Source organism: Streptomyces sp. NPDC051776 (assembly GCF_040681345.1).
GTDB lineage: Bacteria > Actinomycetota > Actinomycetes > Streptomycetales > Streptomycetaceae > Streptomyces.
This window is the reverse complement of sequence record NZ_JBFAYQ010000008.1, coordinates 1-57,671: the sequence shown is the minus strand read 5'-3', so window position 1 is coordinate 57,671 and position 57,671 is coordinate 1. Positions and strand designations below refer to the sequence as shown.

Genomic DNA, 57,671 nt, shown 5'->3' with positions numbered 1-57,671 from the left:
ACAGCCGTGCTGCCCGGTCAGGGGCATTCCGTGCTCGCCGAGGCACCGGGGCTCGTCCTGGACCTTCTGCTGTCCTCGATCCTTGAGCACGGCCGCCCGCCGCGGATACCGGTGCCCGCCGGATCCGCGCCATCCGGTGCCACGTCGAAGGCCGTCGAACGGTGAGCCGCTTCCTCTTCGTCGTGCCTCCGCTCGTCGGGCACATCAACCCGACCGTCGGTGTCGGGGCCGAACTGGCCGCCCGGGGGCACCAGGTGGCATGGGCGGGGATGACCGAGTTCGTCCGGCCGCTCGCCGGGGACGACGCCGAGGTCTTCCCCTGCGGCGGGCACCGGCTGGGCGAGGGCGGCGCCGTCCGCCTGCCGGACGTGCGCGGGCCTCGTGCGCTGAAGTTCCTCTGGGAACAGTTCCTGGCCCCTCTCGCCGAGGAGATGGCACCGGGCGTTCACGCCGCCGCGGAGGCGTTCCGGCCGGACGTGGTCGTGGCGGACCAGCAGACCATCGCGGGCGGCCTGGTCGCCGAACACCTCGGCGTACGGTGGGCGACGTCGGCCACCACCTCGGCCGAGTTCACCGGGGCGCTCGACGGACTGCCCAAGGTGGACGGGTGGCTCGACGGTCTCATCGCCGAAGTGCGCGACCGCATCGGCGATCCGGCCTCCACCGCGGACCCGCGCTTCTCGCCGTACCTGGTGCTGGCGTTCACCACCGAGGAACTGGCGGGGCGGGCGACCCGCGCGGGGGACCGTATCCGTTTCGTCGGTCCGTCCATCGCCGGCCGGCCGGCCGGCAACGACTTCCCCTGGGACTGGCTCGACCCGGCGCGCCCCACCGTTCTCGTCACGCTGGGCACCGCCAACGCCGACGCGGGCGAGCGCTTCCTCGCCGTGTGCCACGAGGTGGCGCGCAGCCGGGCTGACCGGATCCAGACGGTGATCACGGACCCCGCGGGCTCGCTCGGTCCGGCGGGCACGGCGGTCGCGAACGGCGGGCCGGGCCCGGACGGCGGTGGCCCGCTGCCGGTCGACAAGGATGTGCTCACCCTCCCGTACGTCCCTCAACTCCCGTTGCTCGAACGCGTCGGCGCCGTCGTGTGCCACGCGGGCCACAACACCGTGTGCGAGACGCTGTGGCACGGCGTTCCGCTGGTCGTCGCGCCGATCCGCGACGACCAGCCGGTCATCGCCGCCCAGGTGGCGGACGCCGGGGCGGGCATCCGCGTCCGGTTCGGCCGCGTCACGGCGCCCAAGCTCGGCGAGGCGCTCGACGCCGTGCTCCAGCAACCCGGCTACCGGGCCGCGGCCGAGCGCATCCGCGCGTCCTTCCGCGCCGCCGGCGGCGCGGCCGTCGCGGCAGGCCACCTCGAGCAGTTGACGTCCCTCACCGGAGAAGCCACTCCCACCTCGGAGGCGTAGCAATGAGCAGCAGCAGACAGGCACCGCAGCGATCCGCCGAGCCGTCCCGCGCCGCGGCGGTCGCCGCGCTCCGCCCGCGCTACCAGGCCGACCTGGCGGCGGGCACGGACCGCTTCTTCGAGCCGCGCCGCACCGACTGCCCGTGGTGCGGCTCGTCCCGGCTGCGGGTGCGTCTGCGCACGACCGACCTCTTCCAGCACAAGCCCGGCCGCTTCGTACTCGACGCGTGCGAGGACTGCCGTCATGTCTTCCAGAATCCCCGGCTCAGCGGCGAGGGGCTGGAGTTCTACTACCGGGACTTCTACGACGGGCTGGGGGAGAAGGAGCTGGGCGGTCTCTTCGCGGGCCGCAGGAAGATGTACCTGGGCCGGGCCGAGCCCGTGAAGCGCTTCGCCGAGGCGCCGAAGACATGGCTCGACGTCGGTACGGGCCACGGCCACTTCTGCGAGACCGCCCGCACGGTCTTCCCCGGCACCTCGTTCGACGGCCTCGACTTCAGCGACGGCATAGAGTTCGCCGAACGGCAGGGCCGGGTCGACCGCGGATTCCGGGGCAGCTTCACCGAACTGGCCGACGAGGACCTGGCCGGCTCCTACGACGTCGTCAGCATGTTCCACTACCTGGAGCACAGCACGAACCCGCGCGAGGAACTGCGCGCCGCCTGGAAGACCATACGGCCCGGCGGCCACCTCGTCATCGAGGTGCCGGACGCGGAGTCCCGCTTCGCGCGGTGGCTCGGGCGGTGGTGGCTTCCGTGGCTCCAGCCGCAGCACCTCAACTTCGTTCCCCTGGCCAATCTGCGCGGGGAGCTGGCCGCGCTCGGCTTCACGGTCGTCGCGGAACAGCATGCCGAGCCGCACGACACGGTCGACCTGCTGGGCGCGGTGTGGCTCCCGCTCAACCGGCTCGCCCCGCCCGAGGACGCCCCCTGGCACCCCGCCCCGCCCGGCCGCCTCCGCTTCCTGCTGCGCTGCGCGTTCCTTGCCGCGGGCATACCCCTGCTGCTGCTGGCGACGGCGCTCGACCGGGCCCTCGTCAAGCCGCTGGCGGGACACGGTGGCCTGGCCAACGCGTACCGGGTGATCGCACGCCGGAACTGACCTGCGTACAACGGGAGTCGAGGATGTCCGGGCCGGACTACGGGTTCGCCGCGGTCCGCTTGGTCGCCTCACGGACGCGGAAGTACGTGCCGCAGCGGTAGACGTTCGCGATGGCGCCGATGTCCGCGTCCGTGGGGCCGCTCGTCCCGCACAGCAGGGCCACCGCGGCCATGGTCCGGCCCGGACGGCGCCGCACTGCGCCACGTCCTCCTCCAGCCAGGTCTGCTGGACAGGGATACAGGCGGTCGCCGTCCACGAGACCTTCGATCATGGTGACCTCACGCCCGCGCCGTCCGCGACCGGACGCCTCCGGGCCCGGGCCCACCACCGGTGAGGGCCTGCTCCGCCGAGCCGTACGAGCCGGAAAAATGTTCCACCCCGCGGCGGCTCGGTGCGGGCTCGCTCAGCGAGGGGCGCGAGCGCGCCCGCACCGGGCCAGCGCGCCCGCACCGGCGGGCGCCCCTTGCCGACGCGGGGGCGGGCGCCGGGGGCCGGTCCACCGCGTCCCGCTCAGTCCGGCTCGCCCAGCGACTGCCACCGGGCCCGCAGCTCGTAGCGGTTGGACACCCCTGTCTTGGCGTAGATGTTGCTGAGGTGGAAGGCGATGGACGCCGGTGTGACGAAGAGCCGGGCCGCTGTCTCCTTGTTCGTCAGCCCCGAGGCGACCAGGGCCACGACATCGGCCTCCCGTTCGGTGAGCCCGTAGCCGTTCGCCGACCGGGGGAGGCGCAGCCGGGCCAGGCCCGCGGCGCAGCGGTGATGCAAGGGCCCAGCGCCGAGTTCGGCCGCGGTCTCCTGCGCCGCCCGGTAGCGGTCCAGCGCAGCCCGGCGCTTGCCCGCATTGGCGAGCACGTCGGCGTGGTCGGCCTGGAGCCGCGCCCGGTACCAGGGCGTACGGGCCGCCGCGACCGCTCGGCGCTCGGCCTCGGCGAAGTGCTCCAGCGCGTTCTCCCGGCGACCGGCGTGTGCGGCGGCCAAGGCCTCGCCCCATGCGCCGAACATCCTGATCCAGGCGGAGGACGGCCGCCGGTGCAGCCGTCGCATCGAGCGCAGCGAACGGTCGAGCAGTGTCGCGTCGTCCACCAGCGCCGCGGCCCGCAGCAACTCCAGCTCGCGCCACGGCATGAGCGCCGTCGGGAGCCCGCCCGGGCCGGAGCGGACCGGCCCGGCACCCAGCACGGCCGCCACACGCCTGGTGTCCTCGGCCTCCACGGCGCCCACGAGCCGCGCGAACAGCCCCGACCATGTGCACAGCGCCGGCTGTGCCCCGGTGGCGAAGGATGGGGCCGGCTCGTACCCCTCCGCCGTCTGCCCGCGCGCCGAGGCAACCAGCAGCCCGAGCGATTCCCCCAGCGGACGCCACAGCGGCGTCGCCGAGTTGACGGCCATGGAGGCGTGGAGTTCGGCCTGTGCCCACTGGCCGCGCATCCAGTGCAGATGGCCGAGCAGGACCAGCGGGAGGCCGTCCGCCGAGGGGGCCTCGCTGATGGCCGACACGTCCAGTGCTTGGTGGACGGCGTTCTCGCACCGGTCGAGATCCCCGGCCTCCAGGTGCAGCCACGCCTCGATCAGCAGGGTCTTGCGGAAGGCGGAAGCGGAGCGCGGATGGGCCGGGAGCGTCGCCGAGCGGATGGCGCCCAGCGCCGCGGCGGGTCCCCGGTCCGCCGCTGCGAGCAGCATGTCGAGCCATGCGCGCATGCCGTGCCAGTACGGGTCGTGCGTGGCGGACTGCCGTGACTCCTCCAGCAGGGGACGGATCGCGGAGGTGGGACGCCCGGCCAGCCACCGCGCCTCCGCGAGCCAGAGCAGCGAGGCCTGCCGCACATCGGCGTGGGCGGAGGCCCGTTCCACGTCGTGGTGCGATGACGTCCGCCGTACGCCGCTGGGCGGGGACGTCTGATGGGCGACGCTGGGCGAGTACGTCCGCCGCACGCCGCTGGGCGGGGCCGTCTGCTGGCCGCCGGTGTCCGACGGGAGCGCCGGAGCGCTCTCCTCCTCGGCCGCCAGCCGTTCGTGAGCCTCCGTCAGCAGCGCGAGGCCCCTTCGCAGATCGCCTTCCAGCACGCTCAACCGCCCGGCCAGGACCCGTTCGTGCACCGACGGCCGGTGTCCGCGCAGTGCGCGCAGCTCGGCCCCCGCAGTGGAGCAGCGGTGCAGCCGCAGGTCGTGCTCGATGGAGTGGAGCAACCGCTGCGTCCCCGTGGCGGGATCGGAGGAGAGGCCGGCCGCGTGGCGCAGCAGCGTGGCGGCCCGGGCCGAGTACCCCGCCGCGCTGAGCGTCTCGGCCTCCTTCTCCAGCGCGTCCGCCAGCGACGGCGAAGGGGCCTGTGCCGCGGCGGCCCGGTGGAGCAGCGCGTCAGGTCCCTCCGACCAGCGTTCGGCCCAGGCGTGCGCGGACTGCCGTTCCGCCGGTGTTATCCCGCTCAGCAGGAGACCCCTCAAGTCCTCCGGGACCTCGGCGGCGCCGGTCCGCGGGTGCCAGCGCAGGAATCCGGCGTCGAGCGCACTCTGCAAGGACCCTGCCAGGGCATCCGGTTCGTCCACCAGGGTTCCCAGCCGCGGGACGGCAACCGCCCCGCCGAGGACGGCCAGCGCCTGGACGAGCCGGCGGCTGGGTGCGGGCAGCCCTTCCAGTACGCCACCGGTGCCGTCAGGCCGTTCCGCCTGCCCGCCGGAGGCGACGGCGGTGCCCAGAACGAGACCGCCCGGGAGCCGCCGGAGGAACAGTGTGACGTCGTGGTCCGGGTCCCCGCAACGGAGGGGAGCCTCCGGCAGCTGGGCGGCGTAGGTGCCGAGCTTTGTGAGGAACCGCCGTACGGAGACCAGGACTTCGGCCATCGCGTCTTCGGGTAGTCCTGGGCGCCAGGTGCGGACGGCTCCGTCGGCGGAGACAGTGAGAACCAGATGCGGGGCCAGGGATCCCTCGTCCTCGGGCGCGGCGCAGAACAGCAGCGCGTCCGAAGCCGGAAAGCGGAGGCAGACGGAGGCACAGGGGGAGTCCGTGCCGTCGAACGCGCATATGTCCCTGGGGACGGGCATCTTCGCACTCTTTCGGGAGAGACCGGTGGACGGAATGCGTCCATGATCTCGGTACAGACGTTCGCCGGTACTGGTGAAATTCCCTGGTGCGGCATCCCGGGGCGTACGGGCGAGGCCGGGCCTCGCCCGGGCCCTCGCCCGTGCGGCGGTGGAACCGGTCGTCTCAACCCGCCGCCAGCGCCGCCGCCTCGGCCGGCGTGACCGCGCGCGGGAAGGCGCGTACGTCGTCGATCGAGCCGCGGAACTGGTCCGAGGGGCGTCCCTCCCACTTGCCGCGCCCCACCGTGAAGGCGCCATCGGCCGACCAGTTCGCCGTGTGCCGGGACGTGTCCTCGAGCCTGCCGTTGACGTACAGCCGGAGTTCGTCGTCCGCGGCGTCGTAGACACCCGCGAGATGCACCCAGGTGCCGATGGCCGGGCTGGTCTCCGAGACCGCCTCGTCCTCGTCGGCGTCGGAGGAGTCGATGTCCTCCAGCGCAAGGCGCCACCGGTCGATGCTCGCGTCGTACTGCAGGAAGAAGCGGCTCACCTCTTCGCCGTCCTGGCCCACCGCCGTGAAGAACTCCGCCTTGGACGCGGGCTTGACCCATGCGGCGACGGTGAAGCTCCGGTCGGTGGCCACCGCCTTGTTGCGACCCTCGACGTACTGGTCGCGGCCGTTGAAGGTCAGGGAGCCGCCGCGGGAACCGCTCCTGCGCGGGGCGCCCACCAGGATCCCGGTGTTGCCGTTGCCGGAGTCGTCGGCGGTCGTTCCGCCCCCGATCTCGTCGAAGTCCCAGCGGACGGAGGCCCCAGGGACCGCCGGTGCGGAGGGCGTACGGCCCGGTGTGGGGTGCGTGGGCTTCTTCGTGGGGGTGGGCTTCGGCCGGGGCTTCGGCGCCTCGGTCCGTGTCGGCGTGGCCATCGTCGGGCCGGGGAGGGCCGGTTCGTAGGTCGGACGGGGGAGTCTCGGCACGGCTTGCCCGCCGGACCGGTCGGAGGTGTCCGTCAGGCTGACGATGGTCGCCGGGACGGCGATGGTCAGAGCCGCCAGTGCCGCCCCGACGGCCAGTTGCCGAGGCTTCGGCCAGTGTCGGGTCCGGGTGTCGCGCGGCACCCGCGAGTGCTTTCCTGCAGGCGAGGGCTTTTTCGGCCGCCCCACCGGTGAAGCCGTCCGTACGAGAGAGGCTGCGCCCATGGGCGATGTCTTCCCCACGGGCCAGGACGTCCCCGCGAGCAACGGCTTTGTTGCGAAAGCGGGCTTGCGTACGAGCGGCGATGTACGGGCGAGGGCGGACGCCCACAGCAGGGAGGCCTTCCGTACCGCGGAGTCCTGTACGGGAGCGAGTCCTCCTACCGCCGACAAGGCGGCGCCACGCACCGCGCGCGCCGCGGACACGGCCGTCCGCAGCGCCGTACCGGCGGCCTGCCGCAGTGCGGCCGCGATCCGCTCGGACGCCGGTGGTTGCACCGGCGCGGGCTCGGAGGCGGGCAGTGGCGGGGGCGTGCGCAGGCCCGCCGCCGACACCCGACCGGCGAGATAGCGGGCGCCGCCCCAGGGCAGCAGCCCCTCGGCCAGCAGCGTGTCGCAGTGGTCCTGCATCCGCAGCAGGTCGTCGAAGGCCCGGTGGCAGCACGGGCATTCGGCGATATGACCGTCGAGCCCGGACGCCACCTGCGCGTCCCTGAGGCGTGTGGCCGCGACGACGAGGCGGCTGAAGCCCCGGCACGGCCCGTCGAGGCGTTCCTCGTAGACCTGGATGTAGCGGCTGCGGAACCGTTCGCGCGCGTTCAGACACCACGTCCGGACGGTGCTCGCCGGCACGCCCAGCAGCCGTCCGATGCGGCCCGCGTCCTCGCGCTCGACGAGGTCGTGCCACAGCACGGTCCGGGTGCGCACGGGGAGTTGGCGGAAGGCCAGTAACAGGACGGACTCCGGGCGTGCGGCGGTGTCGTGCGTGCCGGACACGTCCCCCGCACCGCTCTCCAGCCAGGTGCGGAGGTCGGGGCTGAGATCGCTCGCCCGCTCCGACCCCGACCACTCGACTGCCGTGTGCAGTACGCGCGTCAGCAGATGCGGTCGCCATGCCTCCTGCGGCACGTGGGCGTCACCGATGGCGGACGCCGTGCGGCACGACTCCCCGGCCAGGACGTCGGCCGTGCGAGGCGCGGAGACGCAGAGGGACGCGTATGCCCGTACGGCGTCCTGGTGGCGGGACCACAGCACATCGGCCGCTTCGCCCGCGGTCCCGGCATTCCGGCGGACCAGCCGCACCAACTCCATGTCGCTCAGGACCGCGTGATCGCGGAAGCCCGTCGGACCCGGTACCCAGGTGCCCTCCGGGACCCCGTCCGCGCCGGCGACATGGTGGTTCTGCCCGTGGTGCGACACCAGTGAATTCCTTCCGAAACCCCGTGCGTTGAGACACCCGCCCGACTGCCCGGTGATGCGACAGGGGGAGGCGAGGCCGAATGTAGTGACAACCAGGGCGGTCGTCCATGCATGTCACCCGGTTGTCGATCAACAACTCGAAAGTCTTTCCAGGATCGAGAGCCCCGACATTTCGTGGACATTCGGAATACGGCGGAGGGGAGGGGCGCGTCGGCGACCGGCGTCGAGTAGCCGGCCGGCGGCCCGGTCGCGCGGGTGGCCGAACCGCCCGTGCGGCGGCCGGTGTCGCCCGGCATTCCGCCGCTGTGCGCGCAGTCCGCGCAATCCTTCCGGTGACGACGGAACGCCTTTCCCTCCCTGACACGCTCCCCAAGAATGCCCCAATGGTAAAAAACGGACGCAGCGCACTGTTCTATGGATTCATCACATCCTGAGCGAGGGGAACATGACCGACGACATCGCGGAAGCCAAGCCGCCCGGCGAATTGAAGGCCAATTCGATCGGATTCGTCGATGCGCTCGTCATCGGACTCAACGCCACGTCCCCGGCGTATTCGGTGGCGGCCGTCATCGGCCCGATCGTGGCGCTCGTCGGCATTCACGCCCCCGGCGTGATGCTCGCGTCGTTCGTGCCGATGCTGCTCATCGCATCGGCCTCCTACTACCTCAACAGGGTCGACCGGGACTGCGGGTTCTCATGGGTGACCCGGGCCATGGGACCGTGGGCGGGCTGGCTCGGTGGATGGGCCACCGCGATGACCGGCGTCCTGGTGGTCGGAGCGCTCGCGGACGTCGCCGTGAGCTTCGCCCTCCTGGCCTTCGGGCTCGACAGCTGGGTCGAGAACGACGTGGTGCGCCAAGTCCTCACGGTGCTGCTCGTCGTGGTGATGACGGGCCTGTGCGTCATCGGCACCGAACTGTCGGCACGCGTGCAGAACGTCTGGTTCGGGCTCGGCCCCCCGCTCGTCATCGGCATCGGCATCGCTCTCGCCGGGGTGCTGATCATGATCGTCCGGCGGCTGGTGGACCCGGACTTCTGGGCGGAACGCCGCGGCGTCGTCGACCCGGCACTCGTCCACGGCAAGGAGTCCTGAGATGTCGGTCGTCCTCGGATACGACGAGTCGCCGGGCTCGGCGCGTGCCCTGCGCGTCGCGATCGACATCGCGGCCGCCTTCGGCGATCCGCTCGTCCTCGTCTTCGGCGCCGCGGCCCGGGGCACTACGGGCGAGGAGCACCGCACGCATCAGGAGGTCATCCGCCAGGCCGGCCGCATCGGGCTGGACCACGCCGTCATGATGGCCGACGCGGCCGGTGTGTCGACGACGGTCGAAGTCATCGACCAGAAGCCGGCCCCGGCCCTGGTCGAGGCCGCCGCCCGGCACAGCGCGAGAGTCATCGTCGTCGGGACGTGGGGCGAGAGCCCGATGCGGGGCGCGCTGCTGGGCTCGACACCTCACAAGCTGCTGCACCTGTCCCGCGTCCCCGTGCTCTGCGTGCCCGGCGAGGAGTGAGGACGCGGCGGGGCCCATGGTCTCACCTGCCGGGCGGAAAACGGGGTGCCGGGGCGGGGGCCCGCGTGGAAGCGTGACCTCATGCGGATGTGGACGGTGCAGGACCCCGGGGCGGCCCCGGTCCTCGAGGAGCGCGGGCTGCTGACCGGGGACTGGAGCCGTGACTCCCCCTCGTTGCGGCCGGGGTACGAGCTGATGGTCGCGGAGATGCGCCGACGCGGTATCGACTGCGCCGGACGTCCGCCCGTATGGACCTGGCGGGATCCGACTCGCGCGACCGGCGGGTCCTGGAGACGGCGCGGTCCCTGCTCGGGGCGCAGGAGTGGGAGCAGGGCGCCGTCGTCCTCGACCTCGACGTGCCGGACGCCCTGGTTCTGACCAGCTCGTACGGCGCGGCGAACCGGACAAACCCTGGCGGGGGCGGCACTAGACCACCCGGTAGTCCTCGTCGCGCGCGTTGGTGATCAGCATCTGGCCCGGCGCGTGGGTGAGGGCGAACGGCGGACGCGAGGCCATCACGGCAGCCTGCGGGGTGACCCCGCATGCCCAGAACACCGGGACGTCCCCGGGTTCGGCCTCCACCGGATCACCGAAGTCCGGGCGGTCCAGGTCGGCGATGCCCAGCGCGGCGGGGTCGCCGTGGTGCACCGGACGGCCGTGCACCGCCGGCATCAGGGCGGTCTCACGGACCGCCGTGTCGAGGAGGCCGGCCGGTACGGGCCGCATCGACACCACCAACGGGCCGTGCAGCCGTCCTGCCGGACGGCACTGACGGTTCGTCACGTACATGGCGACGTTCCGGCCCTGCTCGACATGGCGCATCGGCACCCCCGCGCCGGACAGCGCCGACTCGAAGGTGAAGCTGCAGCCGATCAGGAACGACACCAGATCGCGGCGCCAGTGGCCGGTCACCTCGGCCGGCTCGTCGACCGGTTCACCGTGCTTCCACACCCGGTAGCGGGGGATGTCCGTGCGCAGGTCCGCGCCGGGCGCCAGCGGCGTGGTCCAGGCCCCGGCGTCGGTGACGTCGAGCACCGGGCAGGGCTGGGGATTGCGCTGGCAGAAGAGCAGCACGTCGTACGCCCAGTCGGCCGGGACGGCGATCAGGTTGGCCTGGGTGTACCCGGGTGCCAGGCCGGCTGTCGTACCGGCAGCGCCGGCCCGGAAGCGCGTCCGGGCCGCGCCGGGACTCAGCGCCGGACCGGGACCGGTGCCCGCGCGGGGGACGGGTCCGGTGCCCGCGCCGGGGACCCTGCCGCCGCCCCGTCCCCGTCCCCGGCCCGGGGCGCCGTCCGGACTCCCGTCACCGCCCCGGGCCATGGCCTCCGTTCCCCTCACAGCAGCTCGCGGCCGCGCGTCTCGGGCAGCCCGAACAGCGCCAGCACGGCGAGTCCGTAGCCGACCGCGCCGAAGATCAGAGCGCCGCCGACGCCCCAGCTCTCGGAGAGGAATCCGACCAGGGTGGGGAAGAAGGCGCCCACGGCGCGGCCGGTGTTGTACGTGAAGCCCTGCCCGCTGCCGCGTACGGCCGTCGGGTACAGCTCGCTGAGGAACGACCCGAAGCCGCTGAAGATCGCCGACATGCAGAAGCCGAGCGGGAATCCCAGGAGGAGCACAAGGGTGTTCGCGCCCTCGGGGATGTTGGTGTAGGCGACGATGCAGGCGGCGGAGAGGAACGCGAAAAGCGTGATGTTCCGCTTCCGGCCCAGCTTGTCGGTGAGATATCCGCCTGTGAGGTAGCCGATGAAAGCGCCGGAGATGAGGAAGGTCAGATAGCCGCCGGTGCCGACGACGGTGAGCTCGCGCTCGGACTTCAGATAGGTCGGCACCCAGGTGGCCAGCGTGTAGTAGCCGCCCTGGACACCTGTGGAGAGCAGCACGGCGAAGAGCGTGGTGCGCAGCAGCTCCGGTTTGAAGATGGTGGCGAACGAGTCCAGGGAGCCCTTGCCGGCCTCCTTGCGCTGCTCGGTGGCCTTCGGGGCGTCCTTGACCTTGCGCCGTACGTAGACGACCAGCAGGGCGGGCATGGCGCCGGTGAAGAACATGACGCGCCAGGCCGTGGACTCGTCGAAGGTCTCGAAGACCAAGGTGTAGACGATGACGGCGAGGGCCCAGCCGACTGCCCACGAGCTCTGGATGGCGCCGAGGGTGCGGCCGCGGTGCTTGGAGGTGGCGTACTCGGCGACCAGGATCGCGCCGACCGCCCACTCGCCTCCGAAGCCGAGACCCTGAAGGGCGCGGAAGGCGAGCAGCGTCTCGTAGTTCGGGGCAAATCCGCACAGAACTGTGAAAACGGCGTAGGTGATGACCGTGATCATCAGGGCCTTGACCCGGCCGATGCGGTCGGCCAGGACGCCCGCCACGGCGCCGCCGATCGCCGAGACGACGAGGGTAACGGTGGTCAGAAGACCGGTCTGGCCGTTGCCCAGCCCGAAGTACGCCGCGATCGCCACCATGCTGAGTGGCAGAGTGAAGAAATCATAGGAGTCCAGGGCGTAACCGCCGAAAGCGCCTGCGAAGGCGCGGCGTCCGCGGGGTCCGAGCGCACGGAGCCAGGCGAACGCACCGGTGTCGTCCGGGAGTTGGGCGGACGGGGTTTTTGTGGCAGCTCCGCCGTCGGCGACGCCGTCGGCCGTGGGGGACGCCGACGGGTTGGAAGGATTGACCGGTGATGGGGACTTGCTGCTCATTTGCACCTCACAGGAGGACGTTTATCGGGTGCGCTGAGAACGGACGCACCGGAGGGGACCACCGGCAGCGTGGGCCCAAGCTAGAGGATCGTTGAACGATCCTTCAAGGGGTGCGTTGTCTCGTTTCCGGGTTCTGCGATTGACCGGCGTCACCGGGCGTGGTGGATCGGAGGGGCAGCGAGACCCGGGCGGGGCCGCGGGACATGGTGACGGCTGAGGCCGAGTCGAGCACCGGCCGACGACCGGGCTCTCCCGGGCCGTACGAGTACGGCGTGACGTGTCGCCGGAATTCTGACGCTCGCGTCGCGGACCGGCACCTCCCGCCCGGGACACGGCCGTCGGAGGACGGCATCGGTGGGGCGCTCGGTGTCTCGCGAAACGCCCTGCGCGAGGCGATCCGGCTGCTGACACACGAGCGGCTGCTCGTGCACCGGCTCAACCGCGGTGCCTTCGTGCGGACGTTCGCCGTCGAGGACGTCGCCGACATCCACGGCGTACGGCGAATGGTCCGCCGCGGTGTGCTGCGGCGTGTGGCCGCTCCGCCCCTGCCCCCTGGACGGACTCCGAGCAGCCGGCACCGCGGGCGAGCGGCCCCGGGTACGGTCCGGCGCTGCTCTGACCAGCCCAGGACTTGTGCCGCCGCGCCGCGGAACTCCCGTTGCATTCAAACGGGTTGAGGGAACGCAGTGCACCGGTGCGCCACGATCCCTGTTTCCGGCGTCAGTTCTCCCGCGTCACGACCCTCATCGGCAGACTGTCGGGGTGGGCCACGGCCGAAGCGACCTCGCGGACCGCGTGGTCCGGCAGCGGCTCGAAGCGCCACCGCGGGAGCACCGTGGCCAGCGCGATGACGATCTCCGCCCATGCGAAGCCGTCGCCGATGCACTTGCGGTTGCCCGAGCCGAACGGGACGAAGCCCTCCCGGGGCAGCCTCTCGCGCCGCTCCGGCAGCCAGCGGTCCGGGTCGAAGCGCGCGGGGTCGTCGTACAGGCGCGGGTCGCGATGCAGGGCGTAGAGGCTGAAGGCGACCTCCGTGCCCACCGGGAGGTGGACGCCGCCCAGTTCGACCGGAGCTGTCGCCTGCCGCATGAGCAGCGGCACCGAGTGCAGACGGGAGATCTCCTTCAGCACGCGGTCGGCGTAGGCGAGCCGCGGCACGTCCTCGAAGGTGACGGGCCGGTCTCCGACAACCGATGCGATCTCCGCGAGGAGGCGTTCCTCGACATCGGGGCGGGAGGCGAGTTCGTGGAAGGTCCAGGCGAGCGTCGACGCCGTGGTCTCCGTCCCGGCGAACATGATCGCTACGAGTTCGTCCCGGACCTCCTTGTCCGTGAGGGCCTCACCGGTGTCCGCGTCGCGTGCCGCGAGGAGCAGGTGCAGCAGATCGTTGCACTCGGTGTCACCCTGCGCGTGAGAGGCGGCGATCACGTCGTCGATGACCCGCCGCAACCGGGTCGACGCGGCGTCGAACCGGCGGTTGGCGGGGATAGGCACCCGGTCGAAGAGACGCGGTGTGACGGTGCGTACGAGCGCGTTCTTGAGGAGGATCGGTACGTCGCGGCGGACCGCTTCGGCGGCCGGACGGCTGATCTCCGTGGAGAACAGCGTCTCGCCGAGTGTGGCCACCGAGAATTCGGCCAACTCCTGGTCGATCGCGACGACCTGTCCGCTCGTCCACGCGTCCGACATGGCCTGCGAACGGGTGGCCATGACCTTCGCGTACTCGGCGATGCGGGCGTGGTGGAACATCGGCTGCATCAGCCGGCGGTGCGGCCGGTGGATGTGCGAGGGCGCGGTCGGCAGGGCGTCGCCGACCAGGATCCGCGCCCGGACGAAGAAGCGGCCCTTGTCGAAGTGGCGCGCCTTGGAGACCAGTAGCTCGTGGGTCAGTTCGGCGCTGGTGACGAAGTAGATGGGCAGGGTGCCGACATCGACCCGTACGAAGTCACCTGTGGTGCGCAGCTCCTGAAGGAAGGCCAGGGGGTTTCGCAGCAGGGGAAGGGCGTGGCCGACCAGTGGCAGACGCCCGGGGGCACGTGGGACCGCCCGCAGCGGAGCACTCACTCTCGCAGTCCTTTCGTCGTCGGGACCGGCCGGAAGGCGGGCCGGCGGGCCCGCTGTCGGTGGGGAGTCGGGAGGGGTGATGCCCGCACCGTGCGGGCTGCGGGCCTGGGTGCGCGGTTCGTTCAGGCCGTACGCACACTGCTCCTGCGCCGCGGGGCCGCAGGGTTCTTCCTGGCGCTCTTCCGGCGGTGGGGCAGCGTTTCCTCGCGGTTCTCCCTGGGTAGCAGGCTCCACCACCAGGCCACCGCGGGGATGTCCAGCGCCTCCGTGCTGTCGTCCGTGGGGGTGTCGCTGAACGTGGACGGCAGATCGGCGGGGTCCTCCGGCGTGGTGTAGCGGCGGGAACTGATGCCCCAGTCCTGGGCGCCGCGGATGAACGAGCCGATGCTGTGGAGATAGCGGCGCAGTTGCGGGCTGCCGGTGGCTTCCAGCTGCGCGCACAGGCGCAGGTACAGGCACATGACGCGGTCGCGCTGTGCCACCGCGGTCCGGAGCGCGTCCTCGGGGCTCATGCCCTCGTGGTGTTCCAGGACGCGCAGCACGTTGAGGTAGTACTGATCGGCCCTGCTCTCCTTGTGGTGGGAGAAGATGTCGTTGTCCCAGGTGATGATGAAGTAGGCCATCTCCGCCACCCCCCGGACGGTGACGTCGTCGCGCTCGTGCGACTGGAGTTCGTAGCCGTGGCCCATCTCCAGCAGGGGCATGACGACGGAGGTGGCGCCGTCGTAAAGACGCATCAGGGTGTAGTCGTTGAGGTCGGGGACCGTGCCGTGGCTGCGGTGCGAGGCCTCCCACACCACGGACATGAAGTACTCGCGCAGCGCGTCCACCCAGCGGGCGACCTGTCCCGGTGTGCCGAGGCGCGACATCCGGCGGCTGAGGTCCCGGAGCCCGGCTGCCAGCGGATCGGGATCGAGCATCGGCACGTCGGGGTTCTGTGCCACACGCAGCAGCCGGGAGAGTTCGGCTACCAGCCGGCTGGGGTCGTTGCCGAGGTCTCCCTCCTCGCAGTGCCCGTCGTCGACACCGAAGAGCCAGAGGACGAAGTCGGCGAGGAGGGAGACGACGTCCTCGCGCCCCTCGGGGAGGATGCGGGCCGCGAAGGTGCCGATGTCGTGGCGGACGAGCTTTCTGCGCAGTTCCTCGGAGCCGATGCCGAACTGCACCGCCCAGGCGGCCGTACGGTCGTCGATCTCCTTGTGCCGCGGATGGATCGCGGGCGGTATGGGGGAGTAGACGGGGGGCACGATCAACCCGTGTTCCACTGCCGATCACCTCAATGTATCCAGCGGACGGGCCGCTTCCACACAACCGTCGTGAGGAGGCACGGGGACGTGGCCTCCTGCATTGCTCAACCAGCCGGCGTCCCCGCCATGGCCCGGGGCCGAAGGGATCCAGAGGGCCGAAGCTGCCGCTCGCCGCAATCGGCGACCGCTCAGCGGAGCGGGCATGCTCGTGACGCCGGGTACGGCGGACGTTCCGCAACCCGGTACCGCGTTCCAGCATGTCAGTAAGAGGTCGTTTATGGCCACAACAGGTCACCTAATGCCTTGAGTTGGGCACGAGGTGGACTTGAAAAGACACTTTCGATCGTGCGGGGACTCTGGACACCCCGGAGAAATCCCAGGGTGTCCGCACCCGCGGGAGGCCTACGGCGGGAGCCCCTACCTCCGTCCGCGGAGCCTGCGCATCAGCGAGGACCACCACGGCGTACGCACAGGAGCCGCCGCGGAGAGCGTCCCCGCCGCCACCGGCTCCCCCTGCGGAGCCCGCATCGGAGGCAGTTCGGCCGAGGGCAGGGGATGGCTCCCGGTCCTCCGGGAGGACTCCGGGCGGCGCGCGGTGAAGGTCACCGGCAGCGCCACCAGACGACGGGACATCAGCGCGGTGTCCCACCGCAGTTCGTCCTCGGAGACGGAGAGCTGCAGATCGGGCAGCCGGGTGAGCAGCGCGTCGATCCCGGTGTCCACGATCGCCCGGCCGAGATCCTGGCCCGGGCACTCGTGCGGGCCTCCGCTGAACGCCAGGTGCGAGCGGTTGCCGTGCATCGGGGCCGAGGTGTCCGGGCGGATGTCCGGGTCGGTGTTGCCCGCGGCGAGCCCGAGCACCAGCATGTCTCCGGCCTTGATGGACTTTCCGGCGAGTTCGGCGTCGCCGGTGGCCCACCGGCCGATGTTCGTCGTCATCGGAGGCTCGTCCCAGAGCACCTGCTCCAGCGCGTCCGGCAGCGTCATGTGGCCGCCCGTGAGCGTCGCCCGGAAACGCTGATCGGTGAGGACCAGCCGCAGCGTATTGGCGATCAGGTTGACGGTCGGCTCGTTCGCCGAGACCAGCAGCACACGCAGATGCTCGCGCACCTCGTCGTCGGTGAGTCCGGCAGGGTGCTCCAGCAGCTTGGAGGCCACGTCGTGTCCGGGCGTGACGCGCTTGCGCCGCACCAGACCTTCCAGGGTCTCCGTGATGTACTCGTTGCTGACCGCCGCCGTCTCCGTGCCGCGGATCATGTCCTTGGCTGCGTCGACGAGGTGCGGACCGTAGCCCTCCGGCATTCCGAAGAGCTGGGTGATCACGCGCATCGGCAGCTGATCCGCGAACTGCTCGACCAGATCGGCCCGTCCGGTCGGGGCGAACTCGTCGATGAGCTGGTGGGCGAAGCGTGTGACGTACCGACGGATGCCGCGGGCCTCGAAGCGCGCAAGGCTCTCGGTGACCGCCCGGCGCAACCGCTCGTGCTCCGTGCCGTCGGCGAACACGCACAGCGGCTGCCACATCGTCAGCGGCGCCATCGGGTGCTCCGGCGGCACTTTGCCCTGCTGCATGTCGTGCCAGTGACGGGAGTCCCGGGAGAAGAGCGAGGGGGTGCGCGCCACCTCCAGGTTCTCCCGGTGGCCCAGGACGAGCCAGGCCCGCAGGTCGCCCGGCAGGAGCACCGGGGCCAGCGCGCCGTGCTCGGCGCGCAGCGTCTCGTACAGCTTCATGGGGTCGGCGTCGGCCTCGGGGCCGTAGAGCCGCCGGAGGCCGCCGGGGGTCGTCCCGTGGGCGGGGCAGCCCGGGGGAGGGGCGGCGGCGCTCGCGCCGGAAGGGGCCGACGGGTCGGGGGTCGGGGTGGTCACGTTGTCGCCTCCGAGGACAGGACGAGAGAACGTAGGTATTGCATCAGCGCCATCAGGACCTCCCGGCTGGAGTTCCGTTGACGCACATCGCACACGATGATCGGGACCGTCGCCGGAAGGTCGAGAGCGTCCCGCAGCTCCTCGACGGGGTAAGAGGGGGCCGCGGGGAACGCGTTGACCGCGACCACGAACGGGACCCCGGCCTCTTCCAGACGCCCGATCACATCGAAACTGACCTCCAGGCGGCGGGTGTCCACGAGCACCACGGCGCCGAGGGCACCCTCGAACAGGCCGTTCCAGAGGAACCAGAAACGCTGCTGCCCCGGGGTACCGAACAGATAGAGCACAAGCTCCTCGTTCAGGCTGATCCGGCCGAAGTCCATGGCGACGGTGGTGTGGACCTTCTGCTCCACCCCGGAGATGTCGTCCACGCCCTCGCCGGCCTGGGTCATCGTCTCTTCGGTCGTCAGGGGCCGGATCTCGCTCACCGAGCGGACCAGCGTCGTCTTGCCGACGCCGAAGCCCCCGACGATGACCACCTTGACCGCGGTGCTGGCCGAGGACGGCAGCGCGTCCTCGCTCCGCGGGCCCACAGCCTCGTCAGAGATTCCGTAATCCATGGATCACCGCCTCAATCAGTGCGACGTCGGGAAGCGACGAGGCGGGCTCTCGCGCTTCGACCTGTTCTTCGGACAGCAGATCCGCGAGCAGCACGGTGATCACGCTGACGGGCAGCCCGAGGTACGCGGAGATCTCGGCCACCGACAGCGGGGAGTGGGTGACCCGCAGTATCGAGGAGTGTTCGGGCTGCATGCCGACCTTCGGCTCCGTACGCGCCACGATCAGGGTGACCAGATCGAGTTCGGCCGCGGCCGTCTCCGACGCGTCGCTGCGTCCGCCGGTGATCACATAGAGCCGCTCGGGGCTGTCCTTCTCCCAGTTCTGCGCCCCTTCGCTCACGTGGCCGAACCGCTGTCACGCGGAGGGCTGGTGAGGTGCGCGCCGATACGGGCGACCAGGTCGCGCATGTGCTGCCCGACCAGGCCGGCGTCCACGCCCTCGTCCGCCAGTACGGCCAGATGGGCTCCGGCTCCGGCCGCCAGGAGGTACATGAAGCCGCCGTTCACCTCGATGACGACCATGCGCATCCGGCCGTCGCTGTGGGGGAACTCCTGGGCGACCGCCACGGAGAGGCTCTGCAGCCCCGAGCCGATCGCGGCGAGGCGGTCGGCCGTGTCCCTGTCCGTGAGGTACTGCGCCATGCACAAGCCGTCCGATGACAGCAACACGACATAGCGGACCTGCGGGACGCTCTCCGCCAAGTCCTTGAGCATCCAGTCCATGTCGGCCCGGCGATCCATTGCTTATTCACCCTCATCTAACGACTTGTCGTTGGTGTCGCGGACGGCGGTCGCCCGCGGTCCGCCGGACAGGCCGCTCTGCAGATCGACCATCCACATGCCGGGCGCCGGCTCTTCGGCCGCCGCCCGTGGCGCGTCCTGCGCCGCGACGGCAGGGGCCGGAGCGGGTGCCGGAGCGGGCGCCGCCGGGGGAACGACGCCCCGGGCGCCGGCGCCCGGATGCGCGTCGGCCGGACGCGCCCCCGGGCCCGGGCGGGCCGCTGGACCCGGGCGGCGGCGACGGCGCTGCGGGAGCCCGTTGGCGGTCCGCTCCACCCCGGCAGGGGCGTCGTCGTCCTCTTCCCTCAACGACGGCCCGGTCGGCGCGAGTTGGGGCCTGCGGGTCAGGGGGACGCTCGGGGCGGCTTCGCCCGCCTGTGCGGCACTGCCGTCGATGGGGCGCTGGCCGGAGCTGGCACCGATGCCGTGTGCGCGGCCGTCCGCGGGGGCCGTGGTGATCAGCTTCTGGGGGACGACCAGCACTGCTCGGACACCGCCGTACGCGGACGGGGGGAGCGAGACCTGGAAGTCGTACGCCTGGGCCAGCCGGCCGACCACGGCCAGGCCGAGTCGGGGTGCTTCACCGAGGTCGTTGAGGTCGATGCCGGCCTGTGCCTCCTTGAGCATCTGTTCGGCCCGGGCGCGGGCCTCCTCGCTCAGACCGACACCGCCGTCCTCGATCTCGATGGCGATGCCCGCGTGGACCTCGCTCGCGGTGAGGTGGACCCGGGCCTTCGGCGGCGAGTAGCGGGTCGCGTTGTCCAGCAGCTCGGCCAGGGCGTGGATGAGGGGCTCGACCGCGGGGCCGATGACCGCGACGTTCGCGACCGAGTGCAGTTCCACGCGCTGGTAGTCGAGGATGCGGGACATCGCACCGCGCAGCACGCTGTAGACCGGAACGGCCTTGCTCCACTGGCGCCCGGGACGCGCTCCGCCGAGGACGGCGATGCTGTCCGCCAGACGTCCGATCAGGGCTGTGCCGTGGTCGAGGCGCAGCAGATCGGCGAAGAACTCCGGCTTCTGGCCGTGCCGGTCCTCCATGGCGCGCAGGTCGGTGGCCTGCCGGTAGACGATGGCCTGCACGCGGCGGGCGACGTTGACGACACCGCGCTGTGCGGAGTCTCGCAGGGTCTCCTCGGCCTGGACGGCCTCGACGACCGAGCGCATCAGCGCCTGCTGGGCGGCGTGGAACTCCGGGCTGAGGCCCTCGCTCTCTCCGACCATGGATGCCAGCACGTCCTCGGCGAACTCGCCTTCCTGGAGCCGGGCAACGGCTTCGGGCAGCCGCTCCCGGGCCAACCGCACTGTGACCGCTTCCTGTTGTCCGAGGCGATGCCGAAGTGCCTCGGTCTGTTCGGCGGCTTGGGCCCGAAGTGACGCCAACGCCTGCCCGCGTCGGGCCACTTCGGCTGCGAGTGCCGCCACCGCGACGGTTGCGACGGCGCCGCAGAGGGCGACCGCTCCCCGTGCGTCGGCCGAAACCACCGCCGTTGCGATGGCCGCCACACCCGCTATCGCGATGGCGGGTAGTAACCACGCGACTACGGGTCCGGATCGTTGTCCTCCGGGTGACGATTCGGCACGAATCATCAAGTCCTCAAATCGATCGAAAGGTTACACAAACGGAGGGCTCACGGCGGCGCGGCAGAGTCGTCAGGAGGTGCCTCGGGCAACCCTCAATCGGTGGCAGTCCAGGCTGACCTGGGAGGATGCGCCGACACGCTGAGCCCCACGAAGGATAGCCGGAATCGATCACCTATGGCGCAGTGTCTTCGAACTTGTACGTTCCTCTTTCGGGATGCGGTCTCAAAGGTGCAGGACACGGCAACTGGGCAGGGATATCCCCAGATTGACGTTCGGTCGGCCCTGCCCGGGGGCCCGATGTGGGCGGAACAGCATCACCGCCGCGTGCCCCGGGCGGACGCAGGTTTTTCCTCGGCAGGGCAGCCCCATGGACGGGCCCCGCCGAGCGGACCGGCGAGGAGGCCCGGGCGATGGCGTCGTCAGGAGCGGCGAAGAAACCCGTGCCGTCTGTGCGGTCGACGGGCCCGGCACCCCAGCCCCGCCGTGACGAGAACGCGCAGGGCGCGGGGCCGAGTGCTGACGCCGAAGGCTCTCCCGCAGCCGGTCGTCGAGCAGCGTGTCGGACGCCGCACGGACAAGACCCGCCGGCGGAGCGGGAAAACGGTCGGCGAGCAGACCCCGGGTGGCGTTCGGGGGTGACTGGCCCTCGGGGTGACCGTGAAGATGCGGTCCTCGAAGTCGTCCATCCAGGGAGGCCGGTTCCGCATACGATCCCGGCAGCGGCTCGATGGCCATGCGCCGCGCCGGCCCCCGCGTAGAAGCCGTACGCGGCTTCCTTCTCCGCAGTGGTCGTCGCACGCGGAGGATGCGGCCGTCCGCCTCGTCCGCCTCGTCCGCCACCGGCCACAGCGGCCGCAGGGCCACGAACGCACCGCGCCGCTCCTGCCGCGCGCACCGCCGCGAGGATGAAGCCCGTACACATCAGCATCGCGCCGATCGTGGCGAACCTCGGTCGGGCCACGGTGGAGAGCGCATCGAGGCCCTCCGCCCCCGCGGAACGCCGCGCCGATGGCAACCACCTTGCACAGCACCTGGCCCAGAGCGACCTGGCAGCCGCTGGCGATCAGCCGCACCCCTGTGCGTACTGCCACCCGGTCGGGGTCACGGCGGGCCAGTTCGCCCGCGTGGGGCCAGCAGGCCCGGGCGATGCCGAGCAGCGCCCCGCGGCAGTTCCGCTCATGCTGTCCTTTGCTCGTCATCATCCGGATCAGCCGGCATCCCCGCGGCCTTGCGATACTCCTCGATGATCTGCTCCACGGCGGCCTGCATCGCCGCGGGCAGCCCGGCCGACCTCCGCAGAATGCGCCGCGCCCTGTGGTCGCGGATCGCGGCCAAGTCCGCCAGTTCCGCTTGGACTTGGGCGGAGACCTCGTCGTTGCGGAAGAGGTCCAGGGGCACGCCGAAGAACCCGGCCAGCCTGGCCGCCGTTTCCAGCGAGGGCCGGTTGCGGCCGGTGCGCAGATACCCGATCGCGGTCGTGCTCAGACCGGTCGCCCGTGCGACCTCGCCGTTGGTGTACGGGCGGCCCTGTGAGGCGGGATACATGTGCGCGAAGAGATGCTCCAAGCGCTCGGCGAACCGCTCGGATGCAAAATCGCCTGCGCCCGCGCTGCTGTCGCCCATGTGGCAGAAACCCCCGGCCGTTATGCGCTTTTGTGGATCGCAGTCCGCAGCAGTATGTCCCAGCGGAGACGATCCACGCCACCTCGTGCAACAAGTGTTGATGCTCCAGTCGCGGCTGGCTCCGCACCCAGCACAGAAACCCGGCACTCGAACGGCACAGCTGTTAACAGTAGTTGACACACCCCATCCGTCAAGCGATGATCAGGGCTCCGCCGGGCTGCCGGAGTGGGGGCGGAACGGGGGTTCGCCCCACTCCGGCGGACAAGCGGCGATGCGCGCTCGCACAGCGCCGGGCACCGTACGTTCGCACCCAGCCCCGCCCCGATCCGGCCCCCGCCCCGAATCTCTTGGCGGGTACGGCGGTTGGGAGCAGGCGGTTGACGGAGCAGCGCCGTCAGTTCTCTGTCCCGGCGCAGGACGAGGTCCGGCAGCGTCCGGCCCGCCGGATTGGCCGAAGTCAGCCCGCTGCCCACGTAGCCGCCCGCCCAGCCCAGTCCCGTGGCGTGGTCGACGTGGATCGTTGAGCACCAGTCCCGCGGTACGCCCAGCACGCCGCACCACGCGTGCTCGATCCCGGCCCCCGCCGCGTCCGGGAAGAGGCGGCGAGCGTGCGCCAGAGAGCGTCCACCGTCCGCGGTTGAGTGGCGCCCGGACATCGGTGCCCGAGCCGTAGCGGTACGGAACGCCGCGGCCACCGATGGCTATCCGGCCGTCGGCGGTGACCTGGGCGTGGATGTAAATTCGCCGCCTGAGTCGGCGAGGAAGTTGGCTATGCCCATGTCGATGCCGACCACGGCGCCGGTCGTGGGCAGCGGTTCGGGCTGGGCCTGGTCGGCGGTCAGGACGACGTACCAGCCCGCGGCCTTCCCGCTTCACGCTGATCGTTTGACCCCGCGGACCACCGGCCGGTACCGGTGCACCTTGATCCGCTCCTGCTTCGCCGGGTGTCAGCCCACGCCCGTGTCCGACTCGGTGCGGTGCGCATCGCCCGCCTCGCGGGAGCGCGCTGCGATCCGCTGCAGGGCTTCGATGTGCCGCTCGAGTGCCACGCGGCCGGTGGTGCTCAAGTTCAGCCAGGTCCGGGGGCGTTTGCCGACGTAGCCCTTTCTCACCTCGAGGTAGTCCTGTTTTCCGAGCGTGGTGATCTGCTTGGACAGTGCGGAGTCGGACATGCCCACCGAGTCGCGTACGAATCCGAACTCCGCCCAGCGCGTGGCCGAGAGCAGTGAAACGATGGAGAGCCGCGTGGGATCCAGCAACAGGGGATCGACGTCAGGAGCCGTCATGGGTTTCCGCACCGCTCCTCCGGCGGCTGTACCTCAGGAGGCGCAGCTGAAGGTCTTGGAACTTTCCTGCGAAAAGAGTCATGGAAATCGCAAGGGCCAGCCCGAGAAGAGTGTGCCAGTACGGAATGTCGCCCGGCCGGAAGGGTATCAGCGAGCCCACCGAATAGGCGGCGCCCACGGTGATCAGTATTGCCGTGAGCGCGAGCAGATAGGTCGGCGGGACGCCGCGCATCGGCATTCCGGCGGACCGCCGGCCGAGCAGTGCCGACCCGCGCCGCGAGTGGAGGAGGCCGAGTTGGGCGATGAGGAGGGCGTCCAGGGCGAGATAGGACCAGATGCGGTGGTCTTCGTCGAGGAAGTCGAACGAGGCGAAGAAGAGGAAGGCCACGACGGCCCAGGAGGCCGAGAGCCAACGTGGCTCGCGCATGGCGTCCAAGGCCTGGTCCTGTCGGCGCCGTACGGCGCCGAGTGCGCGCGACGCGTCCTCGGGTGTGGGTTGCTCGGCCACGGCTTGCTCCTTGGTGGGGGCTGAGTGTCGGGGTGGGGGAGGTCAGGGGAGGGTCGGAGCGCCTCGGAAGAAGATGCGGATCCCGCTCTTCAGCACCGCACAGACCCCTTCCGCCGGTGTGGACCGGCACGGGGTGTGCAGCACGCGCTGCGCCTCGACGGCGATGCCGCGCCCCGCGGTGGCCCAGGTCGCCGCGCCCGTCAGCACGACCACGCACAGCAGGATCCCCGCTTGCCCTCCGCGCGGTCGCAGGTGCGGACCGAGCCTGCGCACGGTCGTGGCCCGTCGGCCGGGCAATGCGCGAAGCGTTCCCCGGCCGCTGTGGCAACCGGCCGTGAGGGCAGCGTGGTTGGAGGTGGGGATCCGTTCGACCGGCATACCGTCTCCCGCGACTGTCTCCACCAGGAAGTACTTTCCTAGGCGGAAAGTATGGCCCTCTCTTGCCCTTTAGGCAAGTAGTTTCCTGTCCTCGATGCCGAGGTGCCCCGCAGCGGTTCTCCGGACCGGCCCCTCGGGCATACCACCTGCGGTCGTGCCGGCCCCCGCTATCCCCTGGAGCAGGATCGCCGTCGCGTCCGGGCTCTCCATGAGGAACCAGTGGCCACCCAGGCCGACGGGGACGACGTCCATGCGGTGGCCGTAGTGCTCGATGGCCTCGGGAGCGAGGAGCTTCTCCACCGCCAGGACCGTGACGGGGGCGTCGGTGGCGGCCAGGGCGCTGTCGAGGTCCCAGAACATCACCTCGTCGAGGATGTCCACGGCGGTCCCGGGCTCGACGGCCCGCAGGTCCCTGGTGAGCATCCGACGGAACCCCGGATCCGTGTCCTCGCTCGAGAACGACTCCACGAGGTGGTCGACCGCCGCGGGGAAGTCGCTGCGGAAGGGACCGGTCACGGCGGCGGTCTCCTCCTTCGTCGCACGCGGATAGAACTGGAGGTAGGTGAGGGAGTCCAGCGCCACGACGTGCCGCACGCGGTGGGGCGCGAGGCGGGCGGTCTCGAGTACCACTGCCGCGCCCATGGAATGGCCCGCCAGGACGGCGCTTTCGATGTGTTCGGCGTCCAGGACGGCCGCGACATCCTGGGCGAAGGCCTCCACCGTCCAGCTCCGGCGCTCACTGCGCGACTCGTTTCCGTGTCCCGGGAGGTCGATCGCGATCACGTGGTGACAGGTGGTCAGCCGGGGGAGGAGCCCGTCGAAGTGGGCGCGTGAACCGGACCAGCCGTGAACCAGCACCAGCGGCGGCCCGCCTTCCACTCCACCGGTCGCGTAGGCAAGAGTCGAGTCCTCGGTGACGAGTCGCTTCGTGTGCATGGCGTTTCCCTACGTGCGTGTGCGTGTGGCTGTGCTTGTGGTGATTCGGGCGTGTGCCTTGTGTCTGCCGTGCGCTGTGCGGCTCGTGTTCACGTGCCCGGCGGGTCGTACGGGAAGCGGCTATCCGGCGGCCGTGGTGTCGCTGGGGGACGCGATGCCGAAGCCCCAGGCGTACTGCTGCGGCCAGGTGAGATCCGCGCCGAGCCGCTGGGCGGCCTGCCGCGGCCAGTACGGACTGCGCAGCAATTCCCGCCCGAGGAAGACCGCGTCGGCCTGTCCCATTGCCACGATCTCCTCGGCCTGCGCCGGTTCGGTGATCACGCCGACGGTGGAGACGGGGACGCCGGACCGGCTGCGGACCTCCGCCGCGAACGGCGCGTGATAGCCGGGTGCGAACGGCAGTTGGGCGTGCGGGGCTATGCCGCCGGTGGAGACGTCGAGCAGGTCGACGCCACGGGTGTGCAGTTCCTTGGCCAGGCGCACGGTCTCCTCCAGCGTCCAGCCCTCGCGGTCGTCGCCCGGAGTGCCGCCCAGCGCGTCGATGGCCGATGTGCGGAAGAACAGGGGCAGTTCCTCCGGCCACACGGCGCGGACGGCATCGACGACGTCGAGCGCGAAGCGCGCCCGGTTCTCGAACGAGCCGCCGTACAGATCCGTGCGCCGGTTGCTGTACGGCGACAGGAACTGGTGGATGAGATACCCGTGTCCGCCCTGCAGCTCGATGACCTTGAACCCGGCCGCCAGAGCGCGCTGCGCGGCCCGCGCGAAGTCGCCGACGATACGGGCGATCTCCTCCCGGCTCAGCTCCTTGGGGACCGGAACCGCCCCGTGCGGTTGCGGGCTCGGGCCCAGGGTCTCCCACCCGCCCTCCGCCGGGGCGATGGGCCGGCGCCCCTTCCAGGGGGGCTCCTGCGAGGACTTGCGGCCGGCGTGTGCCAACTGGATCCCCGGCACCGCTCCCGAGCGGTGTTGGAACTCCGCGATCCGGGCGAGCCCGTCCTGCTGCTGCCCGTTCCAGAGTCCGAGGTCCCAGGGCGTGATCCGCCCCTCCGGGCTGACCGCGGTCATCTCCACCATGGTCAGCCCGGCGCCGCCGACGGCGCGGGCGGCCAGGTGGGCGAAGTGCCAGTCGGCCGCGACGCCGGTGCCGGGGCCCGTCGCCTCCGCGGAGTACTGGCACATCGGCGACATCCAGACCCGGTTGGGGAACGTCAGCGAGCGCAACGTGATCGGTTCAAAGAGTGAGCTTCCGGACGCCGTGCCCATGATGATCCCCTCGGTGCAGCTGTTGGCGGTGCGGTTAATCTGCGTGCGAAATATTTTCGCACGCCTGCTTTATTGTCAAGGCGCTATCATGGCCAATGTCTGTGAGGCGACGACTCCGAGGAGGCCGGACGTGTCGGATGAGGCCATCAAGGCCAGCGTCCAGGGATGGCGCTCTCTCGCCGGACTGCACACCGTGATCGAGACCCGTATCGAGCGGGCCCTGCAGGCCGAGCTGCGCCTCAGCGCCACGGAGTACACGGTCCTCGACGTTCTCAGTGAGCAGGACGCATGGCACATGCGGATGCAGCAGCTCTCCCAGGCCGTGACCCTGAGCCACAGCGCCACCACTCGCCTCGTGACCCGCCTGGAGGGACAGGGGCTGTTGAGCCGCTATCTCTGCGACACCGACCGTCGCGGCATCTACACCGAGGTCACAGACGCCGGGCGGGAGTTGCTGGCCAAGGCGCGCCCCGTCCATGACGCCGCCCTGCAGGCGGCGCTCAGCGAAGCCGCCGCGTCCCCCGAACTGTCCCGTCTCGTCAAGGCCGTCGAGTCCATGGGGCCGTGCGGGCCCGACGAGGCGAAGGGCACCGGCCGGCCCCGCAGGGCCGAGCGGGCCGGTTAGGCCGGCTGGAGCGGATCACCCCGGGAGGCGCGTCGTTCATGGCTGCATCCGAGACCGGGCCCGAGCCCCGGCCCGGCACCGAGTCCAGGACCGGGCTTGGACCCGGGCCGGGGACCGAGTCCCGGCCCGGGACCGAGCCCTGGCGCTGGCCGGAGACGACCTGGCGCGACCACGTCCGCCGCGTACGGGCGGGCCGGCCCTTGCGCCGCGCGTGGCCCGGCGACGGAAAGGCCGCCGTTGCGCTGTCCTTCGACTCCGATCACGAGACCCTGCCGCTCCGGGACGGCGAGACCGGGCCGGGGAAGCTGGCCCAGGGCGAGTTCGGCTCGCGCGTAGGGGTGCCCCGCATCATGCGTCTGCTGGAGCGGCACGCCATCCCCGCCACGTTCTTCATGCCCGCCGTGTCCGCGCTGCTCCACCCCGGGGAGGCCCGAGGCTACACCGACGCCGGCCACGAAGTCGGTCTGCACGGCTGGATCCACGAACGCAACGTCGGACTGGCCCCCGCCGACGAGCGGGAACTCGCCTTCCGCAGCGCGGACACCCTGGAGGCACTGACCGGCGTCCGCCCCGTCGGTCTGCGCACCCCCTCGTGGGACTTCTCCGACCACACGCTCGCCGTCATCCGCGAACTCGGCCTGCTCTACGACTCCTCGCTCATGGCCGACGACGGCTGCTACGAGCTGCTGGCCGATGGAGAACCGACCGGCGTGGTCGAGCTGCCGGTCGAGTGGATCCGTGACGACGCCCCCTACTTCTCCATGGAGCGTTACGCCGCCCTGCGCCCGTACACACCTCCGCGCGGTGTCCTGACCATCTGGCGCGACGAGTTCGACATGGCGTATGCCGAAGGCGGGCTCTTCCAGCTCACCCTGCACCCGCACATCATCGGCCACCGCTCCCGTATGGCCGTGCTCACCGAGCTCGTCGAGCACATCGCCGGGCACGACGGCGTGTGGTTCGCCACCCATGCGCAGATCGCCGAGCACGCCCTCTCGGCGATGACCTGAGCCGGGGCGGGCCGCCGCGCGGCGTTTCCGCGTTCCCGGGAACCCCTCCCGCCTCCCGTCCGACTATCTCGACCGGACCGGCACCGGCGGTCCGGTCGAGAAAGCGGACCACGAGGAGAATGTCATGCGCTCTCGCGCGGTGTACGGTGTCGCGGCGCTGGCCGTGGCGGTTTCGGCGCTGGCCACCGGATGCGGTGGCGGAGACTGGGAACAGGGCGGGAGCGCGGAGCCGAGGGCGGCGGAGGGGCCGAAGCCCGAGGGATTCCCGGCGACGGTCACCGACTGCGAGGGCAACCGTACGACGTTCTCCCGGCCCCCCGGGAAGATCGTCACGAGCAACGCCTCCGCTCTGGAGATGCTGCTGCGCCTGGGCGCCGGCGACAAGGTGATCGGCACCGGATTCCCGCCGGGCAAGGGCACGTTGCCCGGCCGCCTCGACGCCCAGGCACAGAAGGTGCCGGTGCTCGGCCGGAAGATCATCGCCAAGGAGAAGCTCCTCGGCTCCGGCGCCGACCTCTACATCGACACCTTCGCCCACATGGGGAACATGGGCGCGATGGGCGACGCCCCGACGGAGGAGGAGTTCAAGGCGGCCGGGATCAAGCACGTCTACCTCGCCTCGACCGCCTGTGCCCCCATGGCCGAAGGACCCCAGAAGGACCTCTCCGGCGTCATGGAGGACATCGAGCGGCTGGGCGTGGTCACCGGCACCGCCGATCGGGCAGGGACGCTCGTCAAGTCCATGGACAAGAAGGTCTCCGCGGTCCGCAGGGCCGTCGGCGACGTGCCCGAGGAGAAGCTGCCGAGCTACTTCTTCTTCGACTACGACGCAGGTACCAAGCAGCCGATGGCGCTGTGCAACAAGCAGGTCGGCAATGCGGTCATCACCCAGGCGGGCGCCCGGAACGTCTTCGGCTCCTGCGACGGTGATTTCAAGCCCGTCTCCTGGGAGGACGTGGTCGGCAAGAACCCGGACTGGATCCAGCTCGCGGTCCGCGACCGGGGCAGCAAGGCAGCCAACGACAAGGCCTTCGCCGATGCCGAGACCTTCCTGAAGGAGAACGCCGCCACCAAGGGCATGAAGGCGGTCGAGGAGGGCAACTTCCTGCGCATCGGCTCGGAACGGACCACCATCGCCGGAGTCGCCAACGCGGATACGGTCCAGGAGATCGCCGCTGCCCTTCACCCCGGCAAGGTGAAGGCGGCCCGGTAGATGCCTTTGTCTCCCGTCTTCCGGAAGAGCGGTACGGGCGGGACCGCCGGGGCGCGTCCCGCCGGGAGCGTCGATCCGCCGAGCGTCCCCCCGCCCGTCCGGAACCCGCGGGGACGCTCGGCCGATGACCGGTGCGGAGACGGCTCCGCCGAGCAGCGCACCGGCCGCCGTTCCGTACGCCCTGCCCTGCGGGCCGGACTCCTCGCCGCCGTCCTCGGCGCGGCCCTGCTGGTGGCGCTCACCGCCGCAGTCGCCTGGGGCTCGACCGACATCGCGCCCGACCAGGTCTGGTCCGTGGTGTTCCGGCGACTGTCCGGCGAGCCTCCCCGGCCCGGGACGGACGACCTCATCGTGTGGCAACTCCGCGTACCGCGCGCCCTGTTGGCCGTCATCGTGGGTGCAGGACTCGGCCTGGTCGGTACGGCGACCCAGTCGCTCGTCCGCAACCCGCTCGCAGACCCGTATCTGCTGGGCATCTCCAACGGCGCCTCGCTCGGTGCCGTCGCCGCCATCGTGTTCGGTGCGAGCGCGGCCGGTCTTCTCGGGCTGGGCCTGTCCGCCGCCGCGTTCCTGGGCGCCCTCGGCGCATTCGTCCTCGTCTGGGCCACGGCCCGGCGCGGGGGTACCTTCTCCCCGCTGCGCCTGGTGCTCGCGGGCGTCGCCATCGGGCAGTTCCTCTCCGGCTTCACCAGTTTCCTGGTGCTCCGGACCGAGGACGAACAGCAGACGCACAGCGTGCTGTTCTGGCTCATGGGCTCCCTCGGCGGGGCGAGCTGGAGCCTGCTCGGCCTGCCAGCCCTGGCCGTCCTCGGCGCCGGACTGGCGCTCCAGGCCCGCGCCCGCGGACTGAACGCCCTCACCATGGGGGACGAGACCGCGGCCGGTGTCGGCGTCGACGTCACCCGCCTGCGGCGCGAACTGCTCGTCGTCACCAGCCTGCTGACGGGCTGTCTGGTCGCCGTCTCCGGAGCCATCGCCTTCGTCGGCCTGATGGTTCCGCACGTCTGCCGGTTGCTCGTCGGCGGTGACCACCGCCGGCTGCTGCCCGTCTCCGCGCTCACCGGAGCCCTACTGCTGGTCGTGGTCGACATCGTGTGCCGAACGGCCATGGACACCCAGGAACTCCCCGTCGGTGTGGTCACCTCGCTCGTCGGCGCTCCCACACTGCTGTATCTGCTGGACCGACGCCTGGAGCGCAACCGGTGAACCTCGGCATCGAGAACCTGCGCGTGAGCTACTCCGGCCGCACTGTCGTCGCGGGAGTCCATCTCGTGGCGGCGGACGGGGAGATCGCCGGGCTCATCGGCCCCAACGGCAGTGGCAAGTCCACCGTGCTGCGTACCGTCTACCGTCATCTTCGGCCCTGCGCGGGACGTGTCCTGCTCGCCGGAACGGACATCCGCGAGCTCAGCCCCGCCAGGGCCGCGCGCCATGTCGCAGCCCTCCCGCAGGAGCGCGGCAGCGACTTCGAGCTGAGCGTGTACGAGGTGGTGGCAATGGGCCGCACCCCGTACAAGCGGGCGTTCGCCGGGGAGATCGGTGAGGACCGCGAGATCGTGGGCCGCTCCCTGGAGCGGGTCGGCATGGCCGGGCATGCGGAGCGGCGGTTCTCCGCACTCTCGGGCGGAGAGCGCCAACGCGTCCTGCTCGCCCGGGCGTTCGCACAGGAGCCGGACGTCCTGGTGCTGGACGAGCCGACCAACCACCTCGACATCCTGCACCAGGTCGAGCTGCTCGCCCTGCTGCGCGCGGAGCGCCGTACGACACTCATCGCGCTGCACGACCTGAACGCCGCGGCGTCGCTGTGCGACCGGCTGCATGTGCTGCGCGACGGCTCCGTGGTCGCCTCGGGGATGCCGCGCGAGGTCCTGACCCCCGGTCTGCTCGCCGAGGTCTTCGGGGTCCGGGCCGGAGTGACCGAACACCCGCTGACCGGTGACCCGTTGATCGCGATCGACCACCGGGCGCCGGCCGGGGAAGCCCCGTCAGGGCCTGGGCCCGCGGGTCAGGAGGAGCCCGCGGGTCAGGAGGAGCCCGCCGCCTCGGCTTCGAAGTGACTGGGCCGGCCGCCTCGCAGCACGAGGCGGCCGGACTTCTCCGCCTCCCTCCGGTGCATCAACTCCCAGCGCCCGTCCGAGTGGTGGAGTACGCAGGAGTGCCAGGGGGTGGTCCAGACGTCCCGGGCGTCCAGCAGCCGAAGGCCGAACTTGTCCGTCCCCCGGGGCTGCGGATGTATCGACAGACGGAACGAGCGGGGGCGGTGGTCGGCGATGAGTGCGCCCCACGCCCGGCTGCGCTGGATCACGCCGTAGGCCCGCCTGCGGCACTCGCGCTGCAGCGCCGAGCGGGTGCCCGCGAACTCCGCCGTGTCCTCGACGAGGAACCGTGTGATCCCCCGGTAGAGCCTGAGCATCTGCTCGTCGCTGCGGGTCCGGGCGCGCAACTCGTCCACCGTCGGCGCGTACGTGGCATGGACGCGGGCCCGCTTGGAGTCGTACGGCAGGTCGCCGTAGACCGTCCGCAGGTCGAAGATGTCCAGATGCTCCAGCCTCTCGGCCCGGATCATGGCCTGGAGGCCGTCCGAGTAGGCGTCGATGTGGGCGTCGGGCACATGGATCAGATCACCGAAGAGATGTCCGTCGGAGCAGATGAGGACGCGCGCGCCCGGCGCGTACACGTCGGCGATCCGGGAGCAGAGGCGGTCCAGGAACCGCAGCGACAGGCGCTCCCCCTCGTCCGGGAGATGCCCGAGGACCTTCGCCGGGTTGGGGGACTTGCAGGGGAAGCCGGGCAGCGTGAAGAGGATCGGCTCACCGGTCGTCACGAACGGGGCGAGTTGGCGTATCTGGTCGGGGAAGGCAGCGAGCAGACCGTCGGGTGTGTCCGGCGGCGGATCGGTGTCCACGGTGCGCCGGTGCGGCAGCAGAAGGGCGAGGATCGCCGCGCAGGCGGCCCGTTGGGCCTCGGTCAGGGACTCCGCGTTCTCCAACCGTGGGGCGAGGGAGGGAACGGAGGCGGCCGGTGCGGTCAGGACGGTGCCGGCGGGTGTCATCGCGGGGCTCCTGAGTCGAGGGCGGCAGGGCGGTGTGGCGCATGGGGGTACGGCGCGCCGGCCCTGGAGGGGGGACGGGAGGGGTGGGGGATGGGTTGTGCGTCATTCCGCCGGATCGCGGGGTGCGTTGGCCTGATGCGTACGGTGTGCGATCGGGCAACCGCCTTGCGGCAGACGATAGCTGACGGGCAGTGAGTCGACCCCCCGCGCCAGTACGGCGGGGATCCAGCGCAGCTCGTCGTGCGAAACGGCCAGGCGCAGTCCTGGAAGTCGCCCGATCAACGTGCGGAGGGCGACCTGCAGTTCGACGCGCGCCAGCGCGGCGCCGGGGCAGAAGTGGATGCCGTGGCCGAAGGAGAGATGCGCGTTGGGGGAGCGGTCGAAGTCGAGGCGGTCGGGGTCGGGGAAGCGCCTCGGGTCGCGGTTGGCGGCGTCGAGCGAGATGATCACCGAGTCGCCCGCGGGAACGCGGGTGCCGTGGAGGTCGGAGTCCGCGGCGAAGAAGCGCCAGGTCGTCAGCTCGAAGGCACCGTCGAAGCGCAGCAGTTCCTCCACGGCTCGCGGCAGGATCCCGGGCTCGTCGCGCAGCCGGTCCAGCTGCTCGGGGTGGCGCAGAAGAGCGATGAGTGCCGTGGTGATCTGGTTGGTGACCGGCTCCTGGCCCGCGACCAGAAGCTGGAAGACCATCGAGTCCAGTTCCTCGGCGGTGAGTTCGCCGTCGTCCCGGGCTCCGACGAGCCGGCACAGCAACCCCTCGCCGGGGTGGGCCCGTTGGTGCTCCACCACATCGGCGATGTAGTCCTGCAATGCGCGCAGCCGGGTCTCGTAGGCGGGACGGCCGGGGTCATCGGGTCCGACGGGCTGGACGACCTTGCCCCAGTCACGGTCGAAGCGGTCGGCCAGCTCCGGTGCAAGGCCGATGACATGGGCGAGGACGCGGAAGGGGAAGCGCGCGGCGAACGCGGCCACGACATCGACGCCGTCCTCCGCACTGCCGCCCCCTTCCGCAGCACTGCCGCCCCCTTCCGCAGTGCCGCCATCGGCGCTGGCGCCGGGCGGCAGATCGTCGAGGAGTGCGTCGGCCATCTCCTGGAACACCGGCCTCATGCCCTCGACGCGCCGCGGGGCGAAGGCGTCGAGCACGAGCCGGCGCATCGAGGTGTGACGCGGCGGGTCCTGGTGGAGCAGATGCACCTGCAGCTGGGAGTGCTGGGGTTCGGGCATGATCGACGCCCGGGCCCGCCAGGCCGCGTTGCCGCGCGAGTGGTGTTTGCCCAGACGCTCGTCGTTGAGGGCCTGGTGGGCGGCGTCGTAGCCGGTCACCAGCCAGGCGCAGACCCCGCTGGGGAAGCGGACCCGGTGGACCGGGCCCTTCTCGCGCAGCTGGGCGTAGAGCGGATAGGGGTCGCGCTTGTACTCGGCGCCGTGGAGCGGAAACGGTTCGGGGAGGGAGAGCGGATCGGGCATCGGGGGGTGGCTTCCTGGACGTGGTTCAGCGATTCACAGGGGGTATTCGGGGGGCCGGTGGTTCACAGGGCGAGTTCGGGCCGGTGGACGTCGAGCCACAGGGCGAGGTCGACGACGCGTTCCAGACGCAGCCGCATCCCCCACTCCACCTGCTCGGGCAGGGTGTCGAGGCAGGGCTTGACGGCGGTCTCGTCGACCAGGTCGCGGACGCGGCCGCCGTGGGCGCCCAGCGCGTCACGGGCCATGTCCTGAAGACCGCGGTTGTAGCCGGGGTCGTGGGTGGCCGGATAGTGGTTCTTGGGCCGGTGGAGTACGGAGTGCGGTGCCAGGCCCGTGCCCACGTCCCGTAGAAGGCTCTTCTCGCGACCGTCGTGACTCTGCAGTTCCCAAGGGGTGTTGAAGGCGTACTGGACGAGGCGGTGGTCGCAGTAGGGCACCCGAACCTCCAGCCCCTGCGCCATGCTGAGCCGGTCCTTGCGGTGCAGCAGCTGCCGCAGCCAGCGCGTCAGGGACAGATGCTGCATCTCGCGCTGCCGGTGCCGTACGGCCGGTTCGCCTTCGAGGTGCGGTACGGCCGCGAGCGCGTCGCGATAGGTGTCCCGCCGGAACTCGCCGATGCGCAAGGATGCGGCCAGGTCGGGGTGGAGAGGCATGGCGGCCTCGTCGCCCGTGACCAGCAGCCAGGGAAAGGTCGCGGCGGTCAGGGCCCTGGGGCTGTGGAACCAGGGGTAGCCGCCGAAGAGTTCGTCGGCCGCCTCCCCGGAGAGCGCCACGGTCGAGTGCCGGGCGATCTCCCCGAAGAGCAGATAGAGCGAGGTGTCCATGTCGCCCACGCCGATGGGGGAATCGCGTGCGGCGACGACGGCCCTGCGGTGCCCGGGGTCGAGGAGGTCCCGCGGATCCAGCACCACCGTCGCGTGGTCGGTGCCGATGAACGCCCCGGCCTCCCGGGCGTACGGGGTGTCGTGGCCGGTCCGCAGCACGTCACCGGTGAACTGCTCGGCCTGGTCGCTGTAGTCGACGGCGTACGAGCGGACCCGCGCCGACTGCCCCTCCTGGGCGCGGAGTTCGTCGGCCAGGATCGCGGTGAGCACCGTGGAGTCGAGCCCCCCGGAGAGCAGCGTGCAGCGGGGCACATCCGCCTCGAACTGGGACCGCACGGCCCGGTCGAGGCGCCGCCGCACCTCCTCCACCGTCGCCTCGAGACCGTCCGTGTGCGGCCGCGCCTCCAACTCCCAGTAGCGGTGCTCGGTCAGGCCACCGCGGTCGACGACGACGGTGCCGCCGGGCTGCACCTCCCGTACGCCGGCCCACAGGGTCGGACCGGTGGTGAAGAGCAGACTGTAGGCCTCGCGCAGTCCGTCCGCGTCCACCCGCGGGCGCACGGACGGATGGGCGAAGAGCGCCTTGGGCTCCGATCCGAAGACGACACCGCCGGGGATCGCGGCGAAGTAGAGCGGCTTCACCCCGAGCCGGTCCCGTACGAGCAGGAGTCGCTGTGCGCGTTCGTCCCAGACGGCGAAGGCGTACATGCCCTCCAGGCGCTCGGTGAGCGAGTCGCCCCACTGCTGGTACGCCCGCAGCACCACCTCGGTGTCGCTGCGCGTGCGGAAGGCGTGTCCGGCGGCACGGAGTTCGGCCCGCAGGGCGTGGTGGTTGTAGACCTCGCCGCTGTAGGTGAGGACGGTCTCACGGCTCGCGGTTCCCGCGGTCATCGGCTGGACACCGCCCTCCGGGTCGAGCACGGCGAGCCGCCGGTGGCCGATCGCCGCGTGCGTCCCGCGCCACACGCCGGAGGCGTCGGGGCCGCGCCGGGCGAGGGTGGCGGTCATCCGCTCGATGACCTCGGGGTCGTGGCGGGGGGCGTCGCGGAACGAGACCCAGCCCGTTATGCCGCACATGGCGACTCCTTCCTGTCGTCGGCGTCGTACGAGGGCCGGAGGCGCCCGCTGACGCCAGGTCAGTGCTGCTGTTCCGCAACGGGTTCGGGGATATTGCGGGGCCGATGCGCCAGCAGGGGCACGGCGAGGCAGGCGGCGACGGCCGCGACGACGAGGGCCGGCCGCGCGCCGCTGTCCTCGGAACCGGCGAGCCCCCAGGCGGCCGTCGCCAGAGCGGGGCCGAGGGTGAAGCCCAGACTCCGGGCGAGCTGGACGGTGGACCCGGCTGTGGCCAGATGCTCCGCGGGCACGGCCCGCATGACGAGGAACTGGGAGGGCCCTCCGTACAGGCCCATGCCGATCCCGGCCACGGCGAGTCGCCAGGCCAGTTGCGGCGGTGACCCGTCGGGTCCGGCGGCCAGCAGGACGAAGCCGGACGCGACCAGGGCACTGCCGGTGACCGCGACGGGCCGCGGTCCGAAGCGGTCGGCGAGACGGCCGCCCAACGGACCGGCCAGGGCCATGCCCAGCGGGAAGGCGAGCAGGGTCGCGCCCGTGGCCGAGGCGCTCAGGCCGTTGTCCCGCTGCAGATGAAGAGCCGTCGCGTAGTGCATCGCGGCGAACGCGGCACCCGCCGCGAGCACCGCCCCGTGGACCGGTGCGGTGCGCGCATCCCGCAGGACAGCGACGACGGGCCGCGCGCCGGGCCCGCGGGCCCACAGCACGACCGGTACGGCGGCGAGCAGCGCGGCCGCCGTCCACAGCGGGGAACCGGGCGCCAGGGTCAGGGCCAGCAGCACCACGGCGACGGCGGCCGCCACCAGCGCGGTGTCGGTCGCCTCACGCGGGCCGGGCGGCCGTACCGCCCCGTCACGGGGGAGCGACGCGCGGGCGATCAGCCAGGCGAGCAGGCACAGAGGCAGCTTGACCAGCAGGACGGCGCGCCAGCCCCACTGGTCGGTGAGGAGCCCGCCCAGGGCGGGGCCACTGACCGCGCCGAGGGGACCGAGCGTCGCCGGGACGCTCATGGCACGGCCGCGGACCTGGGGGCGTACGGCCCGCGTCGCGAGGACCGGCATGAGTACGAACAGGGCGGCACCGAAGGCGCCTTGTGCCAGTCGCGCCGCGATCAGCCACACCATCCCGGGCGCCAGAGCGGCCCCGGTGCTGCAGAGGGCGAACCCGGCGAGCGCCGACAGCAGGACTGGCCGGATCGCCGTACGGTCCAGCCACCGGCCGACGGGCAACAGCAGGGCGACCACCGGCAGTTGGTAGCCGAGCACGGCCCATTGCGCGGCGCGGGGCGGCACTCCGAGGTCGGCCCCGATGTCCACGAGCGCCACATTGACGATGCTCATGTCGAGCATCGCGACGAAGGAGAGCAGCCCGGCGACCACGACCAGACTCCACCGGTCGCCGGTCTCCCGACCCCACCGGTCGGGAGCGCCCCAGCGGTCGGGAGCGTCCCTGCTTCCCGTACTCCGTGGCATGACGTGCCCTTCCTTCCTCCGTCCGGATGCGCTGATGGCAGGCGCGTCCGTACAGAGGTCGGGTGAATCCGTACGGGAGTTCCCGTCGAACCCAGGAGAATCCGGGGCAGCGCCGAGCGCGAGCGGCTGCCGGACCGGGCAGCCCGGCGACCGTCGCCGACTGCTCCCGCCGGAGGCTCGGGGTAGTGGAATCGTAGCCGAGAGCGCGCAGACGTTCGAGCCCCCCTTCCCTCAAGTCATCGCGGCCCAGGCGGACTTGACGTATGGAGGGGGTGCCGGAACGGCGTCCGTGCGGGAGCCCGGGGCCCCGGGACACCCCGATCGGACCGATCCGGATGCGTTGCCTCAGTGTCGCGTGTCACAGCGTGCTTCGTCCCGGCCGGCGAGGGGCAGTGAATGTGCTAAACCCCCTTGGGGGAGGGCGAGAAGGGGCGGGATGCCGCGGACGAGGTCGGTCCGCGGGGGCCATGGTTCGTAGCGGCGCGTCGGGCGCGCTGCCGGTCCTGCGCGCGTGCCGATGCCGCGAACGGCGGCATGGGCCGGAAGCCCCGGGCCCGGGACGGTGAGCTGAGACGTGGAGAGGATCTTCGTGAGCACATCGGAAGCGCAGCTCGTGGCACGGGTGGTCGACACCGGACGCTATCCCTTGCCGGATCCGGACGGCCCGGAGTGGCAGGAGGTCGTCATCCGCACCCGGAAGGAGCTGGAGACCGACGGATGCAGCGTGCTGCCCGACTTCCTTCAGCCGTCCCTGATCGACACGCTGCGCCGTGAATGCGCGACGATCGCCCCCGAGGCGCACTACGACGTTGAGACCGTCAACGCGTACAACATCGCCGTGGACGCCTCACTGCCCGAGGATCACCCCGGCCGGATCCCCATTCAGCGCGGCAACGCGTTCGTGGCGCGCGACCTCATCCCCGAGCACTTCCTCATCCACCGGCTCTACCTCAGCGAGCTGTTCCAGCACTTCGTCGCGAGCTGCTTCGAACTGCCCCAGCTGCATCCGCTCGGGGACCCCTTGGCCGGGCTCGTGCTCAACGTGGTCAACCCCGGGATGGAGCACCCCTGGCACTTTGACACCAACGAGTTCACCGTCAGCTTGCTGACGCAGGAGGCGGAGGCGGGCGGCGTCTTCGAGTACTGCCCGAACATCCGGTCCGCGCAGGCGGAGAACTTCGACGACGTCCGGGACGTGGTGCGGGGCCGCGGCGAGCGCCTGGTCCGGCGCCTCACCCTGCGCCCGGGCGATCTGCAGCTGTTCAAGGGCCGCTACTCGCTGCACCGCGTCAGCCCCGTGGAGGGGGAGACCGCACGCCACTCGGCGATCTTCGCCTACAGCGAGCGCCCCGGGGTCGTCGGCAGCGTGGCCCGTACGAAGCAGCTCTTCGGGCGAGTTCTTCCCGAGCACCTGGCCGCCGAGGGCCGCGCCGTGCGCGTCGACCGGCTGCTCGACTAGGGACCGTCTTCGAAGTAGCGTCGTCCGCCCGAAGGGCGGGCCCCGCGGCGACTGCGTGCGTCGACGACAACGCAGCGCGGGTGCACCTACCGGCGGTAGCTGGGGTGGGGGCACCTCCCAGCGGTTGCTGGGGGACCCCGGACGCCGCCGGGCAGACGGGACTTTGAAGACGGGACCGGATCTGCGATCCGAAAGACAGGCCCAGCCCCGGCGGTCCGAAAGAGGGAATGGAACCGACTGTTGGGCGCACCGCCCGAACCACGCCATCCACCGAGGAGTACGCCGACGTGCGTTTCGACACGACTGGCAAGGTTTCACTGGACCACATCTACACGCAGCCCGACCCCCGCGCCTACTTCACCACCCTGCGCGAACTCGACTACCTCATCCCCCAGCTCGCCAAGCCCTACTTCGCCAAGCTGATCCGGGAGTACGGCGCCTCGCAGCGCGTCCCGGCCCCGGCCGTCCTCGACATCGGCTGCTCGTACGGCATCAACGCGGCCCTGCTGAAGTGCGACGCGACCATGGACGAGCTGTACGAGCGCTACGGCGAGGAGGGAGCCGCCGGGCTGACGCGCGATGAACTCCTGGACCGCGACCGTGCGTTCGTCCGGGCCCGCACCCGCCCGAAGGGCATCCGCGTAGCCGGGCTGGACGCCTCACGGGAAGCCCTGTCCTACGCGCTGTCGGCCGGTCTGCTCGACCGTGCGGTCCACGCGGATCTCGAGCGCCATGACCCCACCGAGGAACAGCGCGCGCTCTTCGCGGAGACCGACCTCGTCTTCTCCACGGGCTGTCTGGGCTACGTCACGGAGAAGACCATCGAGCGCATCGTCCGCGCCGCCGGCGAACGCAAGCCGTGGATGGCCCATTTCGTGCTGAGAATGTTTCCCTTCGATCCCATCGAGGAGACCCTGGCCGCGTCGGGCTACGAGACGGCCGAGGTCGCGGGAGTATTCAAGCAGCGGCGGTTCGCCTCCGCCGAGGAGCAGACACTCGTCCTCGACACGCTGTCCTCCCTCGGAGTGGATCCGCACGGCCTGGAGACCGACGGCTGGCTCTTCGCACGGCTCTTCATCTCCCGGCCGCGGGGCGCCACGGGGCGCGAATCCGCTGCACGGCCGGACGCGTGAGAACGATCCCGGCACCACCGACAGCACGACTGAGCACCGAGAGAACGACCCAGCACAGTGAGAACGACAACCCAGCACGAGAGAACGACCCCACAACCGCCCGGATCGAGGCTCGAATTGAACAGTAGTCAGGAAGCATCCGCCACCTCCACCTTCGGCAACGAGGACCGTTTGCCGCGCGTCCCCCTGCCGTCGCTGGAGGAGACCTGCGAGAGGTTCATCGCCTGGTGCTCACCGCTGCTGACGGCGGAGGAGCTGGCGGCGACCGAGGCGGAAGTCGCCGCGTTCCTGCGGCCGGACGGGCCCGGCCGCAAGCTCCACGCGGCGCTGGAGAGTTACAACAACACCGCCGGCGTACGCAGCTGGCTCGACGACTTCTGGCCCTCCCGCTATCTGGGCCGCCGCGACCGCATCGCCCTCAACGCCAACTTCTTCTTCCTCTTCCAGGAGGACGGCGGGCGACAGGTGGACCGGGCCGCGGGGCTCATCGCCGGAGCCCTGAACTACAAGGCCAAGCTCGACGCGGAGACCATTCCGCCCCTCGTCACGCGCGGCGTGCCGCAGTCGATGGTGCAGAACAAATACCTGTTCTCCACGACACGGATCCCCGGTGACCCGCAGGACACCGTTCGCGCCCCGTACTCCGAGGAGGCGCCCGGCCCCTCGCGTGCGCGCCACATCGTGGTCTTCCACCGCGGCAACATGTTCCGTATGGACGTGCTGGGTCCCGACGGGCGCCCCTACACCCTGGACGATCTGGCGTCGGGACTCTGCGCCGTCAAGAAGGCCGGCGCGCAGGCGGCCACGCCGGGTACCTCGATCGGCCCCCTGACCACCAAGGCCCGCGCCGAGTGGGCGGCCGACCGGGAGGCCCTGCTGGCCTGTCACCCCGGGAACGCCGCCGCACTCGACGACCTCGAGACCGCGCTGTTCTGCGTCTGCCTGGAGGACTTCGCCCCCAAGGACACACTCGATGCCTGCGACCGGATGCTGCACGGCGACAGCGCCAACCGCTGGTTCGACAAGGCCGTTTCCTTCATCGTCTTCGACGACGGCACGGCCGGGATCAATGTGGAGCACTGCGAGCTGGACGGGACCACGATCCTCAGCTTCGTCGACGCGGTGCTCGGCACACCGGCCGACGAGCAGTCCCGCGAGTCGGGTGCCCGGCCGCAGGGGCTGCCCGCCATCGAGACGATCGACTTCGTCACCAGCGCCGAGCTGAAGGGCAGGATCGTCGCAGCGGCCGACGCGTTCGACGAGTACGCGGCCGCCACCGCCACCACCACTCTGTCATTCGGCGACTTCGGCACCGCCCGCGCCAAGCAGCTCCGCATCTCGCCGGACGCCTTCGTACAGATGGCCTACCAGCTCGCCCACCAGCGGGCCAAGGGTCACGTGGGAGCCACCTACGAGGCCATCGCCACCCGGCAGTACCGGAACGGCCGCACGGAAGCCATGCGCGTCGTCACCCCGGAAGTGCAGCGGTTCGTGGCCACGATGGAGGACCCGCAGGCCGGTACCGCGACGCGTCTCGCGGCGCTGCGGGCCGCGGCCGACCAGCACGTCCGGCGGGCCAAGGAATGCCAGACGGGCCAGGCGCCCGAACAGCATCTGTGGGAACTGCAGCTCATCCAGAAGCGGCGCGGCGCGGAGCTGGGGGTGACCGAGCACCTGGGCCTGTACGACACCCCGGGCTGGCTGAAGATGCGGGACGACTACCTGAGCACCAGTTCCGCCCCGTCCGTCAACATCCAGTACTTCGGATTCGGTTCCACGAGCAGCCGGTGCATCGGTGTCGCGTACGTCCTGCTCCCCGACCGCTTCAACCTCTATCTGAGCACCCCGCGTCCGGTGGCACCGGAGATGTATCTCTTCGCGGACAAGCTCCGGGAGGTCGTGACCGAACTGCAGGAGCTGCTGGTCACCGAGGGCTCCGGGACAGCGTAGGACTCGCGGGCCTGACGCGTCCCAGGAGCGTCACGCCGCGGGCGGCCCCCCGCGGCGCGAGCATTGCGCGTCAGTGGCCGAGGGCCTTCCGGCCCGGTGGCGCCAATGCGGTCACCGGAGCCCGGAAGGCCCTCGTGTGTGCGGGAGGGTCAGCAGCGCCGTGCCGCCGGGCCGGCCTCAGCCCTGTGCGGGCTTCTTCTCGCCGAAGAGCCATGTGCCGAAGAGCTCGGAGAGGTCCTTTCCCGACGTTTCCTCGCACAGAGCGATGAGCTGCCCGGTCCCGGCGTTCCCGTGGCGGTACTCCCCTGGTCCACGCCCGCAGGAGGCCGAAGAAGGCGGCATCGCCGACAGCCTCGCGCAGTTTGTGCACCACCATGGCGCCGCGCCCGTAGACACGGGCATCGGAGATGCGCTCGGCTCCGGGCGGGTCGGCCGGGGCGAAATCCCAGATCCCGTCGCTCTCCCGGTGGGTCCCCTCGTAGAAGGAGTCGAAGGTCTCCCGGGCCGTCCTGCCGCCGTGCTCTTCTTCCCACAGCCACTCCGCGTACGTCGCGAAACCGTCGCTCAGCCACATGTCCTTCCATGTGCGTGGGGGGTGACGGAGTTGCCAAAAGAAGAAGCAGCACATGGCCCTGGAACACGAAGATCCCGTCCGGCCTTGCGGCCGGACGGGATCCGGGTCGGGAATCGGCAGAACCGGCGGACTAGCCGAGTTCGAGACTGGTGACCCCGTACGTGCGCTCCTGCCGGTACGCAGGAACCGGGCCCGTGTACATGCGCACCGTACGGAACTGGGGCGCAAGCCCGCGGGCCTTCGCGAGGTCCCGCGCCGCCGTCTGCGTCTCCGGCGCGTCGATGCCGACCTCCTCCTCCGGCCCGAGCCCGGCGGTGAGCGCGTCGAAGAGCGCTTCGGCGATCTCCGGTCCGTCGGCGAAGAGTGGTCCGATGCGGCGGCCGCTGCGCGCCGGACGGATCACGCCGTAACCGGCGATCTCCCCGTCGCGCACGTACGCCAGCGCGGTACGGCCCTGGGCGGTGAGCCAGCGGGTGAGGAAGGCCCGGCGGTCGGCGGGGAAGCAACCGCGGTCGTAGGCGGCGACGGCGTCCGTACGGGGCCCGGTCACGGGCACGACCTCGGCCGCGCTCGGGTACCCGGACGGCTGGACACGGTGCGGCCGACCGCCGTAGCGGACGGTTTCGTAGGCGGGGGTGAACCCGGAGCGTTCGTACGTGGCCTGCTGGGCGGGCACCGCGTCCAGTCCGATGGTGCGCGCCCCGGCGTGCGGGACGGCGGCGCGCCAAGTGGCCAGGCCCAGGCCCCGGCCGCGGAGTTCGGGGTGCACCAGGTAGTAGCCGAGAAACGCGTACTGCTCGGAGTAGGTGACGACCGAGACCGCCGAGACCGGCCGGCCGCCGAGGCGGCCGATGAAGAATCCGGCGGGGTCGGTGGGGTGGAAGCAGCCCACGTCACCCTCGCCGGGGTTCCAGCCCTCGTCGGCGGCCCACTCCGCGATGTGGTGCCAGTCCTCCGACGAGGCGTTGCCGACGGTGAGTTCACCGTCGGGTGCGGCTGAGCCGCCTTCGGCGCTTTCCTGCGCGGTGGAGCCCGTGAGCGGGGCGTTGCCGAGGGGGTTCATGCGGACGGTCGGTCCCTTCCCTGCGGGGGGCGCGGCTGTTGTGTCCGGCTGCGCCCGGTCGGTCATGGTGGGTGATGGTCGTCAGATCAGGTCCATGGCGGCGACTTCGTCGGGCCGCCCGTAGCTCACCGGCCCCTGGAAGCGCCGGCGGGCGGTGGCGAACCACCACACCGTGGCGATCACCAATACCACTCCGAGCGCGATCGGCGCATAGTTGAACGAGGTGGGCGTGACGGGCGATGCCTGGGGCAGCATGAACAGCACATTGCTGATGACGATCCAGGTGACGGCGATTCCGGCGACGAGCTTGCCGTAGCGGCCGAGGTTCCAGGGGCCGGGCTTGAAGTCGTCCAGCCCGAGGCGCAGAAGAATGGGCACACCGTAGGCGAGGAAGAGCCCGACGACGTTGACGCTCACGACCGCGGTGAAGGCGGTGTGCGACCACCAGCCGGGAAGCACAAGCAGCAAGGGGCAGGCCGCGGCGAGCCACACCGCATTGACCGGCGTACGCGTGCGGGGCGACACCGAATGCCACCAGCGGGAGCCGGGCATGGCGCCGTCGCGTGAGAAGGCGAAGATCTGGCGGGTGTTGCTGGTCATGTTCGCCAGCCCGCAGAACAGCATGGCGCCGATGACGATCAGCAGCAGCAGTTTCGCGGTGCCCGTGCCGAGAGCGTCGATGAGGATCCGGACCGGTGGCGCGGACGCATTCGCCGTCCTGCCGTAGTCGCGGATCGCGTAGACGAGGGCCAGCATCAGGACCAGCCCGGCGAGGGCAGAGTAACCGATCGCCCGCATGATGCCTTTGGGGGCATTGACGGTCGCGCGCACCGTTTCCTCGGACATATGGAAACTTCCGTCGAAGCCCGTGAAGGTCCAGCTCGTGACGAGCAGGCCCAGCATGGCCGCGTAGAAGCTGTTGGTGAAACCGGTGTTGTTGACGAAATGGGTCGCGAACGAGGCCGGCTGATGGTGCGTGGGAACCGCGGCCAGGCTCGTGACGATGACCACAAGGCCGATCAGCAGCCACCACACCGAAATCCGGTTGAGGACGGCCACCAGGTGCACGGTGTAGGTGTTGGCCAGCGCCTGGAGCAGCAGGATGGCAGCCGTGATGAGGACCGTCCGCTGCCCCGTCGCCTCGTACGAGGGCCACTGCAGGGACATGTACGCCTGGATGAAGGTGGCGGCCGCGTAGCCCGTCGCGGCCGTACCACCGACCTGGCCCACGAAGTTCAGCCAGCCGGTGTACCAGGACCAGGCGCCACGGTGGCGCTTGGCGAGCTTGCCCGCGGAGAAGTACAGGGCCCCGCTGGTGGGATACGCGGAGGCGATTTCCGCCATCGATGCGCCGACGAAGAGCACCATGACCGAGACGAAGATCCACCCGAAGACGAGAACGCGCGGGCCGCCCGCGCCCATTCCGAATCCGAAGGACGAGAAGATTCCGGAGATGATGTTGATGATGGTGAAGGAGATCGCGAAATTGTCGAACGCACGGAATCGGCGGGTGAGTTTCCGCGGATAACCCAGCGCGTGCAGCGTCGCGTCATCGTCGAGGGTGATGGGCGACGCATGACGGCCCGTTCTGGGACGCCTTTCAAACGTGCGCTCCTGCACAACAAATGACCTTTCTGTGGGGGTGGACGGGAAGCTCCCGTCAGGTCTGGGGAATGCGCACCGGCGAGGGATCGGGACCAGCGATCCGGCGGCGGGGATTCGGCTGCTGTCCGGCGGGGAACGGGCGGGGGACCCGGCGGGGATCCGGTGGCGAACAGGCGGGGATCCGGCGGCGAACGGGCGGGGACCCGGCGGGGAACGGGCGGGATCCGGCGGGGATCCGGCCGGCGGGCCCTAGGACGGCGGGGGAACCGTGGGCGCGCGCTCCGCCCGCGAACCGGTCCGCTCGTCCGGCAGGGCCCGCGCGCCCGGCCCACCCCGCGGGTGACCTCGGCCGTGGCCCACGCGGCCGCTCTGCGTCAGCCACCGGGGATCGGCAGCCCGCACATGCGTCTCGCCCGGGTCAACTGCTCCTCGGGCTCGCCGAAGACGCTCCAGGGCATGCGCGAGGCGTACGGGCCCATGGCCGTGAACGCCTCGCGTGCCTCGAATTCGCACTTCGCCATGAAGAGCGCGTGTGCCAGGTAGGCGAGGTCGAGCACGGGGGTGAAGCGGTAACCGTCCACCGAGGGCAGCCAGTTGCGCGAGATGCCCAGGGACGTGGAGCGCCACTGGGGCTGTTCCCAGGTGCGGTCCGCCAGCAGCGCCGACGGGTCGTAGTCCTCGACCAGGGCCACCAGCGGCAGGAGGCGAAGCGGAGAGGAGGCGGGAGCCCGCTGGCTGAGAAAGGTGGCTACGTCCCAACGCGCGCTCGCCGAACCGCCGTTGCGGGTGAAGAAGAACGCCAGGAACCGGTGGTGGGCCTCACGGTGCCAGGGGGCGAATCGAAGGATGTGCGAGAACAGGCGCCAGGGCCCGGGCGGTGAGGTCAGCAGGCCTTCGGGCGCTGGGTCGTGGTAGTCGAGGGCCCGGGCCAGGGCCAGAAGGGCCACCCACGGGGTGGGGTCGTCCGGCAGCTGCTCGGCGGCCCGTTCGCAGGCCACCTGCGCCATCCGCACCAGCGTGCCTTCACGCGGGTCGCCGGTGGCGGCCATCCGTAACGCCCGGAGCATCGCCACGCGGGCCCACAACAGCGCTGCCTCCGGGCCCGGTTCCTCCGCCAGCCAGCGCTCCGTGAGATCCGAGTCTGCTGCTTCGGACGCCAGCACCAGGGAACGGTGGGCCCGCACGTCGAAGTCCCCGCGGCTCTCCTCGAGGATCTCACGTGCGCTGAGGTACCGCCCGGCCCGTACGTCCATGCAGGCGCGGGCGAGCAGGCGATCGTCGGCCGCCGGGTGCCACACGTACTGTCCCTCGAACGTGCCAGTAGTCACGATGCCCTCCCGAACCCCGGGCACGACCACCCTCGGATTCCCCTACGCCGAATGCCGTCGCTTCCCCTCCGGAGATCGCCGCGCGGCGGGGCATACCCTACTCATCATGAAGTCCCGTCGACACGGGTAAGCGCGAATATCTGGTTCCACATTCATGCAGTTCAGGTATTGCAGGAAGCGCGCGCACCGCGGGTAGCGGGACGTGATGAGGTAACCGTGGCATATGCATTGGTTGAAGGTTCTTGCTTTTCGTCGCGGGCCGGGGAGGCGAATTGCCTTGTGTGCGACGTGTGTTGAGCCGCCCGCCGATTTCTCGATTCGCGGCCGAGGGGGAGTCAAAAGCCGTGCCGGACGCGCGTAGTCGCCCGGTTGGTCCCTTGTCGAACCTCTGCTCCGGACGTGCCGGAGTGCGGTCCACGGCCGGGGCAGCGGTCCTGGCCACGACCCCCTGCCGTGGCCAGGACTCCTCGTGGAGCCGGAGGCGGGCAGGAGAACGCCACCGCCCCCGGGCGGCTGGGCGGCGGCGTTCGCTGTGGGCGGCGGAGGGTCGGGCCCGCGGTGCGGGGGCCCCAACGGATCGGAAACCTTGCGGAGTCGGTGGTGGTGGAACCTCTCGTGAGGGACTGCCGGGCGGGTCTCGGGGTATCAGGTCGTCCGGGGGAGGCGCGCCCAATGGGTCACGCCACCGTCTGGGTGGGTCGCGAAGCCGTACGCCGCGGCGACGGCGTCGACGATGCCCATTCCGCGCCCGTGCTCGTCGGGCGCACAACTCGACGTCCAGGGCCCCTCGGTGGCGGCCGGCCCGCCATCGGTGATTCCCACCCACACCCGGCTACCCGCGTCGCGATGGAGGTGGAGGACGACGGGCGGATGCGCGTGCTCGACCGCGTTGGTCACCAGCTCGGAGACCACCAGCACCACTGTCTCGGCCGCGTCCCCGACCACCCGCCATACGTCCAGCACCGAGCGGGTGAGGCGGCGCGCGGCGCCGACGGACTGCGGCTCGTGCGCCAGTGCCCAGGTCCTGTCGTCCACGGGGATTGCCGGGCCGGTGGACATCGGGGACGCGGGGGTGCGGTGGTCCCGTGTCTCCCGGTGTCCCCGTGTCTCCCGGAGCCCGCCGGGTTCCCGGGGTTCCCGGGGTTCCCGGAGGGTGAGGCTGTCGGCGGTGCTGACGTACATGGCGATCACATCCGGGGTACCGCGGCTCTTCAACGAGAGGGAGGTAGTTGAGTTCCGCACGTCATGGGAGGGGGCCCGCCCGCGCGTACCCCACACCGCGCCGCGCCGGCGCCGCGTGCCTGACTCATCGGCAGTCGAACCTGACGCGTCGTCCGGGCGCGCCAGGAAGGAGTCGTCGTCCCGTCCGCGCCGGGTGTGCCGGTGGCGGGCGGGTGCAGTGGCGGCGGCCGTGGGCAACGCGGCGAGGTCGCTGCTCCGGCTGTCGGCACCGGCGTCCGGCCGGGGGGCCGGCGCGTGGTGGGGCCCTGGGGTGCGGCCGGTCCAGGGGATGGAGGGCCAGGGCGTCGTGTGCCCGTTGGGCGCCACGGCGTTCCCGCGGCCGGGACCCGTCCCGTGCCCGCTGCGCGCCATGGAGTTCATGCCGCGCGTCATGGCGTGCGAGCCGGGCCGTACCGCGTATCCGCCGGGCGTTGCCGTGTCCGCGCTGGGCGCCCCGGTGTCCGGGACGTCCGCCGGCGCGTCCGCCGGTGAGTCCGCCGGGGTGCCCGATGGCTCGGGCACCGACGAGACGTCGCCGGGCAAGCGCGTGTGCGACCGGTCCTGGTGCCCGCAGGAGGACAGAGCGGCGATCCCCACGGCGATCCCGGCGAGGAACCCCACGACCGCAACCGTGGCGGGGGAGCGGCGAACTCCCTCATGGGTACCGGCGGTCGGGCCCGGGGAGGTCCGCTGGAACGCCCGGTGCGAAGCCGTGCGGGAGGCGGGCCGGGAGGTCGTGCGCACGACCGGCGCGACCGGCTCTCCCCGGCCCCGGCGCGCGGACTCCGCTCCGGGGGTGGTCCGTCGCCCGAGGCGGACGCGCGACGGCGCTTGCGGCCCGGCGAGTCGCAGCAGCCGGGCCAGAAACGGCGGATCGCTGAGCGGCACCTGGATGGCCGCTTTTGCCCGCAGATAGGCCTCGCCCGGCCACCAGCCCAGCAGCCGTACGGGCAACTGGATGTCGAGTCGGGCGTCGAGCCGCACCAGATCGCTGAGGGCGCCGTGGCAGCTGCGGCAGGAGCTGGAGTGGTACGCGCCACCACTGCCGTCTCCAGGCGGCCCGCCCTGCAACGCCAACCGTCGGACGGCGTCCGCGCAATGGCGGGGACCCATGCGCTCCAGGTACAGATGCGTACGGGCTTCCCGCAGCTCGCTGCGCGCCTCCTCGCTCCGGACCGGCACGGTCGCCGGGGCCAGTCCCGTGACGCGCGCCGTCAGCGAGGCGTCGTCGCGGTCCACCAGCGAGTGCCAGAGCAAGCACTGGGTGGTCGGCCCGAGGCGCTGGAAGGCGAGGCCCAGTTGGCCGTCCTCGCCCCACGGCCACACGCTCCCGGCCGCGACCCACGCGCGGAAGTCCGGGGACAGCGCTTCCTCCTCGCGCTGCGAGTGCGCGATGGCGGTCGTGCGGACGGCGTCCAGTAACTGCCGCCGCAGACAGCCCGGGTGGCGGCCGTCGGCGAAGGACTCCCCGGAGACGATGCGTTGCAGGAGCTGCGCGAAGACGAAGGACGTCACCTCGTGCGCCTGCACGGGACCGGTCATGCACTGGGAGGCGTACGCCTGTACGGCCGCGTAGTGGCGGCGGTAGAGGTAGCGGAACAGCTCGACGCGGCCACCGCGCACCGCGCTGGTGAGCGCGGCGTCGGACAGGGGCCGGTGCTTGGGCCTTGGGCCCGGCGACAGATGCATCGAGGGACCTTCCCCTCAGGCCTTGTGGAGACCCGGGGGACTGGGGCGGTCACGCCAACGGCGTATGGAGGGGCAGTGGTTGGGCTCGGCGCACGGCTCGGGACCCCGGGCCGGGGCGGGGGTGGGGGAGGGCCCGAGGACGGCTCGCCGCCGTTCGGCCCGGCTCGGCGGGAGGTGGCCGACGCGGAGCGGGCCGGAGGGAATACGGCGCGATGCGGCGAGGCCGAACGGGAGGGTGGCGGGAAAGCCTGTCGCGCAACCGTCCCGTGGGAATTCGAACTCCTCATCGGAAAAGCGCTCGAGGAGGCGGTGCGCGCGGACACTTCGGGTCATCGGTCCCCCGGGTGTGTGTCGTGACTACGGACGGACACAAGGGAGGAGCGCTATCCGTGAAAGCAGTCCCGCTGCTTTGCCAATACTTTACCTGGAGTTGTGAGGCGGGACGAGAACGGATCGGGCCCCGCGGCGCAAATTCCATCACGGTCCTCGGATGCCGTAACCCCCCGCGGGCGCGGCAAAAGGGGCGCGCCCGCGGGGGTGTTGTACCGGTTCCTGGTGGACGGTCTGCCGGTCTGCCGGTCTGCCGGTCCGCTCCGGCCCGACGGCCCGGTGGTGAAGGGGCCACGGCCGTCTTCCGGCGACCGGGGGGCCTGTCAGCCGAACGGGATCCAGACCAGGGAGGTGTCACCGACGCCGAGGGTGTTGGACCCCGGCCCGATGGCGCTCCAGACCTCGACCTTGATCTTCCCCTGCACCATGTCTCCGAGCGACCCGGACGAGGACTTCAGCCCGCGGAAGTCCGTGTAGTGCTCGTACCCGGGGGCGTCGTCGGTCTCGAAGTAGCGATAGGTCTCCACACGGTCCCACGTGCCGTTCCCCGTCAGGTCGTAGGAGATGCGCATCTGCGGTCCGTTGGCGATGTACTCGCCCGCGTCGACGAACAGGTCGAACCGGGTGGAGCCCCCGTCGTACGAGCCGCTGACGCCGTTGGCGACGAAGGTGAGCTGTTCGTGCGGCGTCCCGTCGTAGTTGCGGCCCTCGGGCGAGGACAGGGGGACCGAGCCCGACGGTGACTGCGGGCTGCCGAGGTTCTGGTCGGCCCGCAGGTGGAGCGGGGTCAGCCCGTTCGGAGCCGGCTTCGGCACCCCCGGTTCCGCCGGGGCCTTGCCGGCAGGGCGGGGCTTCCGTTCGGGCTTGGCGGACGAAGTGCCCGCGGAGGGTGTGGCGGTGAGGGTCACGGGCGTCTGCGGCTCGAAGATCGTCATCGTCGGTTCGTGCTGGACCACAGAGGGGAGTGCCTCGCGGTCGTCTCGGCCGCCGCCCCAGGGCGTCACCAGAACGCCGAGTCCGACCGCCGCAACGATCGAACCGGCGACCGCTCCCGAGGCGAGCGGAGCCCCCTTCGCCCAGGTCCACAGCCCCGTACCCCCGTCGTGCGGCAGGCTGCCCTGGAGGACGCCGGGCGCAAGCGCGCCCCCCGCGCTCGCGCCCGCCTCGGCCAGGCGCGCCGCGACATAGGCCGAGCCGCCCCACAGCAGAACGCCGGCGGGCAGGACGGAGCCCAGCCGCTCGTTGAGATACGTCAGCTCGAGGAGCGCGCCGCGGCAGCGCTCGCACGAGGCCAGATGCCGTTCCAGGTCCTTGTTCGTACGACGGCCGACGCGCCGCACCGCCGCACCCAGCAGCGAGCTGTAGTGGCGGCACTCGTCGGTGTCCGAGCCGCCCTCGACGTGCGCCGTCAGATACGCCTCGCGCAGCCCCTCCTTCGCGCGTGACGCGAGCGAGTTGACGCCACTGGCGCTGACGCCGAGCAGCACCCCGACCCTCGCCGAAGGCTCCTCCTCGACCGCGGTGTACCAGAGGACGGCCTGCCAGCGCTCGGGCAGCGAACGAAACGCGCGCAGTACGAGGCTGTTGTCCTCGAGCCGGAGTATGCGCTCCTCGCCGCTCTCCTCGTCGGGGACATGGGATCCGCGCTCGAGCCACTGCTCGAAGTCCGGGGACAGCTCCGTACGCCGCTCCGTCCCCGCCCAGTCGGCGGCGGTACGGCGGACGACGGTGAGCAGGTAGGGACGCCAGGCGGCCTCGGGACCGCCGCCGGACCGAACGGCCTGGAGAGTACGGGTGAAGGCCTCCGACATCAGGTCCTCGGCGGTGTGGGGATCGCGGCAGCAGGCCAGTGCATAGGAGAGAACGGCGGGCTTGTGCCGCCGGTAGAGCTCGTCCACCGCTTGGGACGACTGAGATGTCCTTATCTGCGCCGTGAGCTCGGCGTCGGACGGGGACATCTCGTGGTCTTTGGGCATCGTTTACCCGGGCCTTCCATTGTGCATGCGAGGGAACTCGGCATTGTGGTCGATGTTCGAATCACGATGGAAGGGGTTTGGCCTGCTGTATTCGATGAAGTAGGGAATTTTTGTTCGAGGGGGAGTGCGGGTGCGCGATGTGGCGACCCGACGATGCGCGCTTTTCTCTGTCTCCGACCGGAATTGCGCCCCCATCGGCTCTGCCGGGAGAACGGAAGGACCTGACAACGCGGGAGCGGCGAGCAGGTCGGCCCCGGGGGTTGGTGGCCGACCGCCGGCACCCTGGAGCGTGAGGGCTCCGGAGGGCCTCACCGGCCGGAGGGCCGGAGGGCGGGAGGGCTGGAGGGCCGAAGGGCTGGAGGGCATGAGGGCCGGAGCGTCCGGGAGTCGGACGCCGGGATGCCTGCGCGCCCGGAGCCTGCGCGTCGGGAGCGCATGTCGTGTACGCCGCGCCGTGCCGGGGCGTGTGCCACGACCGGGGCGTACGGCGCGGCCGGGTCGTGAGCACGGACAGCCGGTGAGACGTGGCGACTCCGTGAGGGCATCGGCCGTGTCCCAGGTCTCGCCCCTGCGTGACCGGCGGCGCGCCCGGCCGGTGCCGGGCACGCCACCGCGCCGCCGGTCGGGGGCAGGAGGGCTCAGGAGAACAGGCCCGTGAGCCAGCTCTGCCAGGCCGCCTCGGTCTGCTTCTGGTCCGCGCCCGCGCCGAACCGGTGCACCGCGACCCCCACCGGTGCGCCGAAGGCGTCCCGGCCGAAGAAGCGGTACAGCGCGTCGTCGCTGCGCAGACCGATGAAGTGCCGGTTGCGGTAGTCCACGACCGCATCGAAGGGCGCGGTCCCTGGCACCTCGACCCGTACGCGCTCGCCCTCCGCCGCGTCGTCCGCCAGACCGAGCGCGCGTCCCACGGCCTGGAACGATCCGGCCCGGCTGGACGCCTCGGGCCCCTCGGCGGAGGAGTACGTCGCCGCCCGGCCGGTGAAGTGCTCCAGGTACTGGCGGAGGGTGTGCAGATAGAAGTCGGTGTGCTGGTCCGCGCCGTCGTACCGGGTCTCCCAGTCGTCGACGAAGATGCCGCTGTGCACATAGCGCACCCAGGACCCGCCGCCGACTCGCGGCTGGATGATGTGGTCGAGCTGGTTCAACGTCTGGCTCGGGTCGTCCGGGCTCTCGACGCGCCCGGTGAGCCGATGCGGTGGGTCCCAGGCGGTGACCTCGCCGCCGAACGGAGCGGCGCCGCCCTCGCGGGGCTCGTACTCGATCGGCCACAGCCACCCGGCGGTGCCGGTGGTGATCGCTTCCCAGACCTCCTCCGGGCTCGCGTCCACCTCGAACTCCCGGACGATCTCGAATTCCTTGGACATGCTGGCTCCTCGTAGTCGACTGCGCAGGGATGCGTCCCGGCACGGGGCCGCGTGCGGATGGTGCGACGGGCGGCTTCTTTCGGATCATCCGGCCGACCGGAGGAAGCTGCCCTGGACGCGAAGTCCGGCCGGTTAGATCGTGGCCGCCTTCTCATGGCGGGTGGCGATGCCGCGCCACTGCCCAGGCGGTTGGCGCATCGCTCGAGCGGTGATGCCCCCTTTCGTGCCCGGCGGCCGCATGAGCCGTACCCGGTGGAGTACCGGGACCAGGGGAACGCGTGCCGGTCTCGTGGAGTCCTTTCAGGGACGGGCGGCCCGCCAGGTCCTCCACGCGGCGTCGCGACGCCCCAACGGCGCCGAAACCCGAGTCCCGTATTCCGTCGCCTCTTTGCTGCGGTCGTCCCCTGCCTGTTCCGGCGGTGGGCGGACCGAATTGCTTTGTCGAGAAACCTGCACATGCCAGGCGGGTACGAGGCGCACCGCCATGGGCCGTGCCGGGTTTCCCGTTGAGGGTCGGCAGTTGGCGCGTTTTTGTCGGTTGGGTCAACCGCCGTACCTGGCAAGGGGAATGGGCAAGGGGTGGCCGGGTGGACCAGTTGTCACTCGCCGCCGTGACCAGCGCCCGCGCAAGCTGCGCTCGACCCGGATCGCCATCGCCACCGACTGTCCACCGTCGTGGAGGCCGACCGCGTCATCGTCATGGCGGAGAGGCGGGTCGTTCAGCAGGGGGCGCCCGCCGGGCTGCTCGCCGACACGGGCGGTCTGTTCCACGAGCTGGTACGCCGTCAGATCCGCTGACCGTGCCGCGTACGCCGGAGTCGTGCGCGGGACGGGGGCGTCGGCCCGAGGCGGGGACCGGGGGCAGCGTCCGTGCGGCGGGTGCGGGGACGAGCCGCCGAAGCAGCCGAGGGTGAGCGGCCCCGCGGACGTACGGTGCCGAGCCGTTCCCTGGAGTGCCCGCGGGGGAGCGGGGCCGAAGTATGCGCCCGATACGGCAGTGGCGCAATGTCCGACTTTCTATGAATTTCTTTAAGGGGCTTTTAACCGATTTACCCCATCCCGATGGCGGGCCGCGCCGAATCCCGGGTGTCACCACAGCACACGGCCGGGGCGGTTCCCCGCTCGCCCACCGCACAGGGAAGGCCGGTCTCTCACCGGGCCGTGTGCCCGTCACCGGAGAGAAGGAGGTGTGACGCATGAGCGTCTCCACACGTGCCCGCCGCCTGATCGCGGCCGGTGCCGCGACCGGGCTGCTGGCCGGCGGCGCCGCCCTCGGCGCCACGGGCACCGCCGTCGCCGCCCCGGCGCCGACGGCGGCGACCGCCCAGGTCACCGTGGACCACCAGCACGGCAAGACATGCCACTGGCAGAAGGGCCACTGGGAGAAGAAGTGGGTCAAGGCCCACTGGGAGAACACCTGGCACAAGACGTTCCGCGCCCACGAGAAGCAGTTCCACAAGGGCTGGTTCGACAAGCACCACAAGTGGCACCACGGCTACTGGCTCCACAAGGGCCAGCTCCACAAGGGCCACTGGGAGGCCAAGCACATCAAGGGTCACTGGGAGAAGCACTGGGTCAAGGGTCACTGGGAGTGCAAGAACCGCTGATCGCTGATCGCCGACCCCCGGGCCCGACCTCAAGGAGGGCGAGGCCGCCGTGCGGGCCTCGCCCTCCCCTCCCCGCCACAGCCGCGGTGCAGCCACAGCCGCGGTGCAGTCCCGGCACAGCACCTCGCCGGGCCCAGCACCTCGCCTGGCCCGTCCTGCCTCGAACCCCGGGACCGCGGCACCGACGCGACCCCACCGGGGCCACCACCTCGCCCGTCCGCCACCCCCCCAGAAACAGTCACTGCCATGTCCGCCACACTCACCCACCCGGGCGCGGACCTCCGGTGCCGGTGCTGCACCATCCCGGTCTCCGAGGACCTGCACGCCCCTGCCGCCGCCCGCCGGGCCGCAGACGCCTTCCTCGACACCATCGGCCCCGCTCTGCCCGACGCTGCCCGCGACGATGCCCTGCTGATCGTGTCGGAACTCGTCACCAACGCCGTCCGGCACGCCGGTGGCCCCCGTACGCTCCGGCTCACCGCGAGCCCCGGCGCACTGGAGGTGGCCGTCAGCGATGGCAGCCCCACCACGCCCGTACCCCGCCAGCCCGACCTCGTCGACGGCACCGGCGGCCTCGGCTGGCCCCTCCTCACGTGCCTCACCACCAGCCTCTACGCCACCCCGGAGGCGTATGGGAAGACCACCCACGCCACCCTCGCGTTCACACGTCGGGAAGAAGCGGACCGTGCGGTCGCCGAGGGGCGCTGACCGGAGCCCACGGCTGCGCTTCGGCGGGTTCCTCACCAGGGCCGCTGTCGTGCGGAGGCGCACGGCACGGCCCCCGGGCCGTGCGGAGCACATGCGGCGGCCGCACCGGTGGCGGAGACTCGGAACGGATACCGCCTCCGTGGAGACACGAGATGACCCCTCGCGCCCGGCCCCAGCCCCTGTCAGCCCATTCCGGGCCCCCGGCAGTGCGGCCCCTGCCCCCGGCGGCGGCAAGCACCCCGGCGGACGCCGGAGGCCGCGAAGGCGTACGGCGGTGACCGGCGCCTCGGCACCGCACACCAGCGCCACCGGCGAGGCCGACCTCGCCGAACTGGTCGGACGAGTGGCCAACGGGGATGAGAGGGCCTACGAGCAGGTCTTCGACGCCCTCGCCGGACCCGTCCTGGGCGTGGCCCGCCGGATCCTGCGCGACCCGGGGCTCGCCGAGGACGTCGCCCAAGAGGTCATGCTGGACGTGTGGCGTACGGCGGCACGCTTCCAGCCGGACCGGGGGACGGTCGCGACCTGGGTGATGACGATGGCGCACCACCGGGCCGTCGACATGGTGCGCTCGGAGCGGTCGGCCGCGGACCGTGAACACCTGGCCGCCGTACGCGACCTGACCGGCGGTCTCGACGACGTGGCGGAGACGGTGGAGACGCGATGGGAGCGCCACCAGGTACGCCGCTGTCTGCACGCGCTGACCGATGTGCAGCGTCAGGCGATCACCCTCGCCTACTACCAGGGGCTGACCTGTCAGGAGGTTGCCCACCTGGTGCATGCGCCGCTGGGCACGGTCAAGTCCCGGCTGCGTGACGGGCTGATCCGTCTTCGGGACTGTCTGGACGGGCGGACATGAGCAGCGGCGACCACACCCTGACCGGCGCCTACGCCCTGGACGCCCTGGACCCCCGGGAACGGGAGGAGTTCGAGCGCCACCTCGCGGAGTGCCCCGCGTGTGCGCGGGAGGTGCGAGAGCTGCGGGACACCGCCGCTCAGCTCGGCCTGGCCGCGTCCGCACCCGTACCCGCGCGCATGCGGGAGGAGGTGCTGCGGCGGATCGCCACGGTCCCTCAGGAGGGGCCGCCGCAGAGCCCGTCCGGGCGGCACACCGCTGTCGTGCACCGCCGGCGCCGGCGTCTTACCCGTCTGGTGCTCGCGGCCTGCCTCGCGGTCGCCGCGGCCTTCGGGGGGATCGCGGTCTGGCAGTACCAGGAGGCCGAACAGGCCAGGCAGGAGGCGCGGCAGACCGCCCAGCGGAACGAGCAGGTGGCCGCGGTCGTGACGGCGCCCGACGCGGCGTCCGTCTCCCAGGCCCTCGGCGAGGGCTCGCGCGGCACGGTGGTCTACTCGCGCGACGTGGGCAGGGCGGCGTTCTTCGCGGCCGGGCTGCCCCGGCTGCCGGGGGGCAAGGTGTACCAGCTCTGGTACGCCCGGGCGAACGTGTTCAGCTCCGCCGGGCTGATTCCGCCGGGTGCGGAGACGGAGGCGGTCCTCGCGGGGCGGATTGACGGCGCGACCGGCATGGCCATCACGGTCGAGCCGGCGGGCGGTTCGCAGCAGCCGACGACCCGGCCGCTGGCCCAGTTCAGCCTGACCTAGCGGGCGTTGCCGTCCCGTCCACGGCACGCGAACGCCGGGCCGCCCCTTCAGGGGCGGCCCGGCGCTGTCCTGCTGTGCAGCAGGACCACAGTGGCCGTGCGGTTACGCGACGACGTGCGTGTCCGAGTCGCTGGATCCTGTGTAGTTGCCGTCACCGGCATAGGTGGCGGTCACGATGTAGTTGCCGGCGGGCAGGGTGTCGGTGGTGACGACGACGACCCCGTTGGTGTCCAACGTCCCGGACGGAGTCTCGGTGGTGACGCCGTCGGTGATGACGAAGTTGACGGTCCCCGTCGGCACTCCCGCGCCTGGGGCCACAGGGGTCACGACGGCGATGAAGTTGGCGTCCGCTCCTGCCCCGGACGGGTCCGGGAAGGAGGTGGCGAGGGTTGTCGTGGCGGAGGTTTCGACGGTGTGGGTGTCGTTGCCGGTGGAGGTGTTGAAGTCGGTGGTGGCCACGTAGGTGGCGACGATGTTGTGGGTGCCGACGGTCAGGGTGTTGGTGGTGATGGTGGCTTGGCCCGCACCGTTCAGTGCTGCGGGTTGGTTGGGTCCGCCGTCGATGGAGAAGTTGACGGTTCCGGTCGGTGTGCCGGATCCGGGTGCGTTTGCGGTGACGGTGGCGGTGATGGTGACCAGCTCGCCGAAGTCGGTCGGGTCGGGTGAGGAGGCCACTGTGGTGGTGGTGTCGGCTGCGACGACGGTGTGGGTGTCGTTGCCGGTGGAGGTGTTGAAGTCGGTGGTGGCCACGTAGGTGGCGACGATGTTGTGCGTGCCGACCGACAGTGCACTGGTGGTGATGGATGCCTGGCCGGAGCCGTCGAGGGTTGCGGGTTGGTTGGGTCCGCCGTCGATGGAGAAGTTGACCGTGCCCGCCGGTGTGCCCGAGCCAGGGGCGTTCGCGGTCACCGTGGCGGTGATGGTGACGGTTTCGCCGAAGTCGGTCGGGTCGGGTGAGGAGGCCACTGTGGTGGTGGTGTCGGCTGCGACGACGGTGTGGGTGTCGTTGCCGGTGGAGGTGTTGAAGTCGGTGGTGGCCAC

At 71.3% G+C, this 57,671-nt stretch carries 46 protein-coding genes and 5 pseudogenes (1 of these 51 running past the window's edge); 19 read left to right on the top strand and 32 right to left on the bottom strand.

The features are described from left to right. The 3 genes in view from AB0M26_RS09245 to AB0M26_RS09235 are tightly spaced (at most 2 nt apart) and all read left to right on the top strand, a layout consistent with a single transcriptional unit that may run on beyond the window. Nucleotides 1-165, top strand: the final stretch of a protein-coding gene (locus AB0M26_RS09245) for an alpha/beta hydrolase (RefSeq protein WP_365257005.1). Its footprint begins 705 nt before the window's first position; 165 of the gene's 870 nt are visible here — the last part of the coding sequence; its start codon lies beyond the left edge, outside the window; it ends in the stop codon at nucleotides 163-165. Then, complete coding sequence (locus AB0M26_RS09240) at nucleotides 162-1,415, top strand: glycosyltransferase (RefSeq protein WP_365257002.1); 1,254 nt, start codon at nucleotides 162-164, stop codon at nucleotides 1,413-1,415. Before AB0M26_RS09245 ends, AB0M26_RS09240 begins: the two co-directional genes overlap by 4 nt. A 2-nt stretch (nucleotides 1,416-1,417) precedes the next feature. Further along, complete coding sequence (locus AB0M26_RS09235; RefSeq protein WP_365256999.1) at nucleotides 1,418-2,515, top strand: class I SAM-dependent methyltransferase; 1,098 nt, start codon at nucleotides 1,418-1,420, stop codon at nucleotides 2,513-2,515. Nucleotides 2,516-2,552: 37 nt separating this feature from the next. Here the strand turns inward: AB0M26_RS09235 and AB0M26_RS09230 are convergent. The 3 genes and pseudogenes from AB0M26_RS09230 to AB0M26_RS09220 all read right to left on the bottom strand — a co-directional run. Next, nucleotides 2,553-2,801, bottom strand: a pseudogene (locus AB0M26_RS09230) (2Fe-2S iron-sulfur cluster-binding protein); the annotation flags it as partial. Nucleotides 2,802-3,025: 224 nt separating this feature from the next. After that, on the bottom strand, nucleotides 3,026-5,554 hold the full coding sequence (locus tag AB0M26_RS09225) for a helix-turn-helix transcriptional regulator (protein ID WP_365256996.1): 2,529 nt from the start codon (nucleotides 5,552-5,554) through the stop codon (nucleotides 3,026-3,028). Between the two features lie 163 nt (nucleotides 5,555-5,717). Next, a complete protein-coding gene (locus tag AB0M26_RS09220; protein ID WP_365256993.1) occupies nucleotides 5,718-7,925 on the bottom strand; it encodes a LamG-like jellyroll fold domain-containing protein in 2,208 nt (735 codons plus the stop codon). Between the two features lie 445 nt (nucleotides 7,926-8,370). On the opposite strand from AB0M26_RS09220, the pseudogene AB0M26_RS09215 reads away from it, so the two are divergent. Then, a pseudogene (locus AB0M26_RS09215) lies at nucleotides 8,371-8,865 on the top strand (APC family permease); the annotation flags it as partial. 154 nt (nucleotides 8,866-9,019) lie between these two features. Continuing rightward, on the top strand, nucleotides 9,020-9,436 hold the full coding sequence (locus AB0M26_RS09210) for a universal stress protein (protein WP_365256990.1): 417 nt from the start codon (nucleotides 9,020-9,022) through the stop codon (nucleotides 9,434-9,436). Nucleotides 9,437-9,862: 426 nt separating this feature from the next. Here the strand turns inward: AB0M26_RS09210 and AB0M26_RS09205 are convergent, their stop codons facing one another. Next, nucleotides 9,863-10,756, bottom strand: a complete 894-nt coding sequence (locus tag AB0M26_RS09205) for a putative hydro-lyase (RefSeq protein ID WP_365256987.1) — start codon at nucleotides 10,754-10,756, stop codon at nucleotides 9,863-9,865. A gap of 14 nt (nucleotides 10,757-10,770) precedes the next feature. Continuing rightward, nucleotides 10,771-12,126, bottom strand: coding sequence for an MFS transporter (locus AB0M26_RS09200; RefSeq protein WP_365256985.1), 1,356 nt, complete (start codon nucleotides 12,124-12,126; stop codon nucleotides 10,771-10,773). Nucleotides 12,127-12,339: 213 nt separating this feature from the next. Between AB0M26_RS09200 and AB0M26_RS09195 the strand changes: the two are divergent. Next, nucleotides 12,340-12,671: pseudogene (locus AB0M26_RS09195) on the top strand (GntR family transcriptional regulator); the annotation flags it as partial. A gap of 175 nt (nucleotides 12,672-12,846) precedes the next feature. Here AB0M26_RS09195 and AB0M26_RS09190 read toward each other — a convergent pair. The 14 genes and pseudogenes from AB0M26_RS09190 to AB0M26_RS09125 form a co-directional block, all read right to left on the bottom strand. Then, nucleotides 12,847-14,190, bottom strand: a complete 1,344-nt coding sequence (locus AB0M26_RS09190; protein ID WP_365256982.1) for a cytochrome P450 — start codon at nucleotides 14,188-14,190, stop codon at nucleotides 12,847-12,849. A gap of 122 nt (nucleotides 14,191-14,312) precedes the next feature. Continuing rightward, nucleotides 14,313-15,455 (bottom strand): selina-4(15),7(11)-diene synthase, encoded by a 1,143-nt coding sequence (locus AB0M26_RS09185; RefSeq protein ID WP_365256979.1) that lies wholly within the window; start codon nucleotides 15,453-15,455, stop codon nucleotides 14,313-14,315. Between the two features lie 399 nt (nucleotides 15,456-15,854). Next, on the bottom strand, nucleotides 15,855-17,303 hold the full coding sequence (locus AB0M26_RS09180) for a cytochrome P450 (protein ID WP_365256976.1): 1,449 nt from the start codon (nucleotides 17,301-17,303) through the stop codon (nucleotides 15,855-15,857). Next, entirely contained in the window at nucleotides 17,300-17,923 is a 624-nt protein-coding gene (locus AB0M26_RS09175; protein ID WP_365256973.1) for an ATP/GTP-binding protein, read from the bottom strand. The genes AB0M26_RS09180 and AB0M26_RS09175 overlap by 4 nt, the downstream gene beginning before the upstream one ends. Then, on the bottom strand, nucleotides 17,904-18,263 hold the full coding sequence (locus AB0M26_RS09170) for a DUF742 domain-containing protein (protein ID WP_365256970.1): 360 nt from the start codon (nucleotides 18,261-18,263) through the stop codon (nucleotides 17,904-17,906). The genes AB0M26_RS09175 and AB0M26_RS09170 overlap by 20 nt, the downstream gene beginning before the upstream one ends. Then, nucleotides 18,260-18,664, bottom strand: a complete 405-nt coding sequence (locus AB0M26_RS09165; RefSeq protein ID WP_365256967.1) for a roadblock/LC7 domain-containing protein — start codon at nucleotides 18,662-18,664, stop codon at nucleotides 18,260-18,262. The genes AB0M26_RS09170 and AB0M26_RS09165 overlap by 4 nt, the downstream gene beginning before the upstream one ends. Before the next feature lie 3 nt (nucleotides 18,665-18,667). After that, nucleotides 18,668-20,293 (bottom strand): ATP-binding protein, encoded by a 1,626-nt coding sequence (locus AB0M26_RS09160; protein WP_365256964.1) that lies wholly within the window; start codon nucleotides 20,291-20,293, stop codon nucleotides 18,668-18,670. A 1,170-nt stretch (nucleotides 20,294-21,463) separates the two neighbouring features. Beyond that, entirely contained in the window at nucleotides 21,464-21,910 is a 447-nt protein-coding gene (locus AB0M26_RS09155) for a helix-turn-helix transcriptional regulator (RefSeq protein ID WP_365256960.1), read from the bottom strand. A 416-nt stretch (nucleotides 21,911-22,326) separates the two neighbouring features. Next, nucleotides 22,327-22,648, bottom strand: a pseudogene (locus tag AB0M26_RS09150) (FAD-dependent oxidoreductase); the annotation flags it as partial. A 209-nt stretch (nucleotides 22,649-22,857) separates the two neighbouring features. Further along, nucleotides 22,858-23,196, bottom strand: a complete 339-nt coding sequence (locus tag AB0M26_RS09145) for a transcriptional regulator (protein ID WP_365256957.1) — start codon at nucleotides 23,194-23,196, stop codon at nucleotides 22,858-22,860. Continuing rightward, nucleotides 23,183-23,704, bottom strand: coding sequence for a hypothetical protein (locus AB0M26_RS09140; protein ID WP_365256954.1), 522 nt, complete (start codon nucleotides 23,702-23,704; stop codon nucleotides 23,183-23,185). Before AB0M26_RS09140 ends, AB0M26_RS09145 begins: the two co-directional genes overlap by 14 nt. A gap of 42 nt (nucleotides 23,705-23,746) precedes the next feature. Next, a complete protein-coding gene (locus AB0M26_RS09135; RefSeq protein WP_365256951.1) occupies nucleotides 23,747-23,917 on the bottom strand; it encodes a hypothetical protein in 171 nt (56 codons plus the stop codon). 234 nt (nucleotides 23,918-24,151) lie between these two features. Further along, nucleotides 24,152-25,018: an alpha/beta hydrolase gene (locus tag AB0M26_RS09130; RefSeq protein WP_365256948.1), complete on the bottom strand. Its 867-nt coding sequence runs from the start codon at nucleotides 25,016-25,018 to the stop codon at nucleotides 24,152-24,154. A gap of 120 nt (nucleotides 25,019-25,138) precedes the next feature. After that, entirely contained in the window at nucleotides 25,139-26,284 is a 1,146-nt protein-coding gene (locus AB0M26_RS09125; protein ID WP_365256945.1) for an NADH:flavin oxidoreductase/NADH oxidase, read from the bottom strand. 130 nt (nucleotides 26,285-26,414) lie between these two features. Here AB0M26_RS09125 and AB0M26_RS09120 point away from each other — a divergent pair, with 130 nt between their 5' ends. The 5 genes from AB0M26_RS09120 (at nucleotide 26,415) to AB0M26_RS09100 (ending at nucleotide 31,189) form a co-directional block, all read left to right on the top strand. After that, entirely contained in the window at nucleotides 26,415-26,909 is a 495-nt protein-coding gene (locus tag AB0M26_RS09120) for a MarR family transcriptional regulator (RefSeq protein WP_365256942.1), read from the top strand. A gap of 38 nt (nucleotides 26,910-26,947) precedes the next feature. Next, entirely contained in the window at nucleotides 26,948-27,919 is a 972-nt protein-coding gene (locus AB0M26_RS09115; RefSeq protein ID WP_365256939.1) for a polysaccharide deacetylase, read from the top strand. A gap of 124 nt (nucleotides 27,920-28,043) precedes the next feature. Further along, nucleotides 28,044-29,132, top strand: a complete 1,089-nt coding sequence (locus AB0M26_RS09110; protein ID WP_365256936.1) for an ABC transporter substrate-binding protein — start codon at nucleotides 28,044-28,046, stop codon at nucleotides 29,130-29,132. Further along, the gene (locus AB0M26_RS09105; protein WP_365256933.1) at nucleotides 29,133-30,338 is read left to right on the top strand and encodes an iron ABC transporter permease; all 1,206 of its coding nucleotides are present in this window, start codon (nucleotides 29,133-29,135) and stop codon (nucleotides 30,336-30,338) included. Further along, on the top strand, nucleotides 30,335-31,189 hold the full coding sequence (locus AB0M26_RS09100; protein ID WP_365256930.1) for an ABC transporter ATP-binding protein: 855 nt from the start codon (nucleotides 30,335-30,337) through the stop codon (nucleotides 31,187-31,189). Before AB0M26_RS09105 ends, AB0M26_RS09100 begins: the two co-directional genes overlap by 4 nt. Here AB0M26_RS09100 and AB0M26_RS09095 read toward each other — a convergent pair. The 4 genes from AB0M26_RS09095 to AB0M26_RS09080 all read right to left on the bottom strand — a co-directional run bounded on the left by AB0M26_RS09095 (nucleotide 31,156) and on the right by AB0M26_RS09080 (nucleotide 37,021). Beyond that, nucleotides 31,156-32,184, bottom strand: coding sequence for an isocyanide synthase family protein (locus AB0M26_RS09095; protein WP_365256927.1), 1,029 nt, complete (start codon nucleotides 32,182-32,184; stop codon nucleotides 31,156-31,158). The genes AB0M26_RS09100 and AB0M26_RS09095 overlap by 34 nt on opposite strands. A gap of 102 nt (nucleotides 32,185-32,286) precedes the next feature. Next, on the bottom strand, nucleotides 32,287-33,651 hold the full coding sequence (locus tag AB0M26_RS09090; protein ID WP_365256924.1) for a cytochrome P450: 1,365 nt from the start codon (nucleotides 33,649-33,651) through the stop codon (nucleotides 32,287-32,289). 62 nt (nucleotides 33,652-33,713) lie between these two features. Continuing rightward, complete coding sequence (gene asnB / locus AB0M26_RS09085; protein WP_365256922.1) at nucleotides 33,714-35,552, bottom strand: asparagine synthase (glutamine-hydrolyzing); 1,839 nt, start codon at nucleotides 35,550-35,552, stop codon at nucleotides 33,714-33,716. A 59-nt stretch (nucleotides 35,553-35,611) separates the two neighbouring features. After that, nucleotides 35,612-37,021 carry an MFS transporter gene (locus AB0M26_RS09080; protein ID WP_365256919.1) on the bottom strand — a complete coding sequence of 470 codons (1,410 nt, stop codon included), beginning with the start codon at nucleotides 37,019-37,021 and terminating at the stop codon, nucleotides 35,612-35,614. 589 nt (nucleotides 37,022-37,610) lie between these two features. Between AB0M26_RS09080 and AB0M26_RS09075 the strand changes: the two genes are divergently transcribed. The 3 genes from AB0M26_RS09075 to AB0M26_RS09065 all read left to right on the top strand — a co-directional run bounded on the left by AB0M26_RS09075 (nucleotide 37,611) and on the right by AB0M26_RS09065 (nucleotide 41,563). After that, nucleotides 37,611-38,480 carry an arpA protein gene (locus AB0M26_RS09075; RefSeq protein WP_365256917.1) on the top strand — a complete coding sequence of 290 codons (870 nt, stop codon included), beginning with the start codon at nucleotides 37,611-37,613 and terminating at the stop codon, nucleotides 38,478-38,480. 227 nt (nucleotides 38,481-38,707) lie between these two features. Then, nucleotides 38,708-39,613 (top strand): class I SAM-dependent methyltransferase, encoded by a 906-nt coding sequence (locus tag AB0M26_RS09070; protein ID WP_365256914.1) that lies wholly within the window; start codon nucleotides 38,708-38,710, stop codon nucleotides 39,611-39,613. Nucleotides 39,614-39,730: 117 nt separating this feature from the next. Beyond that, entirely contained in the window at nucleotides 39,731-41,563 is a 1,833-nt protein-coding gene (locus AB0M26_RS09065) for a choline/carnitine O-acyltransferase (RefSeq protein ID WP_365256912.1), read from the top strand. 177 nt (nucleotides 41,564-41,740) lie between these two features. Here AB0M26_RS09065 and AB0M26_RS09060 read toward each other — a convergent pair whose 3' ends face one another. From AB0M26_RS09060 to AB0M26_RS09025, 8 genes and pseudogenes are all read right to left on the bottom strand, one after another. After that, entirely contained in the window at nucleotides 41,741-41,905 is a 165-nt protein-coding gene (locus AB0M26_RS09060; protein ID WP_365257308.1) for a hypothetical protein, read from the bottom strand. A gap of 31 nt (nucleotides 41,906-41,936) precedes the next feature. After that, nucleotides 41,937-42,137 (bottom strand): annotated as a pseudogene (locus AB0M26_RS09055) (M1 family peptidase); the annotation flags it as partial. A gap of 130 nt (nucleotides 42,138-42,267) precedes the next feature. Beyond that, a complete protein-coding gene (locus tag AB0M26_RS09050; RefSeq protein ID WP_365256909.1) occupies nucleotides 42,268-43,266 on the bottom strand; it encodes a GNAT family N-acetyltransferase in 999 nt (332 codons plus the stop codon). Between the two features lie 15 nt (nucleotides 43,267-43,281). Continuing rightward, entirely contained in the window at nucleotides 43,282-44,733 is a 1,452-nt protein-coding gene (locus AB0M26_RS09045) for an amino acid permease (RefSeq protein ID WP_365257277.1), read from the bottom strand. Nucleotides 44,734-45,179: 446 nt separating this feature from the next. Further along, on the bottom strand, nucleotides 45,180-46,133 hold the full coding sequence (locus AB0M26_RS09040) for a hypothetical protein (RefSeq protein ID WP_365256906.1): 954 nt from the start codon (nucleotides 46,131-46,133) through the stop codon (nucleotides 45,180-45,182). A gap of 645 nt (nucleotides 46,134-46,778) precedes the next feature. Continuing rightward, nucleotides 46,779-49,043, bottom strand: a complete 2,265-nt coding sequence (locus tag AB0M26_RS09035; protein WP_365256904.1) for an ATP-binding protein — start codon at nucleotides 49,041-49,043, stop codon at nucleotides 46,779-46,781. Nucleotides 49,044-49,696: 653 nt separating this feature from the next. Continuing rightward, nucleotides 49,697-51,349, bottom strand: a complete 1,653-nt coding sequence (locus AB0M26_RS09030; protein ID WP_365256902.1) for a sigma-70 family RNA polymerase sigma factor — start codon at nucleotides 51,347-51,349, stop codon at nucleotides 49,697-49,699. A 638-nt stretch (nucleotides 51,350-51,987) separates the two neighbouring features. Beyond that, nucleotides 51,988-52,713, bottom strand: coding sequence for an SRPBCC domain-containing protein (locus tag AB0M26_RS09025; protein ID WP_365256899.1), 726 nt, complete (start codon nucleotides 52,711-52,713; stop codon nucleotides 51,988-51,990). 675 nt (nucleotides 52,714-53,388) lie between these two features. On the opposite strand from AB0M26_RS09025, the gene AB0M26_RS09020 reads away from it, so the two are divergent. The 5 genes from AB0M26_RS09020 (at nucleotide 53,389) to AB0M26_RS09000 (ending at nucleotide 56,630) form a co-directional block, all read left to right on the top strand. Beyond that, nucleotides 53,389-53,511 carry a hypothetical protein gene (locus tag AB0M26_RS09020; protein ID WP_365256896.1) on the top strand — a complete coding sequence of 41 codons (123 nt, stop codon included), beginning with the start codon at nucleotides 53,389-53,391 and terminating at the stop codon, nucleotides 53,509-53,511. 398 nt (nucleotides 53,512-53,909) lie between these two features. Beyond that, nucleotides 53,910-54,320, top strand: a complete 411-nt coding sequence (locus AB0M26_RS09015) for a hypothetical protein (RefSeq protein WP_365256893.1) — start codon at nucleotides 53,910-53,912, stop codon at nucleotides 54,318-54,320. Between the two features lie 246 nt (nucleotides 54,321-54,566). Continuing rightward, nucleotides 54,567-55,028: an ATP-binding protein gene (locus tag AB0M26_RS09010; protein ID WP_365256890.1), complete on the top strand. Its 462-nt coding sequence runs from the start codon at nucleotides 54,567-54,569 to the stop codon at nucleotides 55,026-55,028. A 274-nt stretch (nucleotides 55,029-55,302) separates the two neighbouring features. Then, nucleotides 55,303-55,887 (top strand): ECF RNA polymerase sigma factor SigK, encoded by a 585-nt coding sequence (gene sigK, locus AB0M26_RS09005; RefSeq protein WP_365256887.1) that lies wholly within the window; start codon nucleotides 55,303-55,305, stop codon nucleotides 55,885-55,887. Continuing rightward, complete coding sequence (locus AB0M26_RS09000) at nucleotides 55,884-56,630, top strand: anti-sigma factor (RefSeq protein ID WP_365256884.1); 747 nt, start codon at nucleotides 55,884-55,886, stop codon at nucleotides 56,628-56,630. Before sigK ends, AB0M26_RS09000 begins: the two co-directional genes overlap by 4 nt. Nucleotides 56,631-56,732: 102 nt before the next feature. Here AB0M26_RS09000 and AB0M26_RS08995 read toward each other — a convergent pair. Then, the coding region (locus AB0M26_RS08995; protein ID WP_365256881.1) for an Ig-like domain-containing protein at nucleotides 56,733-57,671 on the bottom strand (939 nt) is incomplete at its 5' end.

Excerpts from the sequence above, each read along its gene's own strand:
- AB0M26_RS09235 (WP_365256999.1), top strand. The coding sequence starts at position 1,418 with ATGAGCAGCAGCAGACAGGCACCGCAGCGATCCGCCGAGCCGTCCCGC.
- AB0M26_RS09225 (WP_365256996.1), bottom strand. The coding sequence starts at position 5,554 with ATGCCCGTCCCCAGGGACATATGCGCGTTCGACGGCACGGACTCCCCC.
- AB0M26_RS09210 (WP_365256990.1), top strand. The coding sequence starts at position 9,020 with ATGTCGGTCGTCCTCGGATACGACGAGTCGCCGGGCTCGGCGCGTGCC.
- AB0M26_RS09205 (WP_365256987.1), bottom strand. The coding sequence starts at position 10,756 with ATGGCCCGGGGCGGTGACGGGAGTCCGGACGGCGCCCCGGGCCGGGGA.
- AB0M26_RS09200 (WP_365256985.1), bottom strand. The coding sequence starts at position 12,126 with ATGAGCAGCAAGTCCCCATCACCGGTCAATCCTTCCAACCCGTCGGCG.
- AB0M26_RS09175 (WP_365256973.1), bottom strand. The coding sequence starts at position 17,923 with ATGGATTACGGAATCTCTGACGAGGCTGTGGGCCCGCGGAGCGAGGAC.
- AB0M26_RS09165 (WP_365256967.1), bottom strand. The coding sequence starts at position 18,664 with ATGGATCGCCGGGCCGACATGGACTGGATGCTCAAGGACTTGGCGGAG.
- AB0M26_RS09160 (WP_365256964.1), bottom strand. The coding sequence starts at position 20,293 with ATGATTCGTGCCGAATCGTCACCCGGAGGACAACGATCCGGACCCGTA.
- AB0M26_RS09155 (WP_365256960.1), bottom strand. The coding sequence starts at position 21,910 with ATGGGCGACAGCAGCGCGGGCGCAGGCGATTTTGCATCCGAGCGGTTC.
- AB0M26_RS09145 (WP_365256957.1), bottom strand. The coding sequence starts at position 23,196 with ATGACGGCTCCTGACGTCGATCCCCTGTTGCTGGATCCCACGCGGCTC.
- AB0M26_RS09130 (WP_365256948.1), bottom strand. The coding sequence starts at position 25,018 with ATGCACACGAAGCGACTCGTCACCGAGGACTCGACTCTTGCCTACGCG.
- AB0M26_RS09125 (WP_365256945.1), bottom strand. The coding sequence starts at position 26,284 with ATGGGCACGGCGTCCGGAAGCTCACTCTTTGAACCGATCACGTTGCGC.
- AB0M26_RS09115 (WP_365256939.1), top strand. The coding sequence starts at position 26,948 with ATGGCTGCATCCGAGACCGGGCCCGAGCCCCGGCCCGGCACCGAGTCC.
- AB0M26_RS09110 (WP_365256936.1), top strand. The coding sequence starts at position 28,044 with ATGCGCTCTCGCGCGGTGTACGGTGTCGCGGCGCTGGCCGTGGCGGTT.
- AB0M26_RS09105 (WP_365256933.1), top strand. The coding sequence starts at position 29,133 with ATGCCTTTGTCTCCCGTCTTCCGGAAGAGCGGTACGGGCGGGACCGCC.
- AB0M26_RS09095 (WP_365256927.1), bottom strand. The coding sequence starts at position 32,184 with ATGACACCCGCCGGCACCGTCCTGACCGCACCGGCCGCCTCCGTTCCC.
- AB0M26_RS09090 (WP_365256924.1), bottom strand. The coding sequence starts at position 33,651 with ATGCCCGATCCGCTCTCCCTCCCCGAACCGTTTCCGCTCCACGGCGCC.
- asnB (WP_365256922.1), bottom strand. The coding sequence starts at position 35,552 with ATGTGCGGCATAACGGGCTGGGTCTCGTTCCGCGACGCCCCCCGCCAC.
- AB0M26_RS09080 (WP_365256919.1), bottom strand. The coding sequence starts at position 37,021 with ATGCCACGGAGTACGGGAAGCAGGGACGCTCCCGACCGCTGGGGCGCT.
- AB0M26_RS09070 (WP_365256914.1), top strand. The coding sequence starts at position 38,708 with ATGGAACCGACTGTTGGGCGCACCGCCCGAACCACGCCATCCACCGAG.
- AB0M26_RS09060 (WP_365257308.1), bottom strand. The coding sequence starts at position 41,905 with ATGCCGCCTTCTTCGGCCTCCTGCGGGCGTGGACCAGGGGAGTACCGC.
- AB0M26_RS09050 (WP_365256909.1), bottom strand. The coding sequence starts at position 43,266 with ATGACCGACCGGGCGCAGCCGGACACAACAGCCGCGCCCCCCGCAGGG.
- AB0M26_RS09035 (WP_365256904.1), bottom strand. The coding sequence starts at position 49,043 with ATGCATCTGTCGCCGGGCCCAAGGCCCAAGCACCGGCCCCTGTCCGAC.
- AB0M26_RS09030 (WP_365256902.1), bottom strand. The coding sequence starts at position 51,349 with ATGCCCAAAGACCACGAGATGTCCCCGTCCGACGCCGAGCTCACGGCG.
- AB0M26_RS09025 (WP_365256899.1), bottom strand. The coding sequence starts at position 52,713 with ATGTCCAAGGAATTCGAGATCGTCCGGGAGTTCGAGGTGGACGCGAGC.
- AB0M26_RS09015 (WP_365256893.1), top strand. The coding sequence starts at position 53,910 with ATGAGCGTCTCCACACGTGCCCGCCGCCTGATCGCGGCCGGTGCCGCG.
- AB0M26_RS09010 (WP_365256890.1), top strand. The coding sequence starts at position 54,567 with ATGTCCGCCACACTCACCCACCCGGGCGCGGACCTCCGGTGCCGGTGC.
- AB0M26_RS09000 (WP_365256884.1), top strand. The coding sequence starts at position 55,884 with ATGAGCAGCGGCGACCACACCCTGACCGGCGCCTACGCCCTGGACGCC.